Origin of the sequence: Azohydromonas sp., assembly GCF_035325925.1 — a bacterium.
Lineage (GTDB): Bacteria > Pseudomonadota > Gammaproteobacteria > Burkholderiales > Burkholderiaceae_C > Calidifontimicrobium.
On sequence record NZ_DAOKZA010000012.1, the window covers coordinates 1 to 56,999 of the forward strand.

A 56,999-nucleotide genomic window follows, 5' to 3' on the forward strand; every position below is an offset into this window, starting at 1 on the left:
ACTACGGGCTCGAGGCCGACCTGTTCACCGCGGTGCCCGAGCTGGTCGAAAAGCTTTGAGCATCGACAGTCTTCACCTCCGGGGCGCTGCGAGCGCCCCGCATTCCATCCGGAGTCCGACATGACCTACCGTGCCCCCGTCAAGGACATGCTGTTCGCGATGACCGAGCTCGCCGGCCTGGCCCAGGTCGCGCAGTTGCCCGGCTTCGAGGACGCGGGCGTCGAGACCGCACAGGCGGTGCTCGACGAGTGCGCGAAGTTCAACGAAAACGTCGTCGCGCCGCTGAACTGGGAGGGCGACAAGTACCCGTCGTCGTTCCACGACGGCAAGGTCACGACGACGCCGGGATTCAAGGAGGCGTTCCGCCAGTTCGCCGAAGGCGGCTGGCAGGGGTTGCAGCACCCGGCGCAGTTCGGCGGCCAGGGGCTGCCGAAGACGATCGGTGCGGCCTGCGGCGAGATGCTCAACAGCGCCAACCTCAGCTTCGCGCTGTGCCCGCTGCTGACCGACGGCGCGATCGAGGCATTGCTGACCGCCGGCAGCGACGCGCAGAAGGCGCTGTACATCCCGCCGATGATCGAAGGCCGCTGGACCGGCACGATGAACCTCACGGAGCCGCAGGCCGGCAGCGACCTGTCGCTGGTGCGCACACGCGCCGAGCCCCAGCCCGACGGCAGCTACAAGATCTTCGGCACGAAGATCTTCATCACCTACGGCGAGCACGACATGGCCGAGAACATCGTGCACCTGGTGCTGGCGCGCGTGTCCGGGGCGCCCGAGGGCGTCAAGGGCATCAGCCTGTTCATCGTGCCAAAGTTCCTCGTCGACGCCGAGGGCCGGCTGGGCGCGCGCAACGACGTGCACTGCGTCGGCATCGAACACAAGCTGGGCATCAAGGCCAGCCCGACCGCGGTGCTGCAGTACGGCGACGGCACGGCGGCGAACGACGTGAACGGCACCGGGCCCGGTGCCGTGGGCTACCTCGTCGGCCAGGAGAACCGCGGCCTCGAGTACATGTTCATCATGATGAACGCCGCGCGCTACGCGGTGGGCATGCAAGGCATCGCGCTGGCCGAGCGTGCGTACCAGAAGGCCGTGGCCTACGCGCGCGAGCGCGTGCAGTCGCGCCCGGTCGACGGCTCGATGAACAAGGCGGCGCCGATCATCCACCACCCCGACGTGCGACGCATGCTGATGACGATGCGCGCCTACACCGAGGGTTGCCGGGCGATGGCCGCGGTGGCCGCCGCCGCCTACGACGCCGCGCACGCGCACCCCGACGCGGGGGTTCGCGCGCAGAACCAAGCCTTCTACGAGTTCATGGTGCCCCTGGTCAAGGGCTACAGCACCGAGATGAGCCTCGAGGTGGCGAGCCTGGGCGTGCAGGTGCACGGCGGCATGGGCTTCATCGAGGAGACCGGCGCGGCGCAGTACCTGCGCGACGCGAAGATCCTGACCATCTACGAAGGCACGACCGCGATCCAGGCCAACGACCTGGTGGGGCGCAAGACGGCGCGCGACGGCGGCGCCACCGCCAGGGCGATCGCCGCGCGCGTCGAGGCCACCGAAGGGGATCTGGCCGCGGCCGGCAGCGTCGCGGCGCGCGCGATGCTCAAGCACCTGCGCGCGGGGCGCCAGGCCTACCTCGAGGTGGTCGACTTCATCGTCGCGAACACGCGAGCCAATCCGAACGCTGCGTTCGCCGGCTCGGTGCCGTACCTGATGCTCGCCGGCAATTTAATGGCCGGCTGGCAGATGGCGCGTGCGCTGCTGGCTGCCGAACGCGCGCTGGCCGCCGGCCGGGACATCGCCTTCATGCAGGCCAAGGTGGCGACCGCGCGCGTGTACGCCGAGCACATCCTCAGCAAGGCGCCCGGATGGCGCGACAGCATCGTCGACGGCGCCGAGGGCGTCGCGTCGATGGCGCTCGAGGCGTTCTGAACCGTTGCGCCACCGTGTCGCCCGCGTGACCGCGCGCGGGCGGCGTGATCGCGCACACTGCCGGCGCCCGTCACCAGGAGACCTTCGTGCCCTTGCCCCCCGTGTTCGCCCGTGTGCGCCTGCCCGTGATCGGCGCGCCGCTGTTCATCGTCAGCAATCCCGGGCTCGTCGTCGCCCAGTGCACCGCGGGCGTCGTCGGCTCGATGCCGGCGCTCAACGCCCGGCCCGCGTCGCAGCTCGACGAGTGGCTGGCCGAGATCACCGAGACGCTGGCGGCCTGGGACCGCGACCATCCCGACCGGCCTGCCGCGCCGTTCGCGATCAACCAGATCGTGCACAAGAGCAACGACCGGCTCGACCACGACATGCAGGTGTGCGCGAAGTACAGGGTGCCGATCGTGATCACGTCGCTGGGTGCACGCACCGACGTCAACGACGCGGTGCACGGCTGGGGCGGTGTCGTGCTGCACGACGTGATCAACAACGCCTTCGCGCACAAGGCCGTCGACAAGGGGGCCGACGGGCTGATCGCGGTGGCCGCCGGCGCCGGCGGCCACGCCGGCGTCAAGAGCCCGTTCGCGCTGGTGCAGGAGATCCGCGAATGGTTCGACGGCCCGCTCGCGTTGTCGGGCGCGATAGCCACCGGCGGCGGCGTGCTCGCCGCGCAGGCGATGGGTGCCGACTTCGCCTACATCGGCTCGGCGTTCATCGCCACCGACGAGGCGCGCGCCTCCGGCGCCTACAAGCAGTGCATCGTCGACAGCACCAGCGACGACATCGTCTACTCGAGCCTGTTCACCGGCGTGCACGGCAACTACCTGAAGCCGTCGATCCGCGCCGCCGGGCTGGACCCCGACCACCTGCCCGACGGCGACGTCAGCACGATGGACTTTGCCAGCGGTGGCGCCGCCAAGGCGTGGAAGGACATCTGGGGCTGCGGCCAGGGCATCGGCGCGGTGCACGCGGTGCTGCCGGCGGGCGAACTGGTGGCACGCCTGCAGCGCGAGTACCACGCGGCGCGCGACAGGTTGTCGCTTCGCTGAGCGGGACACCGGCCGGGCCGGGGCCCGGTGGCGGCGCGCCGCGTCGCGCGGCGCTCGCTGCGCGTGGATCGCACGCCACGTGCATCTCGGTTGTCAGCAAAGTCGAAGGGTTGACGGTGTCCAATCCCGGCGCGGTCGGGGAAAACCGGAGTAAAGTCGCGGCCGTGATCTGAGGTCCTTCCCGTCCCCTTGCTGGTCCAGGCCACCCGGTCTGGTGCGAAACGAACAGCAAGGCGGGTCGCAATCCGCCAACCGGTGAAGCCGGGTCGCGGAAGGTTTTGACAACCCATCGGAGCCCTGGAAACCGGGGCGAAAGGTGAGCGAGCGATGATGCAGCAGTACCGGGGCAACTCGTACCTGTTCGGCGGCAACGCCTCCTACGTCGAGGAACTGTACGAGGCCTACCTCGACAACCCCGGCAGCGTGCCCGACAACTGGCGCGCCTACTTCGACAACCTGCAGCACGTGCCCGCCGTCGACGGCAGCGAGGCGCGCGACGTCGCGCACGCCCCGGTGGTCGAGTCGTTCGCGCAGCGCGCCAAGGCCAACGCGTTCGCGGTCAAGACCACCAGCGCCGACCTGGCGATCGCGCGCAAGCAGGTTCACGTCCAGAGCCTGATCGCCGCCTACCGATTCCTCGGCAGCCGCTGGGCCGACCTCGACCCGCTCAAGCGCCAGGAGCGCCCGAAGATTCCCGAACTGGAGCCGGCGTTCTACGACCTGACCGAGTCCGACATGGACTTGACGTTCAGCGCGACGAACACCTACTTCACCAAGGCCGAGGACATGACCCTGCGCGAGATCGTGCAGGCCTTGCGCGAGACGTACTGCGGCACCATCGGCGCCGAGTTCATGCACATCACCGACCCGGCCGAGAAGCGCTGGTGGCAGGAGCGGCTCGAGTCGATCCGCAGCAAGCCCAGCTTCACGGCCGAGCAGAAGAAGCACATCCTCGACCGCCTGACCGCCGCCGAGGGGCTCGAGCGCTACCTGCACACCAAGTACGTCGGCCAGAAGCGCTTCTCGCTCGAAGGCGGCGAGAGCTTCATCGCCTCCATGGACGAGTTGGTGCAGCGCGCCGGCGCGCAGGGTGTGCAGGAGATCGTCATCGGCATGGCGCACCGCGGCCGACTGAACGTGCTCGTCAACACGCTGGGCAAGATGCCCAAGGACCTGTTCGCCGAGTTCGAGCACACCGCGCCCGAGCACCTGCCTGCGGGCGACGTCAAGTACCACCAGGGCTTCTCCAGCGACGTGTCGACCGCCGGCGGGCCGGTGCACCTGAGCCTGGCGTTCAACCCGTCGCACCTGGAGATCGTCAACCCGGTCGTCGAAGGCTCGGTGCGCGCGCGCCAGGACCGTCGCGGCGACAAGGAGGGCCTGCAGGTGCTGCCCGTGCTGGTGCACGGCGACGCGGCCTTCGCCGGCCAGGGTGTCGTGATGGAGACGCTGGCGCTGGCGCAGACGCGCGGCTACTACACCGGCGGCACGCTGCACCTGGTGATCAATAACCAGATCGGCTTCACCACCAGCGACCCGCGCGACACGCGCTCGACGCTGTACTGCACCGACGTCGTGAAGATGATCGAGGCGCCGGTGCTGCACGTCAACGGCGACGACCCCGAGGCGGTGGTGCTGTGCACGCAGCTGGCGATGGACTACCGCCAGCGGTTCAAGAAGGACGTGGTGGTCGACATCGTGTGCTTCCGCAAGCTCGGCCACAACGAACAGGACACGCCGAGCCTGACGCAGCCGCTGATGTACAAGAAGATCGCCAAGCACCCGGGCACGCGCAAGCTCTACGGCGACAAGCTCGTGCTGCAGGGCGTGATGGCCGAGGGCGGCCCCGACGAGATGGCCAAGTCGTTCCGCGCCGCGATGGACGCCGGCCGCCACACCGCCGACCCGGTGCTGACCAACTTCAAGAGCAAGTACGCGGTCGACTGGGCGCCGTTCCTCGGCAAGAAGTGGACCGACACCGCCGACACCGCGCTGCCGCTGGCCGAGGTCAAGCGCCTGGCCGAACGCATCACCACGGTGCCGGCCAACTTCAAGCTGCACCCGCTGGTGGAGAAGGTGCTCGCCGACCGCGCGGCGATGGGTCGCGGCGAGATCAACGTCGACTGGGGCATGGGCGAGCACCTGGCCTACGCGTCGCTGGTGGCCAGCGGATACGCGGTGCGCCTGTCGGGCGAGGACTGCGGGCGCGGCACCTTCGTGCACCGGCACGCGGTGCTGCACGACCAGAACCGCGAACGCTACGACGAAGGCACCTACGTGCCGCTGGCCAACGTCGCCGACAACCAGGCGCCGTTCACGGTGATCGACTCGATCCTGTCCGAGGAGGCGGTGCTCGGCTTCGAGTACGGCTACGCGTCGGCCGAGCCGAACACGCTGACGATCTGGGAGGCGCAGTTCGGCGACTTCGCCAACGGCGCGCAAGTCGTCATCGACCAGTTCATCGCCTCGGGCGAGGTCAAGTGGGGCCGCGTCAACGGGCTGGTGCTGATGCTGCCGCACGGCTACGAGGGGCAGGGGCCGGAGCACTCGTCGGCGCGGCTCGAGCGCTTCCTGCAGCTCTGCGCCGAGCACAACATGCAGGTGTGCCAGCCGAGCACGCCCGCGCAGATCTTCCACCTGCTGCGCCGGCAGATGGTGCGCATGTTCCGCAAGCCGCTGGTGATCATGACGCCCAAGTCGCTGCTGCGCAACAAGGACGCGACCTCGCCGCTGGCGGAGTTCACGAAGGGCGAATTCCGCACCGTGATCGGGCCGCAGCGCGCCGAGGTGGTCGGCGAGAAGGTCAAGCGCGTCATCGTCTGCTCGGGCAAGGTCGTGTACGACCTGCTCAAGCGCCGCGACGAGAAGAAGGCGTGGGACGTCGCGGTCGTGCGCGTCGAGCAGCTCTATCCGTTCCCGCACAAGGCCTTCGCTGCCGAGCTGAAGCGCTTCCCGAACGCCACCGAGGTCGTGTGGTGCCAGGACGAACCGCAGAACCAGGGGGCCTGGTTCTTCGTGCAGCACTACATCCACGAGAACATGGCCGACGGTCAGAAGCTCGGCTACGCCGGGCGGCCGGCGAGCGCGTCGCCCGCGGTCGGCTACAGCCACCTGCACCAGGAGCAGCAGAAGGCGCTGGTCGACCAGGCGTTCGGCAAGCTCAAGGGATTCGTGCTGACGAAATAGCACCACCTCGAAGCGCCTGCGGCGCCTGCCTCGCGGGGCACCGCCGGCGGACCGGCGAAGCCGGATCCGCGGCGGCCGCTTGACGGGCGCGTGTCACCCCCGGAAAGAACATCATGGCAATCGTTGAAGTGAAGGTCCCGCAGCTGTCCGAGTCGGTCGCCGAGGCGACCCTGTTGCAGTGGAAGAAGAAGCCCGGCGAGGCCGTGGCGATGGACGAGATCCTGATCGAGATCGAGACCGACAAGGTCGTGCTCGAGGTGCCGGCGCCGGCCGCAGGCGTGCTCGCCGCGCTCGTCGTCGGTGACGGCGGCACCGTCACCAGCGACCAGGTCATCGCGAGGATCGACACCGAGGCCAGCGTCGGCGTCGCACCGGTGGCAGCGCCCTCGCCGGCACCGTCGCCCGCCGCCGCACCGGTCCCCGCGGCGCCGGCCGGCGCCGCGAAGTCCGCCGTCGCGATGCCGGCGGCGGCCAAGCTGATGGCCGACCACGGGGTGCCCGCCGGTTCGGTGGCCGGCACCGGCAAGGACGGCCGCGTGACCAAGGGCGACGTGCTCGGTGCGATCGCGGCGCCGCCGCTCGCCGCGGCACCGGCGGGCGTGCCGGTCGCCGCGGCGATGGCCAAGCCGCTGCCGCCGGTGGCCGCGCCGCTGAAGCTCAACCTCGGCGACCGTCCCGAGCAGCGCGTGCCGATGACGCGGCTGCGCGCACGCGTGGCCGAGCGGCTGCTGCAGTCGCAGGCCACCAACGCCATCCTCACCACCTTCAACGAGGTCAACATGGCCCCGGTGATGGAGATGCGCAAGCGGTTCCAGGACCGTTTCGAGAAGGAGCACGGCGTCAAGCTCGGCTTCATGAGCTTCTTCGTCAAGGCGGCGGTGCACGCGCTGAAGAAGTACCCGATCCTCAACGCCTCGGTCGACGGTAACGACATCGTCTACCACGGCTACTTCGACATCGGCATCGCGGTGGGGTCGCCGCGCGGGCTGGTGGTACCGATCCTGCGCAACGCCGACCAGCTGACCTTCGCCGAGGTCGAGAAGAAGATCGCCGAGTTCGGCGTCAAGGCCAAGGACGGCAAGCTCGGCCTCGAGGAGCTGACCGGCGGCACGTTCTCGATCAGCAACGGCGGCGTGTTCGGCTCGATGCTGTCGACGCCGATCATCAACCCGCCGCAGAGCGCGATCCTCGGCGTGCACGCGACCAAGGACCGCGCCGTCGTCGAGAACGGCCAGATCGTGATCCGCCCGATCAACTACCTCGCGATGTCGTACGACCACCGCATCATCGACGGCCGCGAGGCCGTGCTCGGACTGGTGGCGATGAAGGAGGCGCTGGAGGATCCGGCGCGCCTGCTGTTCGACATCTGAACGTCGTTGTCGCGTCGAACCCGGGAGCACCGCGATGAACCTCGCCGACGAACTCGCCAAGCTCGAGGCCCTGCACGCGAAGGGGGCCCTCAACGACGACGAGTTCGCGCGCGCGAAGGCGCGGCTGCTCGCCGACCGGCCACCGCCGCCAGCCCCGCCGCCGGCGGTGGCGGCGATCAACACGCTGCGCCGCAACCGCACCGACAAGTGGCTCGGCGGTGTGTGCGGCGGGCTGGCGCTGACCACCGGTGTCGACTCGTGGATCTGGCGCCTGCTGTTCGCGCTGCTGGCGCTGTTCGGCGGCGCCGGCCTGCTCATCTACCTGCTGCTGTGGATCTTCGTGCCGCTCGAAGACTGAACCGCCAGCGCTGACCCCCACCACCATGTCCAGCAAGAACTTCGACGTCATCGTCATCGGCGGCGGCCCCGGCGGCTACATCGCCGCCATCCGCGCCGCTCAGCTCGGCTTCGCCACCGCCTGCATCGACGAGTGGACCAACGCCGCCGGCGGCCCGGCGCCGGGTGGCACCTGCACCAACGTCGGCTGCATCCCCAGCAAGGCGCTGCTGCAGTCGAGCGAGCACTTCGAGCACGCGGGCAAGCACTTCGCCGCGCACGGCATCGGCCTGAAGGACCTCAGCATCGACGTCGCGAAGATGCTCGCGCGCAAGGATACCGTCGTGAAGCAGAACAACGACGGCATCCTCTACCTGTTCAAGAAGAACAAGGTCGGCTTCTTCCATGGCCGCGGCTCGTTCGTCAAGGCCGTCGACGACGGGTACGAGATCGCGGTGGCCGGCGCGGCCAACGAGACGCTGGTCGGCAAGCAGGTCATCGTCGCCACCGGATCGACCGCGCGCGCGCTGCCCGGCGTCGCGTTCGACGAGCAGCGCATCCTCAGCAACGACGGGGCGCTGCGCATCCCCGCGGTGCCGAAGACGCTGGGGCTGATCGGCTCGGGCGTGATCGGGCTCGAGATGGGGTCGGTGTGGCGGCGCCTGGGCGCGCAGGTGACCGTGCTCGAAGCGCTGCCGACCTTCCTCGGCGCGGTCGACGAGCAGATCGCCAAGGAGGCGCACAAGGCGTTCACCAAGCAGGGGCTCAGGATCGAGCTCGGCGTCAAGGTCGGCGAGGTGAACGCCGGCGCGGACGGCGTCACGGTGGCCTACACCGACGCCAAGGGCGCCGCGCAGTCGCTGCAGGTCGAGCGCCTGATCGTCTCGATCGGCCGGGTGCCGAACACCACGGGGTTGAATGCCGAAGCCGTCGGCCTGCGGCTCGACGAACGCGGCGCCATCGTCGTCGATGACGATTGCCGCACGAACCTGCCCGGCGTGTGGGCGGTCGGCGACGTGGTGCGCGGGCCGATGCTCGCGCACAAGGCCGAGGAGGAGGGCGTCGCGGTAGCCGAACGCATCGCCGGCCAGCACCCGCACGTCGACTTCAACACCGTGCCGTGGGTCATCTACACCAGCCCCGAGATCGCGTGGGTCGGCCAGACCGAGCAGCAGCTCAAGGCCGCGGGCCGCGCCTACCGCGCCGGCACCTTCCCGTTCAGCGCCAACGGTCGCGCGCGCGCGCTCGGCGACACCACCGGCATGGTCAAGTTCCTCGCCGACGCCGGCACCGACGAGATCCTCGGCGTGCACATCGTCGGGCCGATGGCCAGCGAGCTGATCGCCGAGGCGGTCGTCGCGATGGAGTTCCGCGCCAGCAGCGAGGACATCGCGCGCATCTGCCACGCGCACCCGTCGCTGTCGGAGGCGACCAAGGAGGCCGCGCTGGCGGTCGACAAGCGCACGCTGAACTTCTGACGCCGGTGGGCGTGCGCCAGGCCTACCAGCGCGCCCTGCGCGAGCGCGGGTTCCTGCCCGACCCGGCGCAGCTGCGCGCGGTCGATGCGCTCGAGCGCTGCGAGAACGAGTGGATCGCCTACCTGGCGCGGCGTCGCACCGCGCTGCAGCGCATGTTCGTGAAGCCGCCGATCCCGCGCGGCGTGTACATGTTCGGCGGCGTCGGGCGCGGCAAGAGCTTCCTGATGGACTGCTTCTTCCAGTCGGTGCCGCTCAAGCGCAAGACGCGACTGCACTTCCACGAGTTCATGCGCGAGGTGCACCGCGAGTTGCAGGAGCTCAAGGGCACCGCGAACCCGCTCGACGAGCTCGGCGCGCGCATCGCGCGGCGCTTCCGGCTGATCTGCTTCGACGAGTTCCACGTCGCCGACGTCACCGACGCGATGATCCTGCACCGCCTGCTCAAGGCGCTGTTCGACCACCGCGTGAGCATCGTCACGACGTCGAACTTCCACCCCGACGGCCTGTACCCGAACGGGCTGCACCGCGACCGCATCCTGCCGGCGATCTCGCTGCTCAAGGACCGGCTCGAGGTGATCGACGTCGACGCCGGCACCGACTACCGCCAGCGTGCGCTCGAGAAGCTGCGCACCTACCACACGCCGCTCGGGCCGGCCGCCGACGCGGCGATGACGACGGCCTTCGAGCAGATCGCCGACGCGAGCGACGAGGACCCGGCGCTGCGCATCGAACACCGCACGCTGCACGCGCGTCGTCGCGCCGGCGGCGTCGTGTGGTTCGACTTCAGGACCCTGTGCGGCGGGCCGCGCTCGCAGAACGACTACCTGGAGCTGGCGTCGCGCTTCCACACCGTGCTGCTGTCGGGGGTGCCGCAGATGCCGCCGAAGCTGGCCAGCGAGGCACGCCGCTTCACCTGGCTGGTCGACGTGCTGTACGACCGGCGTGTGCGGCTGGTGCTGTCGGCGGCGGTCGAGCCCGAGCAGCTGTACACCGAAGGGCCGCTGGCGCACGAGTTTCCCCGCACCGTCTCGCGGCTGCACGAGATGCAGTCGGCCGAGTACGTCGCCCAGGGCAAGCGCCAGGTCGACACGCGGCTGACCTGAGCTTCGCCGGCCACGCTGCCTGCTACTTCGACTTCGGCAGCGTCTCGACCTTGATCATCGCCAGCGACAGGTTGTCGCCGCCGCCGCGCGCGCGGCGGCGGGCCTTCTCGACGAGCAGCTCGCTGGCCTCGCGCACCGGCAGCTCGTTGACCACCTCGCCGAACTCGGTCGGCGTGAAGTAGTGCCACAGGCCGTCGCTGCAGGCCAACAGCGTGTCGCCGATCTCGAGCCGCTCGATGTGCGCCAGCGTCACCGGCGGGTCCTGCTGCGTGCCCAGGCAGCCGGTGAGCAGGTTGGCCTGCGGGTGCGCGTTGGCCTCGTCCTCGCTGAGTTCACCGTCCTCGAGCAGCCGCTGCACGTACGAGTGGTCGGTCGTGCGGCCGATCATCTCGGCGCCGCGGAAGTGGTAGACGCGCGAGTCGCCGGCGTGGGCCACGTCGCAGCGCAGCCCGGGCGTGATGAGGAACGTCGCCAGCGTGCTGTGCGGTTCCTCCTCGGCGGTGATCGCGGTGAGCTTGATCATCAGGTGCGCCTCGAGCACCAACTGCCGCAGCAACTCGGCCGGGTCGTCGTGCGTCGGCGAAAAGCGCTCGAACAGCTGCCGCGCGGTCAGCAGCACCTGGTCGGCGGCCTTGCGACCGCCGCTCTTGCCCCCCATGCCGTCGGCGAGCACGGCCAGCGCGCAGCCGGCGGCACGCTCGTGCACCAGGATCTGCACCTGGTCCTGCTGGTACAGCCGGTCCCCGCGATGCAACGCGGTGGCTGCCGAAAGCCGATAAGCCAGGGTGGCTTTGGTCATGGCGAGCAATATACGGCAGCGCCTGCGTCGCCACCGCGTGCGAAAGCTACACTCGACGACGCTTCGCGATGGACGACAACCTGCACTCGCCGCAGCGCCAGCTCATCGAGCTGCGCATCGAACACGCCGACCTCGACGACCTGATCGACCGCGCAGCGCTCGACCGGCCCGTCGACGACCTGGTGCTGCGTCGGCTGAAGAAGCGCCGCCTGCTGCTGCGCGACCAGATCGCGCGTCTCGAGGCGCAGCTCGATCCGCCCGAGCCGGCGTGATCTTGCCCCGCCCCGAAGCGCCTTCGACGCCTCCCCCCCGGGGGGGCGCCGCCAGCGGAACGGCGAAGCCGGATCCGCCGCGGCCGCTCGAAGGGCCTGCGCCCGGTTCGTGGCGCGGGTTCGGGCAGGGCCGTGCTGACGTTTGCGGCGTGGCGTGATGGCCGCGCACGACGACGCGGGAACGCTCGAACTCGAGCAGGCGGTCGACGCGGCGTTCGCTGCGGGCGGGCCGCTGGCGCGTGCCGACGCGGGTTACGTCGAGCGCGACGTGCAGCAGGTGTTCGCACGTGCCGTCGCGCGTGCGATCGAGGCGCGCACGGCGCTCGTCGTCGAGGCGGGCACGGGGGTCGGCAAGACCTTCGCGTACCTGGTGCCGCTGCTGTTGTCGGGGCGGCGCGCGCTGGTCAGCACCGCGACCAAGAGCCTGCAGGACCAGCTGTTCGGCCGCGACCTGCCACGACTGGCGCAGGCGCTGCGCGTGCCGGCACGGCTCGCGCTGCTCAAAGGCCGCGCCAGTTACCTGTGCCTGCACCGCCTCGATCAGGCGCGCCGGGGCGCGCAACTGCCCGATCGCCTGTCGGTGCGCGCGCTCGCCCGCGTCGAGCAGTGGGCGCCGACGACACGCGGCGGCGACCTCGCCGAACTCACCGGGCTCGACGAACGCTCGCCGGTGATCCCGTTGGTCACGTCGACGCGAGACAACTGCCTGGGCAGCGACTGCCCGCGCTGGCGCGACTGCCACGTGATGGCCGCGCGGCGCGAGGCGATGGCCGCGGACATCGTCGTCGTCAACCACCATCTGTTCTTCGCCGACCTCGCGCTGCGCGACAGCGGCGTCGCCGAGCTGCTGCCTACGGTCGACGTGGCGATCTTCGACGAAGCGCACCAGCTCGTCGAGGCCGGCGTGCAGTTCCTCGGTCGCAGCCTGGGCAGCGCGGCGGTCATCGACTTCGCGCGCGACCTGCTCGCCGCCGGCCTGCAGCACGCGCGCGGGCTGCAGCCCTGGGCCGAGCTGGCCACCGCGTGCGACCGCGCCGCGCGCGAGCTGCGGCTGGCCGCCGGCGCCGGGATGCGCGACGTGCGCGGCACGCTCAAGCGCCGCTGGGCCGAAGTCGCCGGCGGTGACGGATTCGATCGCGCGCTCGCGGCGCTGGCCGCCGGGGCCGACGATGCCGCCGCGGCGCTGGACACGGTCAGCGAACTCGCGCCCGACTTCCCCAAGCTGCGCCAGCGCTCCGGCGACTTCGCGCAGCGGGCACGCCAGTTCGCCTCGCCCTGCGACGCCGACCGCGTGCGCTGGATCGACCTCACCGCGCTGCACGTGCGGCTGGTCGAGTCGGCGCTGGACATTCGCGAGGCGCTCGACGCGCAGCGCGCCGCGGCACCGAAGGCGTGGGTCTTCACGTCGGCGACGCTCGGCGACGACGAGCGCCTGACCTGGTTCACCGGGCCGAGCGGGCTCGCCGACGCGACCACGCTCAAGCTCGGTAGCCCGTTCGACTACGCGGCGCATGCGCGCCTGTGGGTGCCGGCGCGGCTGCCGCGCCCGGGCGACACGGCGCACGCGCAGGCGGTGGCGCGCGTGGCGGCGCGGTGCGCGGGGGCGCTCGGCGGGCGCACCTTCGTGCTGACCACGACGCTGCGCGCGCTGGCGCTTGTCGCCGACACGCTGGCCGGGCAGCTGGCGGCCGCCGGCGAACGCCTCGAGGTGCTGGTGCAGGGCAGCGAACCGAAGCGCGCACTGCTGCAGCGTTTCCTGGCCCGTCCCGCGTCGGTGCTGGTGGGGTCCCAGAGCTTCTGGGAAGGCATCGACGTACGCGGCGACGCGCTGCAGTGCGTGATCATCGACAAGCTGCCGTTCCCGCCGCCGAACGACCCGCTGGTCGAAGCGCGGGTGCGGCAGATCGAGCGTGCCGGCGGTTCGGCGTTCAACGGCTACTTCGTCGCCGAGGCGGCGGTGTCGCTGAAGCAGGGCGCCGGGCGGCTGATCCGCAGCGAGACCGACCGCGGCCTGCTCGTCGTGTGCGACCCGCGGCTGACGCAGATGGGCTACGGTGCGCGGCTGCGCGCGGCGCTGCCGCCGATGCCGCTGCTGCGCGACGAGGCCGAGGCCATGGACTGGCTGGCGCGCCTCGCCGCCGCACGGGCCTAGCGGCTCACCACAGGCGCCACCACGAGCGGTCGCGCTCGACCAGCCCGTCGCGCAGGAATCGGCTGTCGGGGAAGTTCAGCTTCAGCACGCGTTCGACGTCGTCGCGCAGCGGCGCCAGCCCGAGCTGGTCGTAGCTGCGCGCCAGCAGGTACAGCGCCTCCTCGGCGGCCGGTGCCTGGCGGTACTCCTGCAGCGCGTACTGCGCGCGGTTCGCCGCGGCGACGAACGCGCCGCGCCGGTAGTAGTAGCGCGCGACGTGCACCTCGTACTCGGCCAGCGCATTGACGATGTAGTCCATGCGCACGCGCGCGTCGTCGGCGTACTTCGACTGCGGGTACGCGTCGACGAGCTGCTTGAACGACTGGTAGGCCTCGCGCGAGGCCTGCTGGTCGCGCTCGGACAGTTCCTGGCCCGACAGCCTGCCGAACAGCCCGAGGTTGTCCACGAAATTGACCATGCCGCGCAGGTACATCGCGTAGTCGATCGCCGGGCTCGACGGGTGCAGGCGGATGAAACGGTCGAGCCCGGTGATCGCAGCCTCGCGCTCGCCCGACTTCCAGCGCGCGTACGCGAGGTCGAGCTGCGCCTGCTGCGCCAGCAGGGTGCCGGCGGCGCGCCCCTCGACGCGCTGCAGCGCGGCGATCGCGCGGTCGTAGCTGCCCGAGGTCATGTCGTCGCGGGCCTCTGCATACAATTGCTCGACCGCCTGCGTCGTGTTGTCGTCGCGCGGCTTGCCGGCGCAGGCCGCGAGCAGCGCGATCACCGTCAGCACGACGACCTTCGATGCGGCGCGCAGGCCGCGGCGAGTCCCAGGTTCCAAGCTCATCGTTCGCGTCGGCGGCGCCGACGTCCGCTCCACAGCAAGACAGCGCGCAGTGTAATGGCGACCCCGCCCGAGGCCGGCCCCCTGCCCGACGCCGACGCGCCCGACGACGAGGCGCCGGACGAGGCCGGCACGGTCGAGCAGCGCGAATGCGTCGCCGACGCCGCGCTGCACGGCGTGCGGCTCGACAAGGCGCTGGTGGCCATCGCCCCGGAGTTTTCGCGCAGCCACCTGCAGTCGCTGCTCGAGCGCGGCCACGTGCGTGTCGACGGTCGGCGCGCGACCAGCGCGTCGCGCGCGGTGCGCGCGGGCCAGCGGCTGGCGCTCGACCTGGTGCCCACGGCGCAGGCGCTGGCGTTTCGGCCGCAGGCGATGGCACTGGCGATCGTGCACGAGGACGCGCACCTGCTGGTGCTCGACAAGCCCGCCGGACTGGTCGTGCATCCGGCGCCGGGGCACTGGGCCGGCACGCTGGTCAACGCGCTGCTGGCCCACCACGCGCAGGCGGCGATGCTGCCGCGCGCCGGCGTCGTGCACCGGCTCGACAAGGACACCTCGGGCCTGATGGTCGTGGCCAAGACGCTGCCGGCGATGACCGCGCTGGTGCGCGCGATCGCCGCGCGCGAGGTGCAGCGCGAGTACCAGGCGCTGGCGCAGGGCGACGTCGGCGCGGCGCCGTTCAGCGTCGATGCACCGATCGGGCGCGACCCGCGGTCGCGCGTGCGCATGGCGGTGCTCGCCGGCGGCAAGCCGGCACGCACCGACGTGATGCCGCTGGCGCGCGCGCTGGGTGCGAGCGCGCTGTGGTGCCGGCTGCACAGCGGCCGCACGCACCAGATCCGCGTGCACCTGGCGCATCGCGGTCATCCGTTGGTCGCCGACGCGCTGTACGGCGGCGCGCCGGCGCTGGGCCTGCAGCGCCAGGCACTGCACGCGGCGCGGCTGGGCTTCGCGCACCCGCACGACGGCCGCTGGTGCGCCTTCGCCGTCCAGCCGCCGGGCGACCTCGCGTCGGCCTGGCAACGGGTGCTCGACGCGGCCGGCGTCACCGCGGCTACAATCCGGCCCAATCACTACGAGCGGTGATCGCCGTCACCACGGCGTCACCCGCGGGTCACCGGCCCAAGGCGCTTCCCGCCGGCGAGCGCGAGCGCGCGGGCCGTGACGGCCACGCACGACGACTGACCCCACCGGATCGTTGTCACGACCACTGCTTCGCCCAGGAACGCGTGTGCCGGTGGCGGCCCGAGCCGCCCGGCCGGCACGATCACCTCCCGACCGCGCTGAGCCCGGCCGTCGCTGGCGGGCCCGAGTCCACTGCCGATGAACACCCACCAAGCCAAGCGCGTGCTCGAGACCGCGCTGATCTGCGCGCAGCAGCCCCTGTCGCTGCGTGAGTTGCGCACGCTGTTCGACGACCAGGTCGGCGCCGACACGCTGCGCACGCTGCTCGACGAACTGGCCCAGGACTGGCAGGGGCGCGGGGTCGAGCTGGCGACGCTCGCGTCGGGCTGGCGCTTCCAGAGCCGGCCCGAGATGCGCGAGTACCTCGACCGCCTGAACCCGGAGAAACCGCCGCGCTACTCGCGCGCCGCGATGGAGACGCTGGCCATCATCGCCTACCGTCAGCCGGTCACGCGCGGCGACATCGAGGACATTCGCGGCGTCACGGTCAGCAGCCAGATCGTCAAGCAGCTCGAGGACCGCGGATGGATCGAGATCATCGGCCACCGTGACGCACCGGGACGTCCGGCGCTGTACGCCACGACACGGCAGTTCCTCGACGACCTCGGGCTGGCCAGCCTGGCGCAGCTGCCCGCGCTCGACGGCGCCGGATCGGCCGCGTCGGCGCTGGGCGAGGCGCTGCCGGGGCAGCCGTCGCTGCCGCTCGAAGGCGACCAGTGCGCCGGCGATCACGACGCCGCGGCCGGCGCCGATGCCGTCGCTGCGGTCGACGACGCGATCGACGCCGGCACTGCGCCGGCCGCCGTGCCCGGCGACGCCGACGACGCGCGCCCCGGCGCCGGCGACACGGCCCTTGCCGACATCCCCGACACCCCCGACCACCTGCAAACGGCTCCGCACGCATGAACAGCACCGAACCAGATGTCCCGCTGACGCCGCCTCCAGGCGACGACGAAGTCGTGCGGCAAGACGAGGCGCCGGCGGGCGAGGCGGCACCGCGTCCGCGCCGGCAACCGCGCAAGACGCTGGTGGCCGAGCGCGCCGACGCGGGCGCTTCCGAGGCGGCGACGTCGGACGGCCCGCCCGCGACGGCACCCGACACGGTGGCACCTGCGCCTGCAGGCGCGGTGGACGACGGCCGGCAAGAGACGGCCGACGCCGCGCCGAGCGGTGCGTCCGAAGCGCCGGCCGCGGGGGAAGAACGCGACCGGGCGGCGCGACGCGGCCGGCGTCGCGGCCGACGCGGGCGCGGCACGCGCGAGGCCGCCGGCGAGCGCGTGGAGCGTGGCGAAGGGGCCGACGTCGCCAACGACACCGAAGTCGCGGGCGACGGCGACGCGATCGCGACGGCGCCGGTGGCGCTCGCCGACGACCCGCGCGAGGTGTTCGGCGCGGTGCTGTCGGGCGCGTTCGACGCTGAGCCCGACGCCGCCGACGTGCCGGCGGCACCGCACAAGCGCGTGCTTGCCGCCGAACCCGATGCGCCGAAGCTGCACAAGGTGCTGGCGCAGGCCGGCATCGGCTCGCGTCGCGACATGGAACAGATGATCGTCGAGGGGCGCATCACGGTGAACGGCGAACCGGCGCACATCGGGCAGCGCATCAGCTGGGGCGACCAGATCAAGGTCGGTGGCAAGCCGATCAAGGTGCGCATCGCGCCGCCACCGCCGCGCGTGCTGGCCTACCACAAGCCGGTGGGCGAGGTCGTCACGCACGACGACCCGCAGCAGCGTCCCACCGTGTTCCGCCGCCTGCCGCGATTGCACCAGGGCAAGTGGCAGTCGGTCGGGCGACTCGACATCAACACCGAGGGCCTGCTGCTGTTCACGAACTCGGGTGAGCTGGCCAACCAGCTGATGCACCCGCGCTTCGGCGTCGAGCGCGAGTACGCGGTGCGCGTGCTCGGAATGCTCGACGACGAATCCCGCCAGCGGCTGCTCGACGGCGTCGAGGTCGACGCTCAGGCGGCGCAGTTCAGGTCAATCGAGGACGGCGGCGGCGAAGGGGCGAACCACTGGTATCGCGTCGTGATCACCGAGGGCCGCCACCGCGAGGTGCGCCGGCTGTTCGAGGCCGTCGGCCTGACGGTGAGCCGGCTGATCCGCATCCGCTACGGCAGCGTGGTCCTGCCGCGCGGGCTCAAGCGTGGCGTGTGGGTCGAACTCGGTGACGCCGACGTGAAGGCCATCCGGCGGCTGGCGCAGGGCGCACAGCCGGCGCGCGCCGAGGGTGAGGGCGGCGCGCGCGGCAACCGTAGGCGCCGGCGCGGGCGCGGCGCGGCGCGTGGCGAGGGGGGCGGCGAGCGCATCGAAGGCGGCGCGATCCCGAACCCGCTGCAGCAGACCTACGACAAGCGCGCGATCCAGCGCGAACGCGCGCCGCGCCGCGAACTCGACGAGGACGGCCCGATCCCGAACCCGCTGCAGCAGACCTACGACAAGCGTGCGCTGCAGCGCGAACGCGCGCCGCGCCGCGAACCCGACGAGGACGGCCCGATCCCCAACCCGCTGCAGCAGACCTACGACAAGCGCTTCGTCCAGAAGGAGCGCGCGCCCGGCGCCCCGCGCCGCGGCCGCGGCGCGGGCGGCGCGCCGAAGAAGGGCGGCAGCGGCACGCAGCGCCAGCCCGACCCGATGCAGACCTCGGTGGGCTACATCGGCGCCGACGCGTTCCACCGCAAGGGCGCTCGCGGCCCGGGCGGCGGGCGCGGCGGCGGGCGCCGCGGCGGGCGCTGAGGCGGCCCGCGCCCGCGGGCGCCGAGGGCCCCGCGGATACAATCACAGGCTTTGCCAAGTTCTTGATCCAGGAGAAAAACATGGCCATCGAGCGGACCCTCTCGATCATCAAACCCGACGCCGTCGCGAAGAACGTGATCGGCCAGATCTACGCACGCTTCGAAGCCGCCGGACTGAAGATCGTCGCGGCGAAGATGGCGCACCTGTCGCGCGGCGAGGCCGAGGCCTTCTACGCGGTGCACAGGGCGCGGCCATTCTTCGACGACCTGGTCAACTTCATGATCTCGGGCCCGGTGATGATCCAGGTGCTCGAGGGCGAGAACGCGATCGCGAAGAACCGCGAGCTGATGGGTGCGACCGACCCGAAGAAGGCCGAGAAGGGCACGATCCGCGCCGACTTCGCCGACAGCATCGACGCCAACGCGGTGCACGGCTCCGACGCACCCGAGACCGCGGCAGTCGAAGTCGCGTTCTTCTTCCCCGGCATGAACGTCTACAGCCGCTGACGCCGCCGCGATGGCCGCCAACCTGCTCGACTTCGACCTCGAAGGGCTGACGGCCTTCTGCGAACGCCTGGGCGAGAAGCGCTTCCGCGCGGTGCAGCTGTTCCGCTGGATCCACCAGAAGGGCGCGCACGACTTCGCGCAGATGACCGACCTGGCGAAGTCGCTGCGCGACAAGCTCGCTGCGGCCGCCGAGGTCCGCGCGCTGCCGGTGTCCAGCGAGCAGGCCTCGGCCGACGGCACCGTCAAGTGGCTGTTCGACGTCGGGGGCGGCAACGCCGTCGAGACGGTGTTCATCCCCGAGGACGACCGCGGCACGCTGTGCGTGTCGTCGCAGGCCGGCTGCGCGGTCGGCTGCAGGTTCTGCTCGACGGGCCACCAGGGTTTCAGCCGCAACCTGACCACCGGGGAGATCGTCGCCCAGCTGTGGTTTGCCGAGCACGCGCTGCGCCGTCGCCTGGGGCTGGCCGCGGGCGAACGCGCGGTGACGAACGTCGTGATGATGGGCATGGGCGAGCCGCTGCAGAACTACGCGGCGCTGTTGCCGGCGCTGCGCACGATGCTCGACGACCACGGCTACGGCCTGTCGCGCCGGCGCGTGACCGTCAGCACGTCGGGGGTGGTGCCGATGATCGACCGCCTGCGCGACGACTGCCCGGTCGCGCTCGCGGTGTCGCTGCACGCGCCCGACGACGCGCTGCGCGACGAGTTGGTGCCGCTGAACCGCAAGTACCCGCTGGCCGAGTTGCTTGCCGCGTGCCGGCGTTACCTCGAGCGTGCGCCGCGCGACTTCGTCACCTTCGAGTACTGCATGCTCGACGGCGTCAACGACGGCGATGCACAGGCGCAGGCACTGGTCGCGCTGGTCGAGGGGCGCGCCCCGGCCAGCCGCGGCGTCGGACGCGTGCCGTGCAAGTTCAACCTGATCCCGTTCAACCCGTTCCCGGCGTCGGGGCTGCAGCGCTCGCCGCCGGCTCGCGTGCAGGCCTTCGCGCGCGTGCTGCAGGATGCCGGCATCGTGACCACGGTGCGCAAGACCCGCGGCGACGACATCGACGCGGCGTGCGGCCAGCTCGCCGGCGAGGTGCGCGACCGCACCCGGGTGCACCTGCGGCTGACGCGCGCCGCGGCGCGCCCGCCCGCCGGCGCCCGCGCCTGAGGCCGCTGCCGTGACGACGATGCTTGCAGCCCTGCGCTTCACCCCGTACGAGCGCCTGGCGATGGCGCTGCTGGCGCTGCTCGGCGCACTGGCGCTCGGTGGTTGTGCCGCGACCGCCGGCGGCGAGGTCACCGAGCCGGTGACCGCGTCGGACCTGACCGACGCCGACCGGCGTGCTCGGGTGCGCCTCGAACTGGCGGCCGCGTATTTCTCGCGCGGGCAGACCGAGACCGCGCTCGACGAGATCAAGCAGGCGCTGGCGGCCAAGCCCGACTTCGCCGACGCGTTCAACCTGCGCGGGCTCGTCTACGCCGGCATGGGCGAGCCGCGGCTGGCCGAAGACAGCTTCCGCCGCGCGCTGCAGCTCAACCCGCGCGACGGCGACACGATGCACAACTGGGCCTGGGTGATGTGCCAGCAGGGACGCTTCGCCGACGCCGACGCGATGTTCGCGCGCGCGCTCGAGCAGCCGCAGTACCGCGAGGTGCCGCGCAGCCTGCTCGCCCGCGGCGTGTGCCAGGCGCGCGACGGCAAGCTGCGCGAGGCCGAACGCACGCTGCTGCGCGCCTACGAGATCGACTCGGGCAACCCGGCGACCGCCGTCAACCTGTCCGAGGTGCTGCTGCGACTGGGCGAACACGAGCGCGCGCGCTTCTACGTCGCCCGCGTCAATGCGCAGCCGTCGCAGTCGAACGCGCAGACGCTGTGGCTGGCCGCGCGCATCGAGCGCAAGCTCGGCAACGCCGTCGCCGTGTCGGACCTCGGCCGGCAGCTGCGCGCACGCTACCCGCAGGCGCCGGAGACGCTGGCGTTCGAGCAGGGGCGGTTCGATGACTGAGGCCGCGACCGCGCCGGCGAGCACCGGCCACAGTCCAGGCGCGATGCTGCGCGTCGCGCGCGAGCGCCAGGGGCTGCACATCGCTGCGCTCGCGGCGTCGATCAAGGTCTCGCCGCGCAAACTCGAGGCGCTCGAGGCCGACCGCTTCGACGAACTGCCCGACCTCGCCTTTGCCCGGGCGCTCGCGCAGACCGTGTGCCGCGCGGTGAAGATCGACCCCGAACCGGTGCTGGCGCTGCTGCCGCGTCCGCAGGGCGGCGACCGGTTGGAACAGGTCGCCAGCGGGCTGAAGACGCCGTTTCGCGAGCGTGAGAGCCACGAGGAGGGCAGCGAGCTGAGCTTCATCGGTCGCCCGATCTTTTGGGCACCGGCGATCGTCCTGCTTTCCGCCGCGGTGCTGTACCTGCTGCCGCAGAATCCGTTCGGACCGGCCGAGCCGGCGCCGGCGGATGCGCCGGTGATCTCGTTGCCGCTGACCCCACCGGCCGCTTCGGGGGCCGCGCCGCACGCCGACGCGGCGCCTGAGGCCGAGCCGTCCGCGCCCGGGCCGGTCGTCGACACCGTGCACTCGGCGCCGGAGGCGGTGGCGTCGGACGTCGCGGGCACGGCCGTGCTCGTGGTGCGCGCCACCGAGGAGGCGTGGGTCGAGGTGCGCGACGCCGGCGGCAACGTGCTGCTGTCGCGAACGCTGCAGGCCGGCGAGGCGGTCGGGCTCGACGGCACGCTGCCGCTGCGCGCGACGCTCGGCAACGCCGCGGCGACGCAGCTGAGCTTTCGCGGGCAGCCGTTGGACGTCGCGCGCGAGGCGCGCGACAACGTCGCCCGGATCGAGTTGAAGTGAGGCGCACCGCGATGACCGCTGTGCCTTCCGACGCCGACGACGAGGGCGCGATCGGCGTCGCCGCGCCGGCGCCGCGGCGCTCGCGCCAGGCGCGCGTCGCCTGGGGCGGCCGGGTCGTGACGATCGGTGGTGACGCCCCGGTGCGCGTGCAGTCGATGACCAACACCGACACCGTCGACGTCATCGGCACCGCGATCCAGGTCAAGGAACTCGCGCAGGCCGGCTCGGAGCTGGTGCGCATCACCGTCAACACCCCAGAGGCGGCGGCCGCGGTGCCTCACATCCGCGACCAGCTCGACCGCATGGGCATCGACGTGCCGCTGGTCGGCGACTTTCACTACAACGGCCACCGGCTGCTCGCCGAGCACCCGGCGATGGCGCAGGCACTGTCGAAGTACCGCATCAACCCCGGCAACGTCGGCAAGGGCGACAAGCGCGACCGCCAGTTCGCCGCGATGGTCGAGGTCGCGACGCGCCACGACAAGTGCGTGCGCATCGGCGTCAACTGGGGCAGCCTCGACCAGGAACTGCTCGCCCAGCTGATGGACGACAACGCGAAGCGCCGCGAGCCCTGGGACGCCAAGCAGGTGATGTACGAGGCCCTGGTGCGCTCGGCGATCGAGTCGGCGCGCTTCGCCGGCGAGGTCGGTTTGAGTCCGGACCAGATCGTCATCAGCTGCAAGGTCAGCGGCGTGCAGGACCTGATCAGCGTGTACCGCGCGCTGGCGCGCCGCTGCGACCACGCGCTGCACCTGGGGTTGACCGAGGCCGGCATGGGCACCAAGGGCACGGTGGCGTCGACCGCGGCACTGGCCGTGCTGCTGCAGGAGGGCATCGGCGACACGATCCGCGTCAGCCTGACGCCGCAGCCGGGCGAGGCGCGCACGCAGGAGGTCGTCGTCGCGCTCGAGATTCTGCAGGCGCTGGGCCTGCGCACCTTCAACCCGAGCGTCACCGCGTGCCCCGGCTGCGGCCGCACGACCAGCACGACGTTCCAGGAGCTGGCCAAGCAGATCGACGACTTCCTGCGCGCGATGATGCCGCAGTGGAAGTCGCGTTACCCCGGCGTCGAGGCGATGAAGGTCGCGGTGATGGGCTGCATCGTCAACGGGCCGGGCGAGAGCAAGCACGCCGACATCGGGATCAGCCTGCCGGGCACCGGCGAGGCGCCGGCCGCGCCGGTGTTCATCGACGGCGAGAAGGCGGTGACGCTGCGCGGCGAGGGCATCGCGGCCGAGTTCAAGCGCATCGTCGAGGACTACATCGAGCGGCGCTTCGGCACCGGCGCGCCGCGCGGGCACTGACCCGCTCCGCGCGCGCCGCGTGTACGCCGCGGCGCGCCGCGACGCGTGACCGAACCACGACCTTCCCGACCTCCTCATGGAAAAGCTGCAAGCCGTCAAGGGCATGAACGACATCCTGCCGCCCGACTCGGCGCGCTGGGAGTGGCTCGAGGCCCGCGTCGGCGCGTTGATGGCGCGCTACGGCTATCAGAACCTGCGCACGCCGCTGGTCGAGCCCACCGCGCTGTTCGTGCGCGGGCTCGGCGAGGTCACCGACATCGTCGAGAAGGAGATGTACTCGTTCGTCGACCGGATGAACGGCGACGACCTGTCGCTGCGCCCGGAGAACACCGCCGGCGTGGTGCGCGCCGTCATCGAGCATTCGCTGCTGCACGACGGCGGCAAGCGGCTGTACTACATGGGCCCGATGTTCCGCCACGAGCGCCCGCAGAAGGGTCGCTACCGGCAGTTCCACCAGATCGGCGCCGAGGCACTGGGCTACCCCGGCCCCGATGTCGACGCCGAGTTGATCCTGATGTGCCGCGCGCTGTGGCGGGAGCTCGGACTGGTCGAAGGCCGCGACCTGCGCCTGGAGGTCAACAGCCTCGGCCAGCTCGACGAGCGGCGCGCCCACCGCGCGGCGCTGGTGGCGCACTTCGAGGCGCATCACGACCTGCTCGACGACGATTCGCGCCGCCGCCTGCACACCAACCCGCTGCGCATCCTCGACAGCAAGAACCCGGCGCTGCAGCCGCTGATCGAGGCCGCGCCGAGGCTGCTCGACCACCTCGGTGCCGAGTCGCGCGCGCACTTCGACGGCGTGCGCGCCGCGCTCGACGCGGTCGGTCTCGAGTACCGCATCAACCCGCGCCTGGTGCGTGGCATGGACTACTACAACCTGACGGTGTTCGAGTGGGTCACCGAGCGTCTCGGCGCGCAGGGCACGGTGTGCGGCGGGGGGCGGTACGACCCGCTGATCGAGCAGCTCGGCGGCAAACCGGCGCCGGCGGTGGGCTGGGCGCTGGGCGTCGAGCGGCTGCTGCTGCTGTTGTGCGAGGCCGGCGTCGCGCCGCCGGCGACGGCGCCGCGGGCTTACGCGGTGCTGGCGTCGCCTGCGGCACTGGTGCGGGCGCTGCCGGTGGTCGAGGTCCTGCGCGCCGCCGGCGTGTCGGTGCTGATGCATGCCGCGGGCAAGGACGGCTTCGGCAGCCTGAAGTCGCAATTCCGCCGTGCCGACGCGAGCGGCGCGGCGTGGGCGCTGATCTTCGGCGACGACGAACTGGCGCGCGGCGAGGTGGCGCTCAAGCCGCTGCGCGCGCGCGACGGCCGGGCCGCCGGGGCACAGTTCACGCGTGTGCTGGCCGACAGCGCCGAGTGGGCGCGCGAACTGCTCGACGATAATCCGCCGCTTTGACCACAACGACGCAACCCGGCCCCCGTTGACATGGCGACCCACCTCGACCTGCAAGAGCAGGAGCAGATCGACGCGCTCAAGGCGTTCTGGAAGCAGTACGGCAACCTGATCACCTGGGCGCTGATCCTCGTGCTCGGCGCCTACGCGGCGTGGAACGGCTGGAACTGGTACCAGCGTGACCAGTCTGCGAAGGCGGCGGCGATGTACGACGAGCTCGACAAGGCGGCGCAGGCCGGCGACGCGGCGCTGGTGACACGACGCTTCGACGACCTGAAGCAGCGCTACCCGCGCACCGCGTATGCCGAGAAGGGCGGGTTGCTCGCCGCGCGAGTGCAGGCCGAGCGCGAGCAAGCCGAGGCCGCGCGCGCGTCGCTGCAGTGGGTGGCCGACCACGCCACCGAGGACGAGTACCGCGCGATCGCTCACCTGCGCCTGGCCGGGCTGCTGCTCGACGCCGGCCAGCACGACGATGCACTGCGGCAGGTCGACGCGGTGAAGGACGCGGCGTTCGCCGCCCTTGCCGCCGACCGTCGCGGCGACGTCCTGCTGTCGATGGGCCGGCGCGACGAGGCGAAGGCGGCGTACCAGGCGGCGTGGCAGGCGATGGCCGAAGACGTCGAGTACCGCCGCCTGATCGACGCCAAGCTGACCGCGCTCGGCGCCGCGCCCGCCGCGGCGGCGCAGGGGGCGCGATGACGCGCGGCCGCGGCTGGTTGGCTCGCGTCGCGGTCAGCACGGCCGCGCTGCTGCTGGCGGCATGTTCGTCGTCGGGCCCGAAGCCCACGCCGCTCGAGCCGCTGACGCCGACGATCTCGGGGCGTCAGGCCTGGTCGCAGCGCATCGCGCCGGTGTCGTTCCCGCTGGTGCCTGCGGTGCACGACGGGCGTTTCGTCGTCGCCGCCGACGACGGCACCGTGATCGCGCTGTCGGCCGACGACGGCCGCGTGCTGTGGCGCGCCAATGCGGGCGCGCCGATCACCGCAGGTGTCGGCAGCGACGGGCGCTTCGCCGCGGTGGTGACGCGCGACAACGAGGTGGTCGTGCTCGAAGCCGGGGAGGTGCGTTGGCGCCACCGTCTGCCGGCACGCGTGGCCTCGGCGCCGCTGGTGGCCGGCGAGCGCGTCTTCGTGCTCGCGGTCGACCGCACGGTGCACGCCTTCGACGCGATCGACGGACGCTGGCTGTGGCGGCTGCAGCGCAGCGGCGAGGCGCTGACGCTGGCGCAGGCCGGTGTGGTCGCGCCGCACGGCGACACGCTGCTGGTCGGTCAGGGACCGCGGCTGGCGGCAGTCGACCCACTGCGCGGCACGCTGCGCTGGGAGGTGCCGATCGCGACCCCGCGCGGCACCAACGAGGTCGAGCGCCTCGCCGACCTGGTCGGCCCACCGGTGCGCGTGGGCAGCGTCGTCTGCGCGCGCGCCTTCCAGCAGGCGGTGGGCTGCGCCGACGTCGACCGTCCGACGCAACTGTGGAGCCGACCGTCCGGCGGCACGCAGGCGGTGGGCGGCGACGCCGATCGGCTGTTCGGCGCCGACGGCAGCGACCGCGTCACCGCATGGCGCACCTCGAGCGGCGAGGTGCTGTGGACGTCGGAGCGCTTCCTGCACCGCGGCCTGAGCGGTGCGCTGGCGCTGGGCCCGACGGTGGTGTTCGGCGATCGCGAGGGTCAGGTGCACTGGCTCGCAGCCGCCGACGGCAAGCCGGTGCTGCGCCTGCCCACCGACGGTTCGGCGGTCGTCGGCGCGCCGGCGGCCACCGGTGCCACGGTGCTGGTGGTCACGCGCCGCGGCGGGCTGTTCGCGTTCCGGCCGGTGTGACGCGCGCGCGGCGATGAAACCCGTCGTCGCGCTCGTCGGCCGCGCCAACGTCGGCAAGTCGACGCTGTTCAACCGGCTGACCGGCAGCCGCGACGCGATCGTCGCCGACTTCCCCGGTCTCACGCGCGACCGCCACTACAGCGACGCGCGCGTCGGCGGCCGCGAGCTGATCGTCGTCGACACCGGAGGCTTCGAGCCGGACAAGCCCACCGGCATCGTCGCCGCGATGGCGCGCCAGACGATGCAGGCGGTGGCCGAGGCCGACGCGGTGATCTTCGTCGTCGACCTGCGCGCCGGGCTGTCGGCGCAGGACCACGACATCGCGCGCTACCTGCGCCAGGCCGGCAAGCGCGTGTGCCTCGCGGTGAACAAGGCCGAAGGGATGGTCGACTCGCCGCGCCTGGCCGAATTCCACGAACTGGGCATCGGCGAGCCGCACCCGGTGTCGGCGGCGCACGGGCAGGGCATCCGCAGCCTGATGGACGCCGTGGTCGACGCGCTGCCACCGCCCGACGAGGCCTCCGACGACGGCGAAGATGCAACGCGACCCGTGCGCCTGGCCGTGGCGGGGCGGCCGAACGTCGGCAAGAGCACCCTGATCAACGCCTGGCTCGGCGAGGAGCGGCTCGTCGCGTTCGACCAACCGGGCACGACGCGCGACGCGATCCGCGTGCCGCTGGAGCGCGGCGGCAAGCGCTACGAACTGATCGACACCGCCGGCCTGCGTCGCAAGGGCCGGGTGTTCGAAGCGGTCGAGAAATTCTCGGTGGTCAAGACGCTGCAGGCGATCGCCGACGCGCACGTCGTCGTGCTGCTGCTGGACGCCACGCAGGGCGTCGGCGAGCAGGACGCGCACATCGCCGGCTATGTGCTCGACGCCGGGCGAGCGGTGGTGATCGCGGTGAACAAGTGGGACGCCGTCGACCGCTACCAGCGCGAACAGTTCGAGCGTTCGATCGAGCAGCGACTGGCGTTCTTGAAGTTCGCCCCGCGCGTCCACATCTCGGCTCTGAAGCGTCAGGGGCTGGGGCCGCTGTGGAAGGCAATCGGCGAGGCGCACGCGTCGGCCACGCGCAAGCTGCCCACGCCGGTGCTGACGCGGCTGGTGCTCGACGCGGTGGCGCACCAGGCGCCCAAGCGCGCCGGCACGTTCCGCCCGAAGCTGCGCTATGCGCACCAGGGGGGCATGAATCCGCCGATCGTCGTCATCCACGGCACCTCGCTCGAGCACGTGACCGACAGCTACAAACGCTACCTGGAGGGGCGCATCCGCGAACACTTCAAGCTCGTCGGCACGCCGCTGCGCATCGAATTGCGCTCGACGCGGAACCCTTTCGCCGAGCGCGGCACTTAAGGCATGCGGGCATCGCGCGGCGCGGGCTCGCACCGGACGGCCCTGTGTTAACGTGCCACATTCCAGGATTCCATCACGGAGCATATCGTGAGCAACAAAGGGCAACTCCTACAAGACCCGTTCCTGAACCTGCTGCGCAAGGAGCATGTGCCGGTGTCGATCTACCTCGTCAACGGCATCAAGCTGCAGGGCCACATCGAATCCTTCGACCAGTACGTGGTCCTGCTGCGCAACACCGTCACGCAGATGGTCTACAAGCACGCGATCTCCACCGTGGTGCCCGGGCGCGCGGTCAACTTCCACGCCCAGGACGCGGGCGACGCGTCCTGATCCCGTCTCCATCGACGTCCATCCTTCTCAGACCCCGACCTTGACCCCCGAAGTGCTGTCCCCCGCGCGCGCGGCCGCACCCGCCCGTGCGGTGCTGGTCGGCGTCGATCTCGGCCCCGGTTCCTCGTTCGACCCGACGCTCGACGAACTCGCGCTGCTCGCCGAATCGGCCGGCGACGAAGTCGTCGCGCGTCTCGTCGCGCGGCGCAAGGCGCCCGACGCGGCGCTGTTCGTCGGCGCCGGCAAGGCCGACGAGATCAAGGCACTGGTGCAGCAGCACGATGCCCACGGCGTGATCTTCGACCAGGCGCTGTCGCCGGCGCAGCAGCGCAACCTGGAGCGTCATCTCGGCGTCGCGGTGGCCGACCGCACCGCGCTGATCCTGGAGATATTCGCCGACCGCGCGAAGAGCCACGAGGGCAAGCTCCAGGTCGAACTGGCGCGCCTGCAGTACCTGGCCACGCGGCTGGTGCGCCGCTGGAGCCACCTCGAGCGGCAGCGCGGCGGCATCGGCACGCGCGGAGGTCCGGGCGAGGCACAGATCGAACTCGACCGGCGCATGATCGGCGAGCGCATCCGCGGCGTGAAGACCCGGCTCGACCGCGTCAAGCGCCAGCGCCAGACGCAGCGCCGCGCGCGCGAGCGCAGCGGCACGTTCCGCGTCGCGCTGGTGGGCTACACCAACGCGGGCAAGTCGACGCTGTTCAACGCGCTGGTGAAGGCGCGCACCTACGCCGCCGACCAGTTGTTCGCCACGCTCGACCCCACCGTGCGCGCGCTGTACCTGCCGACAGCCGACGGCACACAGGGGCGCTCGGTGTCGCTGTCGGACACCGTGGGTTTCATCCGCGACCTGCCGCACAAGCTGGTGGAGGCGTTCCAGGCGACGCTGCAGGAGGCGGTCGACGCCGACCTGCTGCTGCACGTCGTCGACGCCGCCAGCCCGACGCGCGACGAGCAGATCGCCGAGGTCGAGCGGGTGCTCGCCGAGATCGGCGCACAGGACATCCCGCAAGTGCTGGTGTTCAACAAGCTCGACCGGCTCGAGCCGTCGCGACGCCCGCGCGAGGGCGTCGACGAGGTCGAGCGCGAAGACGGCGTGCGCACGCCTCGCGTGTTCGTCAGCGCGCTCGACGGCACCGGGCTCGACGCGCTGCGCCAGACGATGGCCCTGATCGCCGCCGAGCCGCCCACCGCGGGCGGGTTGGCCGGCCACGGTGCCGCAACCCCTTCCCGTTCGATGCAAGCATGAGCACGCACCCCTTCGCCTCCGAATCCGAACCGCTGGCACGGCGCCTGGGCGCCGTGGCGGCCGCGGCGCGGGCGCTGGCCAGTGCGGCGCTGCGTCGCCGCCGGGCGGCTGACACGCTGGTGCTCAGCGGCGGGCGCAACGACGGCCCGCCCGACCTCGACGAGTTGTGGAAGGACTTCAACGGCAAGCTGTCGAACCTGTTCGGCGGCAAGAAGGCCCCGCGACGCAACGGTGGCGGTGAAGGAGGGGGCGGGGGCGGTGGGCCCTCGTTCCAGCCGCCCGACATGAAGAGCGCCGGCATCGGCGTCGGCCTGATCGCCGGCGTGGTCGCGCTGATCTGGCTGGGCAGTGGCGTGTACATCGTGCAGGAAGGCCAGCAGGCCGTCGTCACCACCTTCGGCCGCTACAGCGCCACCGTCGACGCCGGCATCCAGTGGCGTCTGCCGTACCCGTTCCAGGCGCACGAGACGGTGCCGTTCACGCAACTGCGCTCGGTCGACATCGGCCGCAACACGGTCACGCAGGCCACCGGCCTGCGCGACTCGTCGATGCTCACGCAGGACGAGAACATCGTCGACATCCGCTTCACGGTGCAGTACCGCCTGAACGACTCGCGCGCCTACCTGTTCGAGAACCGCAATCCCGACGAGGCGGTGGTGCTGGCCAGCGAGTCGGCGGTGCGCGAGATCGTCGGCCGCAGCCAGGTCGACTCGGTGCTCTACGCGGCGCGCGACGCGATCGCCGCCGATCTGGTGCGTTCGGTGCAGAACCAGCTCGACCGGCTGAAGGCCGGCATCCTCGTGACCAACGTGAACATCCAGAACGTCCAGGTGCCCGAGCAGGTGCAGGCCGCGTTCAACGACGCGGTGCGCGCCGGCGCCGACCGCGACCGCTTCCGCAACGAGGGCGAGGCCTACGCCAGCGACGTGATCCCGAAGGCCCAGGGTACCGCGGCGCGTCTGCGCGAGGAGGCCGAGGGCTACAGGGCGCGCATCGTCGCCACCGCCGAAGGCGACGCACAGCGGTTCCGCTCGGTGCTGGCTGAGTACCAACGTGCGCCGGGCGTCACGCGCGACCGTCTGTATCTCGAGACGATGCAGGAGGTCTACGCCAACGTCAGCAAGGTGCTGGTCGACAGCCGCAGCGGCTCGAACCTGCTGTATCTGCCGCTCGAGCAGTTGATCCGCCAGGGGGCGTCGGCGCCGGCCGCGCCGGCGGCGCGAACCGACGTGCCGAGTCCCGCCACCAGCGGTGCCGCGGCGCTGACGCTCGACGCGCGTTCGCGCGACGGCCAGCGCAGCCGCGAGCGCGACGTGCGCTGAGACCCGCCAAGGACTGTCGCCATGAACCGAATCGGACTCTTCGCCGGCGGCCTGCTGGTGCTGCTGATGCTGCTGTCGTCGACGCTGTTCGTCGTCGATCAGCGGCAGATCGCCGCGGTGTACGCCCTCGGCGAGATCAAGGCCGTGATCACCGAACCCGGCCTGAACTGGAAGCTGCCGCCGCCGTTCCAGAACGTCGTGTTCCTCGACAAGCGCATCCAGACGCTGGACAACTCGGACCCGCGGCCGATCTTCACCGCCGAGAAGAAGAGCGTGCTCGTCGACTGGCTGGTCAAGTGGCGCATCAGCGATCCGCGCCAGTTCATCCGCAACAGCGGCGCCGACATGCGCAACCTCGACGTGCGGCTGACGCCGGTGGTGCAGGCCGCGTTCAACGAGGAGGTGACGCGCCAGACCGTCACCGGCGTGCTCGCCACCGACCGCGAACGCGTGATGCAGGGCGTGCGGGGCCGCCTCGAGGAGGTCACGAACAACTTCGGCATCGAGATCGTCGACGTGCGCGTGAAGCGCGTCGACTTCGTGTCGGACATCACCGACGCCGTGTACCGCCGCATGGAGTCGGAGCGCAAGCGCGTGGCCAACGAGTTGCGCTCCACGGGTGCCGCCGAGGGCGAGAAGATCCGCGCCGACGCCGACCGGCAGCGCGAGGTGATCCTCGCCGAGGCGTTCCGCGACGCGCAGAAGGTCAGGGGCGAGGGCGACGCGCGCGCGTCGGCGCTGTACGCCGACGCCTTTGGCCGCGACCCGCAGTTTGCGCAGTTCTACCGCAGCCTCGAGGCCTACCGCGCGAGCTTCCAGAACAAGAATGACGTGATGGTGCTGGACCCGGGCAGCGATTTCTTCCGCGCCATGCGCGGCGGCGCCGCCACGCCGCGCTGACGCCGCACGCGCCGCGCCGATGGGCGATCTGCTGCTCGGCGCGTTCGCGCTGATGCTGGTGTTCGAGGGGCTGCTGCCCTTTCTCAACCCGCGGGCGTGGCGCCAGGTGTTCGAGCGCGCGCTGCAGATGAGCGACGGGCAGATCCGCTTCATCGGGTTGGCGAGCATGCTGCTCGGGGCGCTGCTGGCGCTGGTGTTCGTGAGCTGAAGGTGCCGCCGGTGCGCGCGATGCGGCCGGTACAATGCCTCTTTTAACCGCACCGGTCTTGCATGTCGTCTGCCTGGTTGCTGCCCGAGCACATCGCCGACGTGCTGCCCGCCCAGGCGCGGCGCATCGAGGACATGCGCCGGCACCTGCTCGATCTCGCGCGCGGCTACGGCTTCGAGCTGGTGATGCCGCCGCTGCTCGAGCACCTCGAATCGCTGCTGTCGGGCACCGGTCACGCGCTGGACTTGCGCACCTTCAAGCTGATCGACCAGCTCAGCGGGCGCACGCTGGGCGTGCGTGCCGACACGACGCCGCAGGTCGCGCGCATCGATGCGCACCTGCTCAACCGCCAGGGCGTGGCGCGCCTGTGCTACTGCGGTCCGGTTCTGCACACCCGGCCTTCGGGCATGCACGCGACGCGAGAGCCGCTGCAGTTCGGCGCCGAGGTCTACGGCCACCGCGGGCTCGAGGCCGACCTCGAGGTGATCGAACTCGCGCTCGACGGGCTGAAGGCGACTGGCATCGAGGCCCCGGTGATCGACCTCGGTGACGCGCGCATCGTGCGTGGTGTGCTCGCCGGCGTGGTGGTCGACGCCTCGCAGCTCGAGGCTATCGTCGACGCGCTGGCGGCCAAGGACGCGGCGCAGCTGCGCGCGCTGTCGCAGCGGCTGCCGCCCGAGTCGCGCGACGCGCTGGACACGCTGCTCGGGCTGTACGGTGACGCGACGGTGCTCGAGCGCGCGCGCCAGGTGCTGCCGCGGCGCGCGCTGATTGCCGCGGCGCTCGACGACCTCGCCTGGCTCGCCGAACACCTGCAGCGCACGCACGCCGACGTGCGCTTGGGCTTCGACCTGGGCGACATGAGCGGCTACGCTTACTACAGCGGCGCGCGCTTCGCGGTCTACGCCACCGGCTCGAGCGACGCGCTGGTGCGCGGCGGCCGCTACGACGAGGTCGGCGCGGTGTTCGGCCGCAACCGGCCGGCCGTCGGCTTCAGCCTCGACCTGAAGGCGCTGGCCGCGCTGCTGCCACCCGGCGCCAGCCGCGGCGCGGTGCGTGCGCCGTGGGGCGAGGACGAGAACCTGCGCCAGGCGATCCGCCGGCTGCGCGGGCTTGGCGAGACGGTGCTGTGCATCCTGCCCGGGCACGAGCACGAGGTCGAGGAGTTCGACTGCGACCGCGAGCTGGTTGCGGTCGACGGGCAATGGGTGCTGCGCGCGCTGTGACGGCGCGCGCCTGAGCGGTGGAAGGACCATGACAGCAATGCAATCGACCCCGGCCGCGCGCGGCCGCAACGTGGTCGTCGTCGGCACGCAGTGGGGCGACGAAGGCAAGGGCAAGGTCGTCGACTGGCTCACCGACCACGCGCACGGCGTGGTGCGCTTCCAGGGAGGCCACAACGCCGGCCACACGCTGGTCATCAAGGGCGTGAAGACGGCGCTGCAGCTGATCCCCAGCGGCATCATGCGCGACGGCGTCGCCTGCTACATCGGCAACGGCGTGGTCGTCGACCCGACGCACCTGCTCGGCGAGATCGAACGCCTGGAGGGCATCGGGCTGGAGGTCCGTTCGCGCCTGTACCTCAGCGAGTCGTGCCCGTTGATCCTGCCGTTCCACGTCGAGCTCGACAAGGCGCGCGAGGCGCAGCGCGAGTCCAGCGGCAGCGGCAAGATCGGGACCACCGGCAAGGGGATCGGCCCGGCCTACGAGGACAAGGTGGCCCGGCGCGCGCTGCGCGTGCAGGACCTGAAGCACCCGCGACGTTTCGCCGACAAGCTGCACGAACTGCTCGAACTTCACAACTTCGCGCTCGGCGGCCATCTGAAGGGCCAGACGCTGGCGTTCGATCCGATCTACGAGCACGCGATGCGCGTGGCCGACCAACTCGCGCCGATGATGGCCGACGTCGGCTACCTGGTCCACCGCGCGCACACCGAGGGGAAGAACCTGTTGTTCGAGGGCGCGCAGGGCACGCTGCTCGACATCGACCACGGCACCTACCCCTACGTGACCTCGAGCAACTGCGTGGCCGGCAACGCCGCGGCCGGCTCGGGCGTCGGTCCGGACCAGCTGCACTACATCCTGGGCATCACCAAGGCCTACACGACCCGGGTGGGCTCGGGGCCGTTCCCGACCGAGCTGCCCATCGACGTGCCGGGCAGCGTCGGCCACCACCTGAGCTCCGTCGGCCAGGAACGTGGCACGGTGACCGGGCGCGCGCGCCGCTGCGGCTGGCTCGACGCCGCCGCGCTCAAACGCGCCATCATCATCAACGGCATCTCGGGCCTGTGCATCACCAAGCTCGACGTGCTCGACGGTCTGCCCGAGATCCAGGTCGGCGTCGGCTACGAACTCGACGGCCGGCGCATCGACATCCTGCCGCTCGACGCCGACGACATCGCCGCATGCCGGCCGGTGTACGAGACGCTGCCGGGCTGGAGCGAGTCGACGGCGGGCATCACCGAGTGGTCGCGCCTGCCGGCCAACGCGCGCCGCTATCTCGAGCGCGTGCAGGCGTTCATCGGCGCGCCGGTGGACATGGTCTCGACCGGGCCCGACCGGGAGCACACGATCGTGCTGCGCCACCCCTACACGAACTGACCCGCCAAGGAGCCCTGCCCATGCTGACCGACGACGGCAAGCACCTCTACGTGTCGTGGGACGAGTACCACATGCTGATCGAGCGCCTGGCGCTCAAGGTGCACGCCTCGGGCTGGGCATTCGACCAGATCCTGTGTCTGGCGCGAGGCGGCATGCGCCCGGGCGACGTGCTGTCGCGTGTGTTCGACAAGCCGCTGGCGATCATGTCGACCAGTTCGTACCGCTCCGAGGCCGGCACGATCCAGGGGCGCCTGGACATGGCCAAGTACATCACGCTGCCCAAGGGCGAGTTGGCGGGGCGCGTGCTGCTCGTCGACGACCTCGCCGATTCGGGCATCACGCTGCGCGCGGTCGTCGACCGCCTGCGCGGCATGCCGGCGATTGCCGAACTGCGCTCGGCGGTGATCTGGGTCAAGGGCGTGTCAAGCTACATGCCCGACTACCACGTCGAGCTGCTGCCCACGAGCCCGTGGATCCACCAGCCGTTCGAGGAGTACGACAACCTGCGCCCCGAGGGGCTGGCGAAGAAGTTCGCCATCTGAAAACGCACAAGGCCGGCGGTGGCCGGCCTTGTCTTCGCTGATCTGTCGTCGTGTCTCGTTGCCTTGACTGGTGCCCAGGAGAGGACTCGAACCTCCACGGAGTTACCCGCTAGTACCTGAAACTAGTGCGTCTACCAATTCCGCCACCTGGGCCTCGGGGCCGCTGTTCCCGGCAAAGGGCACGGCGACCGCGACAAACAGAAAGTCTACCATCAAAAAACCGACCCCCTCAACCGCCGCCGCCCCCGGCGCTGCACTCATGAGCGAAGTCGAGGGCACGGTGCAAGGGCACCGCGACGGGCACGGTTTCGTCGTTCGCGACGACGGCGCCGACGTGGTGCTGTCCGCGCAGGAGATGCGCGCCGTGCTGCACCGTGACCGCGTTCGCGTGCGCATCGTGCGCTACGACCGCCGCGGCCGTCCCGAGGGCCGCGTGCTCGAGATCCTCGAACGGCGCAAGGCGCCGATCATCGGCCGCTTGCTGCACGAAGGTGGCGTGTGGCTCGTCGCGCCCGAGGACCGCCGCTACGGTCAGGACATCCTGATCCCGAAGAACGCCACGGCGAACGCGCAGGCCGGGCACGTCGTGGCGGTCGAGTTGACCGAGCCGCCGTCGATGTACTCGCAGCCGGTGGGCCGCGTGACCGAAGTGCTCGGCGAGATCGACGACCCCGGCATGGAGATCGAGATCGCGGTGCGCAAGTACGAGGTGCCGCACCGCTTCTCCCCCGCGGCACTGGCGCAGGCTGCGGCACTGCCCGAGCGCGTGCGGCAGGTCGACCGGCGCCACCGCGTCGACCTCACCGATGTGCCGCTGGTGACGATCGACGGCGAGGACGCGCGCGACTTCGACGACGCCGTGTACTGCGAACCGCACTGCGCAGGCCGCGGCCGCAACGCGTTCACCGGGTGGCGGCTGGTCGTCGCGATCGCCGACGTCAGCCACTACGTGAAGCCCGGCGAGCCGTTGGACGTCGACGCGTACGAGCGTGCGACCTCGGTGTACTTCCCGCGCCGCGTAATCCCGATGCTGCCGGAGAAGCTCAGCAACGGGCTGTGCTCGCTGATCCCCGACCAGGACCGCCTGGCCATGGTCTGCGACATGCTCGTCGACCAAGCCGGTCAGATCACCGCGTACCAGTTCTATCCGGCGGTGATGCGCTCGCATGCGCGCCTGACCTACACCGAGGTGGCGGCGATCCTGGTCAACACGCGCGGCGCCGAGGCGGCGCGGCGGCAGGCACTGGTGCCGCACCTGCTGCACCTGCACGAGGCCTACCGCGCCCTGCTGCGGCAGCGTGCGCTGCGCGGTGCGGTGGACTTCGAGACCACCGAGACGCAGATCGTGTGCGACGACCACGGCCGCATCGAGAGGATCGTGCCGCGCGTGCGCACCGAGGCGCACCGGCTGATCGAGGAGGCGATGCTCGCCGCCAACGTCTGCGCCGCGGACTTCATCGCGCACGCCGAGCACCCATCGCTGTACCGGGTGCACGAAGGCCCGACGCCGGAGAAGCGCGCCACGCTGCAGAACTACCTGCGCGCGCTGGGCATCGGCCTGGGTCTGAGCGACGAGCCGAAACCTGGCGAGTTCCAGGCCATCGCCGTGGCCACGCGCGAACGCGCCGACGCCACGCAGATCCACACGATGCTGCTGCGCTCGATGCAGCAGGCGATCTACAGCGCGGCCAACGCCGGCCACTTCGGCCTGGCGTACGACGCCTACACGCACTTCACCAGCCCGATCCGTCGCTACCCCGACCTGCTGGTGCACCGCGTGCTCATGGCGCTGCTGCACGGCAAGCGCTACCACCTCGCCACCGGCGTCGTCGAGGCCGGGGGCAAGGCGCGCCGCGGCGGCAAGGTGGTCAAGGCGTCGACGCAGGAGGCCGAGCGCTGGGAAGCCGCCGGCGCCCACTGCAGCGCCAACGAACGCCGCGCCGACGAGGCGTCGCGCGACGTCGAGGCCTGGCTGAAGTGCCGCTACATGCGCGACCACCTCGGCGAGGAGTTCGCCGGCACCGTCAGCGCGGTCGCGAGCTTCGGCCTGTTCGTCACGCTCGACGCCCTGTACGTCGAAGGGCTGGTGCACATCACCGAACTCGGCGGCGAGTACTACCGTTTCGACGAGTTGCGCCAGGAACTGCGCGGCGAGCGCACCGGGATGCGCTACGTCGTCGGCACGCGCGTGCGTGTGCAGGTCAGCCGCGTCGACCTCGACGGGCGCAAGATCGACTTCCGCCTCGTGCGCGATGGCGAAGACGAGCGACCGCTGGCGCGCGGGCGCGGCGGCGAACGCGGCCACGCTGCGGCCGGCGACGCACTCGAAGAGGTGCGCCGAAGCGACCGCGCCGCCCGCAGCGCGACGCGTACCGCGCGCGGCGCGGCGGCCGGTACCCGCAAATCGAAGTCCGGCGCATCGGGAACGGCCGCCAAACCGCGCGCAACGACCGGCCCCGCGCGCAAGCGGCGCTGAGTCGCCGTGGCCGACGCGGCCGCTCAGGCCACGCCCTGCATCGCCTCGAGCAGCGCCCCGGCGCGCAACGGGCCGGCGGTGCCGCCGCGCGCATGCAGGTCGGCCGCGTGGCCATGCCTGGACACGGCCTGCACGCACACGCGCTGCACATGGTCGATGCGTTCGGCGGCCACCACCGCGAGGCTGCCGGCCAGCCAGCCGGCCAGCACGTCGCCCGTGCCGGCGCTGGCCAGCGCCGCGTTGCCGCTGCGGTTGACCCAGGGCAGACAGCCCGGCGCTGCGGTGACGCTGCCCGAGCCCTTGAGCACGACGGCAGCGCCGAACTCGTCGGCCAGCACCTGCGCGTGCCCCAGCCGGTCGGCCTGCACGTCGCGCGTGCCGCAGCCCAGCAGGCGTGCCGCCTCGAGCGGGTGCGGCGTCAGCACCGTCGGGGCAACCCGCGCGCCGCGGTGGCGCAGCAGCGTGCGCAGGGTCGTGTCGCGCGCGACCGCGTTCAGTGCGTCGGCGTCGAGCACGAGTCGTCGCGCGCTCGACAGCACCGCCGGCAGTGCCTCGGCAACGGCGTCGCCACCGCCGCAGCCGCACACCACGGTGGCCTCGCGCAGCAGCGACAGGCCGTCGCGCCACAGGGCCGGCCGCGCCATCAGCTCCGGATGCGACGCGTGCCACGACGGGGCGCCGGCATCGAGCAGGCTCACGTGGACGCGGCCGGCGCCTGCGACCGACGCGGCGCACGCCGCCAGCCACGCCGCGCCGACCATGCCCGGTGCGCCGCCGATCACCGCGACGTCGCCGAAGCTGCCCTTGTGCTGCGCGTGGCGACGCAAGGTCGCGGGGTGCCGCGCGGCGGCCAGCCAGGCGCGGGGCGCATCGTCGTCGCGTTCACCGAGGTCGGCCCACCAGACCGCTCCGGCGTGGTCGCGTCCGTCGGCGGTGAACAGCCCGGGCTTGAGCGTGAGCATCGCGAGCGTGTGCGTGGCCACGACCGCGGGACCGGCGGCGACTCCGCGGTCGGCGTCGAGGCCGGAGGGCAGGTCGACGGCGAGCCGCGGCGCCGGCGTCGCGTTGAAGCTGCCGATCGCCGCGGCCATCTCGCCTTCGGGCGCGCGCGACAGGCCGATGCCGAGCAGCGCGTCGATCGCCAAGTCGCAGCGCGGAGCGACGGCGGCAACGCCTTCGGCGATCTCGACCCCGGCCTGCCGGGCCCGCTGGAGCGCGGCGAGGGCGTCGGGCCCCTGGCGCGTCGCATCGGCCAGCACCGACGCGCTCACGCGCAGACCGGCCGAGCGCAGGCGCGCGGCGGCGTCGAGACCGTCGGCGCCGTTGTTGCCGGGTCCGGCGAGCACCCATACATGACGCGCGTTGGGGCGCAACGCCAGCGCGAGCTTGGCCAGCGCCAGCCCGGCACGCTGCACCAAGGTGCCGGGCGGCACGCGAGCCAGTGCACGCTGCTCGATGTGGCGCGTCGCCGCGGCATCGAACAGCGGCAGGGCCGGTGCGTGGTCGTCGACCGCGATCATGACGATCGCAGGCTAGCCGATGGGCTCATGCCGGGCAAGGCGCACGCGGGCGAACTCAGCCCCGCCGCGCCGGATGCCGCCCATAGCGACCGGGATCGAACCCGTCGGCTTCGACCTCGCCGGCGCGGCCCGCGAGCAGGTCCGCGAGGACGCGCGCGCTGCCGCAGGCCAGCGCCCAGCCGCTTGAGCCGTGACCGAGGTTGACCCACAGCCCGTCGAGGCCGGTGGCACCGATCGCCGGCGGCCCGTCGGGCAGCATCGGCCGCGCCGCCTTCCAAGGGCGCACCGCGGCGGACTGTGTCGCGCCGGGGAACCAGTCGTGCAGCACGCGGTGCAGCGTCGCGACTGCGGCATCGTTGCAGCGCTCGGGCGAGCCGCCGATCTCGGCGCTGCCGGCAACGCGCACGCGGTCGCCGAGCCGGCTGATCGCCACCTTGTAGCGCTCGTCCATCAGCGCCGAGCGCGGGCCCGGTTCGGGGAGGCCCTCGACGCGGCGCAGCGCCGCGGTGATCGAGTAGCCGTGCACCGCGGCCAGCGGCAGCTGCAGCCCGTGCCGCGACAGCATTGGGGAGGCGCCGAGCGCGGCGCACAGCACGATGGCGTCGAAGTGCAGCGTTTGCTCGGGTCCGGGGCCCCCGGGGCCGATGCGGCGCAGCTGCAGTTGCGCTCTCGGCTTGCCGGGGTCGACGCGCAACACCTCGCAGCCGAAGTGCCAGCTGACGCCGTCGCGCTGCGCCTGCTGCCGAAGCAGATGCGCGAACTGGCGGCAGTTTCCGACGCCGTCGTCGGGCAGGTGGATGCCGGCGGCCAACGCCGTGGCGGGGTTCAGGCCGGGCTCGACGCCCAGGCAGCCCGCGCGGTCGAGCACCGCGTGGCGCACGCCGAGCTCGCCGAGCAGCGACAGTGCCGGCCGCGCCGCGTCGACCTCGCGCGCACTGCGCAGCAGCACGAGGTAGCCGCGCGAATGCTCGTAGTCGAGGCCGAGCTCGTGCGTCAGCGCCTGCAGCCGCTGCTGGCTGTACAGCGCGAGGCGGTGCAGGCGCGAGCGGTTGTGCACGTAGCGCGCCGGCGCGCACTCGCGCCACCAGCGCCACAGCCAGCGCCGCGTCGCGGCGTCGGGCCAGCCGCCGAAGCGCACCGGGGCGTGGCGCTGCAGCAGGTGGCGCAGCACCTTGCCCGGCATGCCCGGCGCCGCCCACGGGGTGACGTAACCGGGCGCGACGACGCCGGCGTTGGCGAAGCTGGTCTCCTCGGCAACGCTGCCTCGGCGCTCGAACACCGTGACTTCGTGTCCGTCGCGCACCAGCTCGAACGCGGTCGTGACGCCGACGATGCCGGCGCCGATCACGGCCACGCGCATCAGCGCCGTCCTGCCACGACGACCGCAGGCGTCGAGAGGGCGCGCCGCGGCGGCGCGCCCGCAACGGGACGATCGGGAGCGTGTGACATGGGGTGCTACAATGCGCAGGTTTGCCTGGGGGCGGGTTGCAGGTCAGCCCGCGTCACGTCAGTGCCAGGCAAACCACTCGCGAGTCCGGCGGCCGAAAGGTGTCGCGAACCGTGTCGCAGGCATGTCGAAGACATGTTGCAGATGGTTGCGATCAGCGCCGGATTCTAGACACAACCTTCGGAGCTCCCCATGACCGTCAGCATGCGCGAAATGCTGGAAGCGGGTGTCCATTTCGGACACCAGACTCGCTTCTGGAACCCCAAGATGGCCCCGTTCATCTACGGCCATCGCAACAAGATCCACATCATCAACCTCGAGAAGACGCAGCCTCTGTTCGAGGACGCGTTGAAGTTCGTGCGCCAGCTCGCGAGCCGCCGCGGCACGATCCTGATGGTGGGCACCAAGCGCCAGGCGCGCGACGTCGTCGCGCAGGAGGCACAGCGCTGCGGCATGCCCTTCGTCGACCAGCGCTGGCTCGGCGGCATGCTGACCAACTTCAAGACCGTCAAGGGCTCGCTGAAGAAGCTCAAGGACATGCAGGCACAGGTCGAGGCCGGCACCGACCACATGACGAAGAAGGAAGGCCTGCTGTTCCAGCGCGAGCTGTCCAAGCTCGAGAAGGACATCGGCGGCATCCAGGACATGAACGCGCTGCCCGACGCGCTGTTCGTGATCGACGTCGGCTACCACAAGATCGCGGTGGCCGAAGCGAAGAAGCTGGGCATCCCGGTGGTCGCGGTGGTCGACACCAACCACTCGCCGGACGGCATCGACTACGTGATCCCGGGCAACGACGACTCGGCCAAGGCGGTGGCGCTGTACGCGCGCGCCGTGGCCGACGCCGTGCTCGAAGGCAAGGCCAACGCGACCAGCGAGGTCGTGCAGGCGGTGGCCGGCGGCGACGAGTTCGTCGAGGTCAGCGAGGACGCCTGAGCCTGCCGCAGCCCGCGGGGCGCCGTCGTGCGCACCCGACCCGATCCAAGAGGGGGCGGCGAGCCCCCTTCGCATACATGGGAGCCCACTGAGATGCCCGCAATCACCGCCAGCATGGTCGCCGAACTGCGCGCCAAGACTGACGCCCCGATGATGGAGTGCAAGAAGGCCCTGACCGAGGCCGACGGCGACATGGCCCGCGCCGAGGAGATCCTGCGTGTCAAGCTCGGCAGCAAGGCCGGCAAGGCCGCGGCGCGCATCACCGCCGAGGGCGTGGTCGCCGCGTCGGTCGACGGCGCGACCGGCGCCCTCGTCGAGGTCAACTGCGAGACCGACTTCGTGTCGAAGAACGAGTCGTTCCTGGCCTTCGCGAAGGCCTGCGCCGAATTGGTGGCCCGCCACGCCCCGGCCGACGTCGCCGCGCTGTCGACGCTGCCGCTGGCGCAGGACAGCTTTGGCCCGACCGTCGAGGACGTGCGCAAGGGCCTGATCGGCAAGATCGGCGAGAACATGACGATCCGCCGCTTCCGGCGCTACGCCGGCGGCGCGCTGGCGCACTACCTGCACGGCACGCGCATCGGCGTGATCGTCGAGTTCGACGGCGACGCAGTCGCGGCCAAGGACGTCGCGATGCACGTCGCGGCGATGAAGCCGGCGGCGTTGTCGGCCGCCGAGGTGCCCGCCGAGCTGGTCGACAAGGAGCGCAAGATCGCCGCCGAGAAGGCGGCCGAAAGCGGCAAGCCGGCCGAGATCGTCGCCAAGATGGTCGAGGGATCGGTGCAGAAGTTCCTCAAGGAGGTCTCGCTGCTCGACCAGGTGTTCGTCAAGGCCACCGACGGCAAGCAGACGGTGGGCCAGATGCTCAAGGACAAGAAGACCACGGTGAACGGATTCACGCTGTACGTGGTCGGCGAGGGCATCGAGAGGAAGGCCGACGACTTCGCCGCCGAGGTCGCGGCGCAGGTCGCTGCGGCCAAGAGCCAGTGACGGGCCGCGCCGTACACTAGCCGCCGTCTCACGAGCGAGGGCGCCGCATGCCGGCCTACAAGCGCATCCTGCTGAAGCTGTCGGGCGAGGCCCTGATGGGCGACGACGCCTACGGCATCAACCGCGCCACGATCGTGCGCATCGTGCGCGAGGTGCAGGACGTGACCCGGCTCGGCTGTGAGGTCGCGGTGGTCATCGGCGGCGGCAACATCTTCCGCGGCGTGGCCGGCGGGTCGGTGGGCATGGACCGCGCCACCGCCGACTACATGGGCATGCTGGCCACGGTGATGAACTCGCTGGCGTTGGCCGACACGATGCGCCAGGAGGGCATGACCGCGCGCGTGATGAGCGCGATCGCCATCGAGCAGGTCGTCGAGCCGTACGTGCGGCCGAAGGCGCTGCAGTACCTGGAGGAGGGCAAGGTCGTGGTGTTCGCCGCCGGCACCGGCAACCCCTTCTTCACCACCGACACCGCCGCGGCGCTGCGCGGCGCCGAGATCGGCGCCGAGATCGTGCTCAAGGCGACCAAGGTCGACGGGGTGTACACCGACGACCCGAACAAGGACGCCTCGGCGACGCGGTACGCGCGCATCACCTTCGACGAGGCGATCGTCAGGAACCTGCAGGTGATGGACGCCACCGCGTTCGCGCTGTGCCGCGACCAGAAGCTGCCGATCAAGGTGTTCTCGATCTTCAAGCCCGGCGCGCTCAAGCGCGTCGTGCTCGGCGACGACGAGGGCACCCTGGTGCACGTCTGAACGGAGAGTGACCCGATGAGCTCCCCCGCCGAGATCCGCAAGACGGCCGAGCAGAAGATGGCCAAGTCGGTCGACGCGCTGCGCGCCGAATTGCAGAAGATCCGCACCGGACGCGCCCACCCCGGGCTGCTCGACCAGGTGCACGTCGAGTACTACGGATCGATGGTGCCGATCAGCCAGGTGGCCAATGTCAGCCTGCTCGACGCGCGCACGATCAGCGTGCAGCCGTGGGAGAAAGGCATGGGCGCGAAGGTCGAGAAGGCGATCCGCGAGAGCGACCTGGGCCTGAACCCCTCGGCACAGGGCGACCTGCTGCGTGTGCCGATGCCGCCGCTGACCGAGGAGCGACGCCGGGAGCTGACCAAGGTCGCTCGCCACGCCGGCGAGGAAGCCAAGGTGGCGGTGCGCAACCTGCGCCGCGATGCCAACGAGCACGCCAAGCGCCTGCTCAAGGACAAGGCCATCGGCGAGGACGACGAGCGACGCCTGCTCGACGAGATGCAGCGCCTGACCGACCGCATGGTCGTCGAGATCGACAGGCTCGTCGCCGCCAAGGAAGGCGAGATCATGGCGGTGTGATCCACGCCGCACCGCCCGCCTTCCGACCCGGCATCGCGTGAACCCGCAGCACCGAAGACTCCCGCGCCACGTCGCCATCGTGATGGACGGCAACGGGCGCTATGCCAAGGCGCGCGGCATGCCGCGCGCCTTCGGCCACAAGGCCGGCGTCGACGCACTGATGCGCGTGGTGCGCGTGGCCGCCGACCGCGGCATCGAGTACCTGACCGTGTTCGCGTTCTCGTCGGAGAACTGGAACCGTCCCGGCGACGAGGTGTCGAGCCTGATGCGGTTGGTGCTGGTCGCGGTGCAGCGCCACGTGCCGCGGCTCGAGCGCGAGGGCGTGCGCGTGCGCGTCGTCGGCGACCGCGCCGGCATCGCCGACGACGTGCGCCGCGCGTGCGAGAGCGCCGAGGCACAGACCGCGCACAACCAGCGCATCACGCTGTCGGTCGCGTTCAACTACGGCGGGCGCTGGGATGTCGCGCAGGCGTGCCGGCGCATCGTCGCGTCCGGGGTGAGCGCGGCGCAGGTCGACGAGGCGCTGATCTCCCGCCACCTGGCGATGGGCTTCGCGCCCGATCCCGACCTGTTCATCCGCACCGGCGGCGAGGTGCGCATCAGCAACTTCCTGCTGTGGCAGGCGGCGTACTCGGAGTTGTACTTCAGCGACCGCCTGTGGCCCGAGTTCGGCGAGGCCGACTTCGACGCGGCGCTGCTCGAATACGCGCGCCGCGAGCGCCGCTTCGGCGCGCTGACCACGGAGGCGGTCGCCGCGGCCGGCGCCTGATGCTCAGGCAGCGCGTCGTCACCGCCGTGCTGCTGCTCGCGTTGCTGATCCCGGCCCTGGTGGCCGAGCAGGCGCTGCCGTTCGCGCTGCTCACGTTGGCACTGATCGCCGCGGCGGCCTGGGAGTGGGCGCGACTCAACGGCGTCGCCTCGTGGGGCGCGTGGCTCAGCGGCGCCGCCGTGGCGTCGGCGTGCGTCGTTGCGCTGATCACCGGCTGGACTGCCCGCACCCCGGCGCTGCTGTGGTGGATCGCGTCGCTGGTGTGGTGCGTCGGCGGCGCCGTGGCGCTGCGCGCCGGCCCGTCGGGTTGGCCCCACCTGCCGCGCTCGTTGCGCTGGGGCATCGGCGTGGCCGGCCTGTGGGTGGCGTGGCTGGCCATCGGGCAGGCGCGCGGGATCGGCCTGAACTTCGTGCTGTCGGTGTTCTGCCTCGTGTGGGTCGCCGACATCGCCGCCTACTTCGGCGGGCGGCGCTTCGGCCGGCGCAAGCTGGCGCCGTCGATCAGCCCCGGCAAGAGCTGGGAGGGTGTCTACAGTGGTGTGGCCGGCGTGCTGGTGCTGGCGCTGGCGTGGCTGTGGGCCGATCGGCGCTGGGCGCTGACGCCCAGCCTGTACAGCGAACTGTTCGCCGCCGGCGGTGCGCTTGCGCTGCTGCTGGGTTGCGGCGTGCTGGCGGCGATGAGCGTGGTCGGCGACCTCGTCGAGTCGCTGGTCAAGCGTGCCGCCGGCGCGAAGGACAGCAGCGCGCTGCTGCCTGGTCATGGCGGCGTGCTCGACCGCGTCGACGCGCTTCTGCCGGTGTTCCCCATCGCGCTGGCGCTGCTCGCTCTGACCCGTCTGTGAACCGGGTCGGTCGCCGCCCGACCGCACCGCGGGGCCGCGGTGCCCGATACTGCAAACGATGTCGAGTCAACGTCTGTGCATCCTGGGGTCGACCGGCTCGATCGGCGTGAACACGCTCGACGTGGCCGCGCGCCACCCCGGGCGCTTCGAGGTCTTCGCGCTGAGCGCGCACGCGCGCGTCGACGCGCTCGCCGATCAGTGCCTGCGCCACCGCCCGCGCCACGCGGTGGTCGCCGACGACGCCGGCGCGAGGCGGCTGCGCGCGATGCTGCGTGAGCGGCGTGTCGACACTGAGGTGCACTGCGGCGCGCGCGCTCTCGTCGAGCTGGCGGCGCACGCCGAGGTCGACGTCGTGATGGCGGCCATCGTCGGCGCGGCCGGCCTAGCGCCGTGCCTGTCCGCCGCACGCGCCGGCAAGCGGCTGCTGCTGGCCAACAAGGAGGCGCTGGTGGTCGGCGGCGCGCTGTTCGTCGACGCGGTGCACGCCGGCGGCGCGACGCTGCTGCCGATCGACAGCGAGCACTCGGCGATCTTTCAGTGCCTGCCCGAGGACCGCGCACGCTGGCCGCAGTTCATCGACCACATCGTGCTCACCGCGTCGGGCGGGCCGTTCCGCGGTCGCGACCCGGCCAGCCTGCACGGCGTGACCCCCGAGGAGGCCTGCGCGCACCCGAACTGGGTCATGGGGCGCAAGATCTCGGTCGACTCGGCGACGATGATGAACAAGGCACTCGAGGTCATCGAGGCGCGCTGGCTGTTCGACTTGGCGCCCGAGCAGGTACAGGTGCTGATCCACCCGCAGAGCATCGTGCACTCGATGGTCGTCACCCGCGACCGCTCGGTGCTCGCGCAGATGGGCACGCCCGACATGCGCGTGCCGATCGCCGTCGGTCTGGCGCACCCGCAGCGCATCGAGTGCGGCGCCGAGCCGCTCGACCTGACGCGGCTGGCGGCGCTGACGTTCGAGGCGCCGGACCCGCACCGCTTTCCGTCGCTGTTTCTCGCCTGGGACGCGCTGCGCGGCCCGGAAGGCAGCGCCGCGGTGCTCAACGCGGCCAACGAAGAGGCGGTGGCGGCGTTCCTCGCGGGCATGATCGACTTCACCGCGATCCACGGCATCAACGCCGAGGTGTTCGAGCGCGTGAGCCCCGACCTGCCGCGCGAGCCCGGCCTCGACGACGTGCTGGCGCTCGACGAACGCGCGCGCCGCGTGGCACGCGAATGCGTCAGGGAGCGCGCCCGGTGACCACGGTCCTCGCCTTCCTCGTGACGCTGGGCATCCTGATCGTCGTGCACGAGTGGGGGCACTATCGCGTGGCACGCGCCTGCGGGGTAAAAGTGCTGCGCTTCTCGGTGGGCTTCGGCCGCGCGATCTGGCGTCGCCAGCGCAGCCCCGACGACACCGAATTCGTGATTGGCGCGCTACCGCTGGGCGGCTACGTGCGCATGCTCGACGAGCGCGAGGGGCCGGTGGCGCCGCACGAGCGCGACCAGGCGTTCAATCGAAAGTCGCTCGGCCAGCGCGCCGCGATCGTCGCCGCCGGGCCGGCGGCCAACCTGCTCCTGGCCGTGCTGCTGTACGCCGGCGCGCACTGGATCGGCGTCGAGGAACCGCGCGCCGTGCTGGCCACGCCGGCGGCGCACAGCGTCGCCGAGCGCGCGGGGCTGCGCGCCGGCGACTGGATCCGCGAGTGGTCGGTCGACGGCGAGGAGTGGCAGCCGGTGCGTTCGCTCACCGACCTCCGCTGGCAGGTGACGCAGGCGGCGCTGCGCGGCGACGACGTGCAACTGCGCGTCGGCGACCGCGACGGGCGCGGCGCTCGCGTCGCGCGCCTCGAACTGGCGGCGCTGGGCGTGCGCGACGTCGACCCGACGCTGATGCGGCGCATCGGGCTCGCGTCGGCGTTCAGCGAGGCGGTGATGGGCGAGGTGCGCGCCGGCGGGCCGGCCGACCGCGCCGGGCTGCGCGCGGGCGACCGCGTGCTGCGCGTCGACGGCGCAGCGATCGCCGACGCGGCGGCGCTGCGCGAACGCGTGCTCGGCGCGCTGCGCGACGGCGAGGCCCGCGCGATGCAGTGGGAGGTCGAGCGCGACGCGAGCGTGCTGACGCTGGAAGTCAAGCCGCGCGTGGCCACCGAGGTGGACCCGCCGTCGGCACGCATCGACGCGTTCATCGGTCCGCCGCCCGAGATGGTGCAGGTCCGCTACGGTCCGCTCGAGGGGCTGGCGCATGGCGCGACGCGCACCTGGGAGGTGTCGACGCTGACCCTGAAGATGCTGGGGCGCATGCTGATCGGCGAGGCGTCGCTGAAAAACCTGTCGGGGCCGCTGACGATCGCCGACTACGCGGGCCAGTCGGTGCACCAGGGGCTGGCGTACTACCTGGGCTTCCTGGCGCTGGTCAGCGTCAGCCTGGGCGTGCTCAACCTGCTGCCGCTGCCGATGCTCGACGGCGGGCACCTCATGTATTATTTGTGGGAGGGCGTGACCGGACGTCCGGTCTCTGAGGCCTGGCTCCAGTGGCTGCAGCGCGCCGGCGCGCTGGTCCTGCTGCTGTTGATGTCGCTCGCGTTATCCAACGACGTGGCCCGCCTGCTCGGCCTGCACTGACTCCTTCCTGCCCGATGCCATTTCCCTGCTCAATGGGCCTCGCGCGCCCTGTGGCCGCCTGTGTCGCGTCGGTGGCCGTGGTGGCCGCGGCGCCGGCCTGGGCCGTCGAGCCCTTCGTGCTCAAGGACATCCGCATCGAGGGCCTGCAGCGCACCGACCCGGGCACGGTGTTCGCATCGCTGCCGTTTCGCGTCGGCGACACCTACGACGACGCGAAGGGCGCGACGGCGCTGCGCGCGCTGTTCGCCACCGGGCTGTTCAACGACGTACGCCTCGAGATCGACGGCGACGTCGTCATCGTCGTCGTCGAGGAACGCCCGGTCATCGCCGCGGTCAGCTTCGTCGGCATGAAGGAGTTCGAGAGCGACACCATCTCGAAGGCGCTGCGCGACGCCGGCATCGGCGAGGGCCTGCCGTTCGACAAGGCGCTGGTCGACCGCGCCGAGCAGGAGATCAAGCGCCAGTACCTGTCGCGCAGCCTGTACGGCGCCGAGGTGGTGACCACGGTGACGCCGCTCGAGCGCAACCGCGTCAACGTCACCTTCACGGTGGTCGAGGGCGACGCGGCGCGCATCGGCGAGATCCGCATCGTCGGCAACGCCGTGTTCTCCGAGCGCACGCTGCTCGGCCTGTTCGAGCAGACGACCAGCGGCTGGCTCACCTGGTACACGAAGAGCGATCGCTACTCGCGCGCCAAGCTCAACGCCGACCTCGAGACGCTGCGCGCGTACTACACGAACCGGGGCTACCTCGACTTCGCCGTCGAGTCGGCGCAGGTCACGATCTCGCCGGACAAGCAGCACATCGCGATCACGATCTCGGTGCGCGAGGGCCAGCGGTTCGTCGTCACCGGCGTTCGCCTCGAAGGCGAGTACCTCGGCCGGCTCGACGAGTTCAAGTCGCTCGTGCGCGTCGAGCCGGGTGCGCCGTACCGCGCGCAGGACGTGGCCGACACCGTGCGGCTGTTCGGGGAGCGCTTCGGGCTGTACGGCTACGCGTTCGCCCGCGTCGAGCCGAACCCGGTGATCGACCGCGAACGCGGACAGGTCGAGGTGGTGTTCGTCGCGCTGCCGCAGCGGCGCGTGTACGTGCGCCGCATCAACGTCGCCGGCAACCTGCGCACGCGCGACGAGGTGATCCGCCGCGAGTTCCGCCAGTTCGAGTCGGCCTGGTACGACGGTGCGCGCATCAAGCTGTCGCGCGACCGCGTCGACCGGCTGGGCTTCTTCACCGAGGTCAGCGTCGACACGGAAGAGGTGCCCGGTGCCCCCGACCAGGTCGACCTGACGCTCAAGGTCACCGAGAAGCCCACCGGCAACCTGCTGCTCGGCGCCGGCTACTCGAGCGCCGAGAAGCTGTCGCTGACTGCGTCGGTGCGGCAGGAGAACATTTTCGGCACCGGCAACTACCTCGGCGTCGAGCTGAACACGAGCAAGTACAACCGCAGCTTCGTGCTCTCCAGCGTCGACCCGTACTTCACGGTCGACGGCGTCTCGCGCTACCTGGACCTGTACTACCGCACGACGCGCCCGATCAACAGCCAGGGCGACACCTACAGCCTGGTCACGCCGGGCGTCGTGGTGCGCTTCGGCGTGCCGTTCTCCGACTTCGACACGGTGTTCTTCGGCCTCGGCGTCGAGAGCACGCGCATCAAGGGCAGCACCGGCCTGCCGAACAACTGGTACCTGTACCGCGAGGAGTACGGCGACACCGCCACGGCGTTCCCGCTGACGCTGGGCTGGGCGCGCGACGGGCGCGACAGCGCGCTGGTGCCCACGCGGGGACGCTACTCGCGCGTCAACCTCGAGTGGGGCGTCGGCGGCAATGCGCAGTACGCGCGCGCCAACCTGCAACTGCAGCAGTACATCCCGCTCGGCGGCGCCTACACGCTGGGCCTGAACGGCGAGATCGGCTACGGCCGCTCGCTCAACGACCGCACCTACCCGTTCTTCAAGAACTACTTCGGCGGTGGCCTCGGGTCGGTGCGCGCGTTCGACCAGGCCTCGCTCGGCCCGGTCGACGTCACGGGTACCTACATCGGCGGCCCGAAGCGCGTCAACCTCAACGCCGAGCTGTACGTGCCGGTGCCCGGATCAGGCACCGACAAGACGCTGCGGCTGTTCGCCTTCACCGATGTCGGCAACGTGTGGGGCGAGGACGAGAAGGTCAGCGCCGGCTCGCTGCGCGCCTCGGCGGGCATCGGCCTGAGCTGGCTGTCGCCGATCGGGCCGCTCAAGCTGAGCTACGGCACGCCGATCCGCAAGGAGCCGAACGATAGAATCCAGAAGTTTCAATTCCAGGTCGGGACCGCGTTTTGATGAACTCGAGGAAGTGGAAACCGGCTGTCGTCGCCGTCGCGCTGGCGCTGCTCGGCGGCCTCGCGCAGGCGCAGGAGCTGAAGATCGGCTACGTCGACCTGCAGCGCGTGCTGCGTGACGCGCAACCGGCGAAGGCGGCCCAGGCCAAGCTCGAGTCCGAGTTCGGCAAGCGCGAGAAGGAACTGGCCGACCTGGCCGCCCGCCTGAAGGCCGCCTCGGAGCGGCTCGACCGCGACGCGCCGACGCTGGCCGAGAGCGAGCGCAGCCGACGCCAGCGCGAACTCGTCGAGCAAGACCGCGAGTTCCAGCGCAAGCGCCGCGAGTTCCAGGAGGATCTGACCCAGCGCAAGAACGAGGAACTGGCGCAGGTGCTCGACCGCGCCAACCGCGCCGTCAAGCAGATCTTCGACCAGGAGAAGTACGACCTGATCCTCCAGGAGGTCGTGTTCGCCAGCCCGCGCGTGGACATCACCAAGCGCGTGATCGACGCGCTGAACAACGGCAAGTGAACCCGGCCTCGCTCGGCGAGATCGTCGCCGCGCTCGGCGGCGAGCTGGCCGGCGACGCGAACCGGCGCGTCGAGCGCATCGCCCCGCTGGCCAGCGCCGACGGTGCGTCGATCGGCTTCCTCGCGAATCCGCGCTACCGCGCGCAACTGGCCGAGACACGCGCGGCTTGCGTGATCGTCACGCCGGCGCTGCGCGACCTGGCCTCACCCGGCGTGGCCACCATCGCCACGGCCGACCCCTATCTGTACTTCGCGCGCCTCACGCAGTGGTGGGCCGCGCGCACGCGTCCGGTGCCGGCGCCCGGGGTACACCCCAGCGCGGTGCTCGCCCCCGGCTGCCGCGTGCACCCGGGCGCGTCGGTCGGTGCGCTGGTCTGCGTCGGCGAGGACGCCGAAGTCGGCGACGGCGCGGTGATCGGCGCGCAGTGCCACGTCGGCCGTGGCGCTGTGATCGGCGCGCACACGCGGCTCGCGCCGCGCGTGGTGATCGGCGACTTTTGCCGGCTCGGCGCGCGATGCGTCGTGCAAAGCGGCGCGGTGATCGGCGGCGACGGCTTCGGCTTCGCGCCCGACGGCGGGCGCTGGGTGAAGATCGAGCAACTCGGCGCGGTGCGCATCGGCGACGACGTCGAGATCGGCGCCAACACCTGCATCGACCGCGGAGCGCTCGACGACACGGTGATCGAAGACGGCGTCAAGCTCGACAACCTGATCCAGATCGCGCACAACGTGCACGTCGGCGCGCACACCGCGATGGCCGGCTGCGTCGGCGTCGCCGGCAGCGCCAGGATCGGCGCGCACTGCACCATCGGCGGCGCGGCGATGATCGCCGGCCATCTCGAGATCGCCGACCACGTGCACGTCTCGGCGGGCAGTTTCGTCAGCCGTTCGATCCTGCGGCCGGGCCAGTACACCGGCGTGTTCCCGCTCGACGACAATGCCTCGTGGGAGAAGAACGCGGCGACGCTGCGCCAGTTGTACCGCCTGCGCGAGCGCGTGCGCGCACTCGAGAAGAACCCACCCAACCCCGGCTAGGAGCGTGCGGCGCGCGCCGCCCCGACGATGGACATCCACCAGATCCTGAAGAAGCTGCCGCACCGCTACCCGTTCATCATGGTCGACCGCGTGCTCGAGGTCGACCCCGGAAGGCGGCTGCTGGCGCTGAAGAACGTGACCATCAACGAGCCGTACTTCGTCGGCCACTTCCCGTCGCGGCCGGTGATGCCCGGCGTGCTGATGCTCGAGGCGCTCGCCCAGGCGAGCGCGCTGCTTTCGTTCGACACGCTCGGCGTCGACCTCGACGAGAAGACGCTGTTCTACTTCGCCGGTATCGACGCGGCGCGCTTCAAGCGTGTCGTCGGGCCGGGCGACCAGCTGCTGCTCGACGTCTCGCTGCAGCGCCAACGCCAGGGCATCTTCAAGTACGGCGCGCAGGCGCGTGTGGGCGACGAGGTCGCCGTCGAGGCCGAGCTGATGTGCACGATGCGCCGCACGGCGTGAGACGGCGATGGCGCGCATCCACCCGACCGCCCTCGTCGACCCCGGCGCCGAGCTCGACGACTCGGTCGAGGTCGGCGCCTACACGCTGGTCGGCGCTCAGGTGCGCATCGGCGCCGGCACCACGGTCGGCGCGCACTGCGTGATCGAGGGTCGCACGACGATCGGGCGCGACAACCGTGTCTTCCAGTTCTGCTCGCTCGGCGCAGCGCCGCAGGACAAGAAGTACGCCGGTGAGCCGACCGCGCTCGAGATCGGCGACGGCAACACGATCCGCGAGTTCTGCACCTTCAACCGCGGCACCGCGCAGGACGCCGGCGTCACGCGGCTGGGCGACGGCAACTGGATCATGGCCTACGTGCACCTCGCGCACGACTGCCAGGTCGGCAGCCACACGATCCTGGCGAACAACGCGACGCTCGCCGGCCACGTGCACCTGGGCGACTGGGCCATCGTCGGCGGGCTGACCGGCGTGCACCAGTTCTGCAAGATCGGCGCGCACGTGATGGTCGGCTTCGCCAGCGCCGTGACGCAGGACGTGCCGCCGTTCATGCTGGTCGACGGCAACCCGCTGGCGGTGCGCGGATTCAACGCCGAGGGGTTGCGCCGGCGCGGCTTCGGGCCGGCGCGCATCGGCGCCGTCAAGCAGATGCACCGGCTGCTGTACCGGCAGGGCAAGACGCTCGAGCAGGCCCGCACCGAGATCGGCGCACTGGCGTCGTCGACGCCCGAGGCCGCCGCCGACGTCGCGCTGATGCTGGACTTCCTCGCCGGCGCCAGCCGCGGCATCGCCCGCTGAATGGCCCACGCCCGCAGCGCTCACGGCGCACGCCCTCGAGGGGGCGGCGCCGGCGGGCCGACCAGGCCGGACCCGCGGCGGTGGCCCGACGGTGCGTGGTCCGACGGTTCCGCCTCGCACGCCGATGCCTTGACCCTCTGACGGCTGCGACGGCGCATGGACGACGACGCACCCCGGTTGGCCATGGTGGCCGGCGAGGCTTCGGGCGACCTGCTCGCGTCGCACCTGCTGGCGGCCCTGAAGGCGCGCTGGCCCGGCGTCCGGGCGGCCGGGGTCGGCGGGCCGCTGATGGTCGCGCAGGGCTTCGACGTCTGGTGGCCCAGCGACCGCCTGGCGGTGCACGGCTACGCCGAGGCGCTGCGCCACTATCGCGCGCTGTCGGCGCTGCGGCGCGAGCTCGGCAGCCGGCTGCTCGCCGAACGTCCGGACCTGTTCGTCGGCGTCGACGCGCCCGACTTCAACCTCGGCCTCGAGGCGCGGCTGAAGTCGGGCGGCGTGCGCACGGTGCACTTCGTCTGCCCATCGGTCTGGGCCTGGCGCGGCGGCCGCGCTGCGCGGCTGGCGGCCAGCGCCGACCATGTGCTGTGCCTGTTCCCTTTCGAACCGGCGCTGCTCGAACGCCACGGCGTCGGCGCGACCTACGTCGGGCATCCGCTGGCCGACGTGATCCCGCTCGACCCGCCGACCGACGCGGCGCGCGCCGCGCTGGGCCTGCCCGACGGCGACCCGGTGGTCGCGCTGCTGCCCGGCAGCCGCAGCGGCGAGGTCGCGCACCTCGCGCCGCGTTTCATCGCCGCGGCGCGGCTGCTGCTGCGCGAACGTCCGCGCCTGCGTTTCGTGCTGCCGGCCGCGCCGGGCCAGCGCGCGCGCCTCGAGGCGATGCTGGCGGGGCAGGGCCTGCCGCTGCTGCTGGTCGACGGCCGCTCGCACGAGGCGCTGGCCGCGTGTGACGTGACGCTGATCGCCAGCGGCACCGCCACGCTCGAGGCGATGCTGTTCAAGCGCCCGATGGTGATCGCCTACCACATGAACGAGCTGAGCTGGCAGATCATGAACCGCATGCGCTACCAGCCCTGGGTGGGGCTGCCGAACATCCTGTGCCGTGACTTCGTCGTGCCCGAGCTGCTGCAGCGCGCCGCGAGCCCCGAAGCGCTTGCGCGCGAGGTCGGGCGCTGGCTCGACGACCCGCCGCGCATGCTCGCGCTGCACGCGCGCTTCGCCGACCTGCACCTGCAACTGCGCCGCGACACCGCGCGCGCCGCCACCGATGCCATCGCCACGCTGCTCGGCCGCTGATCGGCGCGCCGCGACGCTGCCGCGACGCTGGCGCGCGCTGCTCGCGCGGCAGGAATGCCTCGGCCTGGTCGCCGGTGTCGACGAGGCCGGCCGCGGGCCTCTCGCCGGACCGGTGGTCGCCGCCGCGGTGATCCTCGACGAGTTGCAGCCGATCGCCGGGCTGGCCGACTCGAAGCGCCTGGGGCCGGTCACGCGCGATCGCCTGTTCGACGAGATCCGTGCGAAGGCGCTGGCGTGCTGCATCGCAGAGGCCAGCGTCGACGAGATCGACCGGCTGAACATCCTGCACGCCGCGATGCTCGCGATGCAGCGCGCGGTGCAGGGACTGAGGCTGACGCCGCGGCGCGTGCTCGTCGACGGCAACCGCGTGCCCGCGCTGACGGTGCCGGCGCGGGCCATCGTGAAGGGCGACGCGACGGTCGCGGCGATCTCGGCGGCGTCGATACTGGCCAAGGTGCACCGCGACCGGCTGTGCCTGGCGCTCGACGCCGCGCACCCGCAGTACGGCTTCGCCGAGCACAAGGGTTACCCGACGCCGGCGCATCTGGCGGCGCTGCGTGCACACGGGGCATGTCCGCTGCATCGGCGCAGTTTCGCGCCCGTGCGCGACGCCGTCGACCCACCGACGACACCGTGAGCGAGGCGGCCGTCATCACCTCGCGCGACAACCCGCTGCTGGTGCGGGTGCGCCGGCTCGCCCGCGAGCCGGCCGCCACGCGCAAGCTGGGCTGGGTCTGGCTCGAGGGCGAGCACCTGTGCCGCGCCGCGCTGGGGCGCGGCGTGCGGCCGCGCGCCGCGCTGCTGGCCGAGCACGCGTCGGCCGATCCGGCGTGGGTCGAGCTCGCTGCGGCGGCGGCGCGCGTGCACGTCGTCGCCGATGCACTGTGGAAGTCGTTGAGCACGCTCGAATCGCCGGCGCCGCTGGGATTCCTGCTCGACCTGCCGGGCGCGGCCGTGTTGCAGCCCGACGCACCCACCGTCGTGCTCGACCGCGTGCAGGACGCCGGCAACGTCGGCTCGATCCTGCGCAGCGCGGCCGCGCTCGGTGTGGCGCAGGTGGTCGCACTCGCCGGCAGCGCCGGGCTGTGGACGCCGAAGGTGTTGCGCGCGGCGATGGGCGCGCACTTCGCGCTGCGCCTGATCGACGCCGCGCAGCCGCAGACGCTGGCGGCGCTGCGCGTGCCACTGCTGGTGACCGGCTCGCACGACGGCGTCGCGCTGCCGCGGGCGTCGCTGCCCTGGCCCTGCGCGTGGGTCTTCGGCCACGAAGGGCAGGGCGTGCAGCCGTCGCTGCGCGCACACGCGGCGCTGGCGGTGCGCATCCCGCAGCCCGGCGGCGAGGAGTCGCTCAACGTCGCGGCCGCGGCGGCGATCTGCCTGTACGAGTCGCTGCGCGCGCGATCGCGCTGACACAATCGTCGCATGACCTTCTTCGCAACATGGCCCGGCTGGGCCTGGGCGCTGTTCGCGCTGCTCGCGGTCGTGTTGCTGGTGCAGCTGTGGCTGGCGCTGCGCCGCAGCGACGACGCGCCGCTGCGCGCACTGGGCGAGTCGCTGCGGCGCGCGGCGGCCGACGACGCGCAGCAGCTCGGCCGCGAGCTTCGCACCGAGGTGGCCGACAGCGCGCGCGGCACGCGGCAGGAGCTGGCCGGCACGCTGGCGCTGTTCCAGCAGACGCTGCTCGCGCAGTCGGGCGACGGCGTGCGCACGCAGAACGAGCAGATCGACACGCTGCGCACCCAGCTCGCGACGATGCAGCAGCAAGTCGGCGACGCGCTCGCCGAGGCGACGCGTGCGCTGGCCCAGCAGGGGCAGGCCGCGCGCGATGCGCAGGACGCGGCGCTGCTGCGCCAGGCCGAGCAGCAGGCGCAGTCGCTGCAGCGCGTGTCCGAGCAGCAGGCGCAGTCGCTGCAGCGCCTGGGCGACACGCTGTCCGAGCAGCTGCGCGCGCTCGCCGAGTCGAACGAGCGGCGGCTCGCCGACATGCGCCAGACCGTCGAGGGCCGGCTGCAGGCGCTGCAGCAGGGCAACGAGGCCAAGCTCGAGCAGATGCGCGCCACCGTCGACGAGAAGCTGCACGCCACGCTCGAGCAGCGTCTGGGCGAGAGCTTCCGCCAGGTCGCCGAGCGGCTCGAGCAGGTGCACAAGGGGCTCGGCGAGATGCAGGTGCTGGCCCGCGACGTCGGCTCGCTGAACCGCGTGCTGACCAACGTGAAGACGCGCGGCGTGTTCGGCGAGGTGCAGCTCGCCGGGCTGCTCGAGCAGGTGCTGACGCCCGACCAGTACGCTGCCAACGTCGAGACCGTGCCCGGCAGCGGCGCGCGCGTCGAATTCGCGATCCGCCTGCCCGGGCGCCGCGACGACGGCCGGCCGCTGTGGCTGCCGATCGACGCCAAGTTCCCGCGCGAGGACTACGAGCGCCTGCTCGAGGCCCACGAGCGCGCCGACCCGGCGGGCGTCGACGCCGCGGCCAAGGCGATCGAGGCGCGGCTGCGGCTGGAGGCGAAGACGATTCGCGAGAAGTACGTCGCCGCACCGCACACCACCGACTTCGCGATCCTGTTCGTGCCCACCGAAGGGCTGTACGCCGAGGCGCTGCGCCGCCCGGGGTTGGTCGAGTCGCTGCAGCGCGAGCACCGCATCACGCTGGCCGGGCCGACCACGCTGCTGGCCACGCTGTCGAGCCTGCAGATGGGGTTCCGCACGCTGGCGCTCGAACAGCGCAGCGCCGAGGTCTGGCAGGTGCTCGGCGCCGTGAAGACCGAGTTCGCGAAGTTCGGCGACGTGCTGGCGAAGACGAAGAAGAAGCTCGACGAGGCCAGCTCGACGATCGAGGCGGCCGAGACGCGCACGCGTGCGATGGCCCGCCA

General features: G+C 71.8%; 51 protein-coding genes and 1 tRNA gene (1 of these 52 running past the window's edge). 47 read left to right on the forward strand and 5 right to left on the reverse strand.

The features are described from left to right. The first annotated feature begins 120 nt into the window (after positions 1 to 120). The 7 genes from PKC53_RS06375 (at position 121) to zapE (ending at position 10,457) form a co-directional block, all read left to right on the forward strand. A complete protein-coding gene (locus PKC53_RS06375; protein WP_324427409.1) occupies positions 121 to 1,941 on the forward strand; it encodes an acyl-CoA dehydrogenase in 1,821 nt (606 codons plus the stop codon). An 86-nt stretch (positions 1,942 to 2,027) separates the two neighbouring features. Beyond that, complete coding sequence (locus PKC53_RS06380) at positions 2,028 to 2,984, forward strand: nitronate monooxygenase family protein (RefSeq protein ID WP_324427410.1); 957 nt, start codon at positions 2,028 to 2,030, stop codon at positions 2,982 to 2,984. 327 nt (positions 2,985 to 3,311) lie between these two features. Further along, the gene (locus tag PKC53_RS06385; protein ID WP_324427411.1) at positions 3,312 to 6,170 is read left to right on the forward strand and encodes a 2-oxoglutarate dehydrogenase E1 component; all 2,859 of its coding nucleotides are present in this window, start codon (positions 3,312 to 3,314) and stop codon (positions 6,168 to 6,170) included. A 113-nt stretch (positions 6,171 to 6,283) separates the two neighbouring features. Then, on the forward strand, positions 6,284 to 7,540 hold the full coding sequence (gene odhB, locus PKC53_RS06390; protein ID WP_324427412.1) for a 2-oxoglutarate dehydrogenase complex dihydrolipoyllysine-residue succinyltransferase: 1,257 nt from the start codon (positions 6,284 to 6,286) through the stop codon (positions 7,538 to 7,540). A 34-nt stretch (positions 7,541 to 7,574) separates the two neighbouring features. Continuing rightward, a complete protein-coding gene (locus tag PKC53_RS06395; protein WP_324427413.1) occupies positions 7,575 to 7,898 on the forward strand; it encodes a PspC domain-containing protein in 324 nt (107 codons plus the stop codon). A gap of 25 nt (positions 7,899 to 7,923) precedes the next feature. Beyond that, complete coding sequence (gene lpdA, locus PKC53_RS06400) at positions 7,924 to 9,354, forward strand: dihydrolipoyl dehydrogenase (protein WP_324427414.1); 1,431 nt, start codon at positions 7,924 to 7,926, stop codon at positions 9,352 to 9,354. Between the two features lie 5 nt (positions 9,355 to 9,359). Next, the gene (gene zapE / locus PKC53_RS06405) at positions 9,360 to 10,457 is read left to right on the forward strand and encodes a cell division protein ZapE (RefSeq protein ID WP_324427415.1); all 1,098 of its coding nucleotides are present in this window, start codon (positions 9,360 to 9,362) and stop codon (positions 10,455 to 10,457) included. 22 nt (positions 10,458 to 10,479) lie between these two features. Here the strand turns inward: zapE and PKC53_RS06410 are convergent, their stop codons facing one another. After that, positions 10,480 to 11,256: a protein phosphatase 2C domain-containing protein gene (locus PKC53_RS06410; protein WP_324427417.1), complete on the reverse strand. Its 777-nt coding sequence runs from the start codon at positions 11,254 to 11,256 to the stop codon at positions 10,480 to 10,482. A gap of 68 nt (positions 11,257 to 11,324) precedes the next feature. Between PKC53_RS06410 and PKC53_RS06415 the strand changes: the two genes are divergently transcribed. Both PKC53_RS06415 and PKC53_RS06420 read left to right on the forward strand, forming a co-directional pair. Continuing rightward, complete coding sequence (locus tag PKC53_RS06415) at positions 11,325 to 11,528, forward strand: DUF465 domain-containing protein (protein ID WP_324427419.1); 204 nt, start codon at positions 11,325 to 11,327, stop codon at positions 11,526 to 11,528. A gap of 157 nt (positions 11,529 to 11,685) precedes the next feature. Continuing rightward, positions 11,686 to 13,680, forward strand: coding sequence for an ATP-dependent DNA helicase (locus PKC53_RS06420; protein ID WP_324427421.1), 1,995 nt, complete (start codon positions 11,686 to 11,688; stop codon positions 13,678 to 13,680). A gap of 4 nt (positions 13,681 to 13,684) precedes the next feature. Here the strand turns inward: PKC53_RS06420 and PKC53_RS06425 are convergent, their stop codons facing one another. Continuing rightward, positions 13,685 to 14,506: an outer membrane protein assembly factor BamD gene (locus PKC53_RS06425; protein WP_324427423.1), complete on the reverse strand. Its 822-nt coding sequence runs from the start codon at positions 14,504 to 14,506 to the stop codon at positions 13,685 to 13,687. A gap of 54 nt (positions 14,507 to 14,560) precedes the next feature. Here PKC53_RS06425 and PKC53_RS06430 point away from each other — a divergent pair, with 54 nt between their 5' ends. From PKC53_RS06430 to PKC53_RS06525, 20 genes are all read left to right on the forward strand, one after another. After that, positions 14,561 to 15,589, forward strand: coding sequence for an RluA family pseudouridine synthase (locus tag PKC53_RS06430; protein WP_324427425.1), 1,029 nt, complete (start codon positions 14,561 to 14,563; stop codon positions 15,587 to 15,589). A 237-nt stretch (positions 15,590 to 15,826) separates the two neighbouring features. After that, entirely contained in the window at positions 15,827 to 16,594 is a 768-nt protein-coding gene (gene scpB, locus PKC53_RS06435; protein WP_324427427.1) for an SMC-Scp complex subunit ScpB, read from the forward strand. After that, complete coding sequence (locus PKC53_RS06440) at positions 16,591 to 18,423, forward strand: pseudouridine synthase (protein ID WP_324427429.1); 1,833 nt, start codon at positions 16,591 to 16,593, stop codon at positions 18,421 to 18,423. Before scpB ends, PKC53_RS06440 begins: the two co-directional genes overlap by 4 nt. A gap of 80 nt (positions 18,424 to 18,503) precedes the next feature. Then, positions 18,504 to 18,929, forward strand: a complete 426-nt coding sequence (gene ndk / locus PKC53_RS06445) for a nucleoside-diphosphate kinase (RefSeq protein WP_324427431.1) — start codon at positions 18,504 to 18,506, stop codon at positions 18,927 to 18,929. Positions 18,930 to 18,939: 10 nt separating this feature from the next. Next, positions 18,940 to 20,085 (forward strand): 23S rRNA (adenine(2503)-C(2))-methyltransferase RlmN, encoded by a 1,146-nt coding sequence (gene rlmN / locus PKC53_RS06450; protein ID WP_324427433.1) that lies wholly within the window; start codon positions 18,940 to 18,942, stop codon positions 20,083 to 20,085. A gap of 19 nt (positions 20,086 to 20,104) precedes the next feature. Further along, entirely contained in the window at positions 20,105 to 20,923 is an 819-nt protein-coding gene (gene pilW / locus PKC53_RS06455; RefSeq protein ID WP_324427435.1) for a type IV pilus biogenesis/stability protein PilW, read from the forward strand. Next, on the forward strand, positions 20,916 to 21,764 hold the full coding sequence (locus PKC53_RS06460; RefSeq protein WP_324427437.1) for a helix-turn-helix domain-containing protein: 849 nt from the start codon (positions 20,916 to 20,918) through the stop codon (positions 21,762 to 21,764). Before pilW ends, PKC53_RS06460 begins: the two co-directional genes overlap by 8 nt. 11 nt (positions 21,765 to 21,775) lie before the next feature. Further along, positions 21,776 to 23,068 (forward strand): flavodoxin-dependent (E)-4-hydroxy-3-methylbut-2-enyl-diphosphate synthase, encoded by a 1,293-nt coding sequence (gene ispG, locus PKC53_RS06465; RefSeq protein WP_324427439.1) that lies wholly within the window; start codon positions 21,776 to 21,778, stop codon positions 23,066 to 23,068. Positions 23,069 to 23,144: 76 nt separating this feature from the next. Further along, complete coding sequence (gene hisS, locus PKC53_RS06470) at positions 23,145 to 24,461, forward strand: histidine--tRNA ligase (RefSeq protein ID WP_324427441.1); 1,317 nt, start codon at positions 23,145 to 23,147, stop codon at positions 24,459 to 24,461. A 30-nt stretch (positions 24,462 to 24,491) separates the two neighbouring features. Beyond that, positions 24,492 to 25,157, forward strand: coding sequence for a tetratricopeptide repeat protein (locus PKC53_RS06475; RefSeq protein ID WP_324427443.1), 666 nt, complete (start codon positions 24,492 to 24,494; stop codon positions 25,155 to 25,157). After that, entirely contained in the window at positions 25,154 to 26,278 is a 1,125-nt protein-coding gene (gene bamB / locus PKC53_RS06480; protein WP_324427445.1) for an outer membrane protein assembly factor BamB, read from the forward strand. Before PKC53_RS06475 ends, bamB begins: the two co-directional genes overlap by 4 nt. Before the next feature lie 13 nt (positions 26,279 to 26,291). After that, positions 26,292 to 27,632, forward strand: coding sequence for a ribosome biogenesis GTPase Der (gene der / locus PKC53_RS06485; RefSeq protein WP_324427447.1), 1,341 nt, complete (start codon positions 26,292 to 26,294; stop codon positions 27,630 to 27,632). An 87-nt stretch (positions 27,633 to 27,719) separates the two neighbouring features. Next, positions 27,720 to 27,962, forward strand: coding sequence for an RNA chaperone Hfq (gene hfq / locus PKC53_RS06490; RefSeq protein ID WP_324427449.1), 243 nt, complete (start codon positions 27,720 to 27,722; stop codon positions 27,960 to 27,962). Between the two features lie 40 nt (positions 27,963 to 28,002). Further along, positions 28,003 to 29,214: a GTPase HflX gene (hflX, locus tag PKC53_RS06495; RefSeq protein ID WP_324427452.1), complete on the forward strand. Its 1,212-nt coding sequence runs from the start codon at positions 28,003 to 28,005 to the stop codon at positions 29,212 to 29,214. After that, positions 29,211 to 30,536, forward strand: coding sequence for an FtsH protease activity modulator HflK (gene hflK, locus PKC53_RS06500; RefSeq protein ID WP_324427454.1), 1,326 nt, complete (start codon positions 29,211 to 29,213; stop codon positions 30,534 to 30,536). The genes hflX and hflK overlap by 4 nt, the downstream gene beginning before the upstream one ends. Before the next feature lie 21 nt (positions 30,537 to 30,557). Beyond that, the gene (gene hflC / locus PKC53_RS06505) at positions 30,558 to 31,436 is read left to right on the forward strand and encodes a protease modulator HflC (RefSeq protein ID WP_324427456.1); all 879 of its coding nucleotides are present in this window, start codon (positions 30,558 to 30,560) and stop codon (positions 31,434 to 31,436) included. Between the two features lie 19 nt (positions 31,437 to 31,455). Next, on the forward strand, positions 31,456 to 31,644 hold the full coding sequence (locus tag PKC53_RS06510; protein ID WP_324427458.1) for a DUF2065 domain-containing protein: 189 nt from the start codon (positions 31,456 to 31,458) through the stop codon (positions 31,642 to 31,644). Positions 31,645 to 31,706: 62 nt separating this feature from the next. Further along, positions 31,707 to 32,870, forward strand: coding sequence for an ATP phosphoribosyltransferase regulatory subunit (locus tag PKC53_RS06515; protein ID WP_324427460.1), 1,164 nt, complete (start codon positions 31,707 to 31,709; stop codon positions 32,868 to 32,870). 37 nt (positions 32,871 to 32,907) lie between these two features. Next, complete coding sequence (locus tag PKC53_RS06520) at positions 32,908 to 34,245, forward strand: adenylosuccinate synthase (protein ID WP_324427462.1); 1,338 nt, start codon at positions 32,908 to 32,910, stop codon at positions 34,243 to 34,245. Between the two features lie 20 nt (positions 34,246 to 34,265). After that, positions 34,266 to 34,787, forward strand: coding sequence for a phosphoribosyltransferase family protein (locus PKC53_RS06525; RefSeq protein ID WP_324427464.1), 522 nt, complete (start codon positions 34,266 to 34,268; stop codon positions 34,785 to 34,787). 68 nt (positions 34,788 to 34,855) lie between these two features. On the opposite strand, the gene PKC53_RS06530 is transcribed toward PKC53_RS06525, so the two are convergent. After that, a tRNA-Leu gene (locus tag PKC53_RS06530) sits at positions 34,856 to 34,940 on the reverse strand. A 106-nt stretch (positions 34,941 to 35,046) separates the two neighbouring features. On the opposite strand from PKC53_RS06530, the gene rnr reads away from it, so the two are divergent. After that, positions 35,047 to 37,263, forward strand: coding sequence for a ribonuclease R (rnr, locus tag PKC53_RS06535; RefSeq protein WP_324427466.1), 2,217 nt, complete (start codon positions 35,047 to 35,049; stop codon positions 37,261 to 37,263). 23 nt (positions 37,264 to 37,286) lie between these two features. On the opposite strand, the gene PKC53_RS06540 is transcribed toward rnr, so the two are convergent. Continuing rightward, positions 37,287 to 38,783, reverse strand: coding sequence for an NAD(P)H-hydrate dehydratase (locus PKC53_RS06540; protein WP_324427468.1), 1,497 nt, complete (start codon positions 38,781 to 38,783; stop codon positions 37,287 to 37,289). A 55-nt stretch (positions 38,784 to 38,838) separates the two neighbouring features. Further along, the gene (locus PKC53_RS06545; protein ID WP_324427470.1) at positions 38,839 to 40,143 is read right to left on the reverse strand and encodes a D-amino acid dehydrogenase; all 1,305 of its coding nucleotides are present in this window, start codon (positions 40,141 to 40,143) and stop codon (positions 38,839 to 38,841) included. A 279-nt stretch (positions 40,144 to 40,422) separates the two neighbouring features. Between PKC53_RS06545 and rpsB the strand changes: the two genes are divergently transcribed. The 17 genes from rpsB to rmuC all read left to right on the forward strand — a co-directional run. Next, positions 40,423 to 41,166 (forward strand): 30S ribosomal protein S2, encoded by a 744-nt coding sequence (rpsB, locus tag PKC53_RS06550; RefSeq protein WP_324427472.1) that lies wholly within the window; start codon positions 40,423 to 40,425, stop codon positions 41,164 to 41,166. Between the two features lie 93 nt (positions 41,167 to 41,259). Then, positions 41,260 to 42,153, forward strand: a complete 894-nt coding sequence (gene tsf / locus PKC53_RS06555; RefSeq protein WP_324427474.1) for a translation elongation factor Ts — start codon at positions 41,260 to 41,262, stop codon at positions 42,151 to 42,153. 47 nt (positions 42,154 to 42,200) lie between these two features. Further along, positions 42,201 to 42,911, forward strand: a complete 711-nt coding sequence (pyrH, locus tag PKC53_RS06560; protein ID WP_324427476.1) for a UMP kinase — start codon at positions 42,201 to 42,203, stop codon at positions 42,909 to 42,911. Between the two features lie 15 nt (positions 42,912 to 42,926). After that, positions 42,927 to 43,490, forward strand: coding sequence for a ribosome recycling factor (frr, locus tag PKC53_RS06565; RefSeq protein WP_324427478.1), 564 nt, complete (start codon positions 42,927 to 42,929; stop codon positions 43,488 to 43,490). Positions 43,491 to 43,527: 37 nt separating this feature from the next. Further along, entirely contained in the window at positions 43,528 to 44,259 is a 732-nt protein-coding gene (uppS, locus tag PKC53_RS06570) for a polyprenyl diphosphate synthase (protein ID WP_324427479.1), read from the forward strand. Next, positions 44,259 to 45,101, forward strand: a complete 843-nt coding sequence (locus PKC53_RS06575) for a phosphatidate cytidylyltransferase (RefSeq protein ID WP_324427480.1) — start codon at positions 44,259 to 44,261, stop codon at positions 45,099 to 45,101. The genes uppS and PKC53_RS06575 overlap by 1 nt, the downstream gene beginning before the upstream one ends. A 58-nt stretch (positions 45,102 to 45,159) precedes the next feature. After that, positions 45,160 to 46,347 carry a 1-deoxy-D-xylulose-5-phosphate reductoisomerase gene (locus PKC53_RS06580; protein WP_324427482.1) on the forward strand — a complete coding sequence of 396 codons (1,188 nt, stop codon included), beginning with the start codon at positions 45,160 to 45,162 and terminating at the stop codon, positions 46,345 to 46,347. Further along, positions 46,323 to 47,711, forward strand: coding sequence for an RIP metalloprotease RseP (gene rseP / locus PKC53_RS06585; protein WP_324427484.1), 1,389 nt, complete (start codon positions 46,323 to 46,325; stop codon positions 47,709 to 47,711). The genes PKC53_RS06580 and rseP overlap by 25 nt, the downstream gene beginning before the upstream one ends. A gap of 32 nt (positions 47,712 to 47,743) precedes the next feature. Then, complete coding sequence (bamA, locus tag PKC53_RS06590; protein ID WP_324427558.1) at positions 47,744 to 50,029, forward strand: outer membrane protein assembly factor BamA; 2,286 nt, start codon at positions 47,744 to 47,746, stop codon at positions 50,027 to 50,029. Beyond that, entirely contained in the window at positions 50,029 to 50,538 is a 510-nt protein-coding gene (locus PKC53_RS06595) for an OmpH family outer membrane protein (protein ID WP_324427486.1), read from the forward strand. The genes bamA and PKC53_RS06595 overlap by 1 nt, the downstream gene beginning before the upstream one ends. Continuing rightward, positions 50,535 to 51,572 carry a UDP-3-O-(3-hydroxymyristoyl)glucosamine N-acyltransferase gene (lpxD, locus tag PKC53_RS06600; protein ID WP_324427488.1) on the forward strand — a complete coding sequence of 346 codons (1,038 nt, stop codon included), beginning with the start codon at positions 50,535 to 50,537 and terminating at the stop codon, positions 51,570 to 51,572. Before PKC53_RS06595 ends, lpxD begins: the two co-directional genes overlap by 4 nt. A 27-nt stretch (positions 51,573 to 51,599) precedes the next feature. Next, the gene (gene fabZ / locus PKC53_RS06605) at positions 51,600 to 52,037 is read left to right on the forward strand and encodes a 3-hydroxyacyl-ACP dehydratase FabZ (protein WP_324427489.1); all 438 of its coding nucleotides are present in this window, start codon (positions 51,600 to 51,602) and stop codon (positions 52,035 to 52,037) included. A gap of 7 nt (positions 52,038 to 52,044) precedes the next feature. Then, entirely contained in the window at positions 52,045 to 52,833 is a 789-nt protein-coding gene (gene lpxA / locus PKC53_RS06610; RefSeq protein ID WP_324427491.1) for an acyl-ACP--UDP-N-acetylglucosamine O-acyltransferase, read from the forward strand. A 156-nt stretch (positions 52,834 to 52,989) separates the two neighbouring features. Then, positions 52,990 to 54,129, forward strand: coding sequence for a lipid-A-disaccharide synthase (gene lpxB, locus PKC53_RS06615; RefSeq protein ID WP_324427493.1), 1,140 nt, complete (start codon positions 52,990 to 52,992; stop codon positions 54,127 to 54,129). Beyond that, positions 54,101 to 54,766: a ribonuclease HII gene (gene rnhB / locus PKC53_RS06620; RefSeq protein ID WP_324427495.1), complete on the forward strand. Its 666-nt coding sequence runs from the start codon at positions 54,101 to 54,103 to the stop codon at positions 54,764 to 54,766. The genes lpxB and rnhB overlap by 29 nt, the downstream gene beginning before the upstream one ends. Further along, the gene (locus PKC53_RS06625) at positions 54,763 to 55,539 is read left to right on the forward strand and encodes an RNA methyltransferase (RefSeq protein WP_324427497.1); all 777 of its coding nucleotides are present in this window, start codon (positions 54,763 to 54,765) and stop codon (positions 55,537 to 55,539) included. The genes rnhB and PKC53_RS06625 overlap by 4 nt, the downstream gene beginning before the upstream one ends. Positions 55,540 to 55,551: 12 nt before the next feature. Continuing rightward, positions 55,552 to 56,999 carry the 5' portion of a DNA recombination protein RmuC gene (gene rmuC / locus PKC53_RS06630; RefSeq protein ID WP_324427499.1) on the forward strand. The gene runs 91 nt beyond the window's last position, so the window shows 1,448 of its 1,539 coding nt (coding positions 1-1,448); it begins with the start codon at positions 55,552 to 55,554; its stop codon lies beyond the right edge, outside the window.

Coding starts and splice junctions, on each gene's coding strand:
- PKC53_RS06475 (WP_324427443.1), top strand. CDS start 24,492: ATGGCGACCCACCTCGACCTGCAAGAGCAGGAGCAGATCGACGCGCTC.
- rlmN (WP_324427433.1), top strand. CDS start 18,940: ATGGCCGCCAACCTGCTCGACTTCGACCTCGAAGGGCTGACGGCCTTC.
- PKC53_RS06520 (WP_324427462.1), top strand. CDS start 32,908: ATGCAATCGACCCCGGCCGCGCGCGGCCGCAACGTGGTCGTCGTCGGC.
- rnr (WP_324427466.1), top strand. CDS start 35,047: ATGAGCGAAGTCGAGGGCACGGTGCAAGGGCACCGCGACGGGCACGGT.
- PKC53_RS06420 (WP_324427421.1), top strand. CDS start 11,686: ATGGCCGCGCACGACGACGCGGGAACGCTCGAACTCGAGCAGGCGGTC.
- PKC53_RS06510 (WP_324427458.1), top strand. CDS start 31,456: ATGGGCGATCTGCTGCTCGGCGCGTTCGCGCTGATGCTGGTGTTCGAG.
- rnhB (WP_324427495.1), top strand. CDS start 54,101: ATGCCATCGCCACGCTGCTCGGCCGCTGATCGGCGCGCCGCGACGCTG.
- lpxB (WP_324427493.1), top strand. CDS start 52,990: ATGGACGACGACGCACCCCGGTTGGCCATGGTGGCCGGCGAGGCTTCG.
- pyrH (WP_324427476.1), top strand. CDS start 42,201: ATGCCGGCCTACAAGCGCATCCTGCTGAAGCTGTCGGGCGAGGCCCTG.
- rpsB (WP_324427472.1), top strand. CDS start 40,423: ATGACCGTCAGCATGCGCGAAATGCTGGAAGCGGGTGTCCATTTCGGA.
- bamB (WP_324427445.1), top strand. CDS start 25,154: ATGACGCGCGGCCGCGGCTGGTTGGCTCGCGTCGCGGTCAGCACGGCC.
- PKC53_RS06375 (WP_324427409.1), top strand. CDS start 121: ATGACCTACCGTGCCCCCGTCAAGGACATGCTGTTCGCGATGACCGAG.
- ispG (WP_324427439.1), top strand. CDS start 21,776: ATGACCGCTGTGCCTTCCGACGCCGACGACGAGGGCGCGATCGGCGTC.
- PKC53_RS06425 (WP_324427423.1), bottom strand. CDS start 14,506: ATGAGCTTGGAACCTGGGACTCGCCGCGGCCTGCGCGCCGCATCGAAG.
- PKC53_RS06525 (WP_324427464.1), top strand. CDS start 34,266: ATGCTGACCGACGACGGCAAGCACCTCTACGTGTCGTGGGACGAGTAC.
- PKC53_RS06410 (WP_324427417.1), bottom strand. CDS start 11,256: ATGACCAAAGCCACCCTGGCTTATCGGCTTTCGGCAGCCACCGCGTTG.
- hflK (WP_324427454.1), top strand. CDS start 29,211: ATGAGCACGCACCCCTTCGCCTCCGAATCCGAACCGCTGGCACGGCGC.
- PKC53_RS06385 (WP_324427411.1), top strand. CDS start 3,312: ATGATGCAGCAGTACCGGGGCAACTCGTACCTGTTCGGCGGCAACGCC.
- odhB (WP_324427412.1), top strand. CDS start 6,284: ATGGCAATCGTTGAAGTGAAGGTCCCGCAGCTGTCCGAGTCGGTCGCC.
- PKC53_RS06395 (WP_324427413.1), top strand. CDS start 7,575: ATGAACCTCGCCGACGAACTCGCCAAGCTCGAGGCCCTGCACGCGAAG.
- PKC53_RS06460 (WP_324427437.1), top strand. CDS start 20,916: ATGACTGAGGCCGCGACCGCGCCGGCGAGCACCGGCCACAGTCCAGGC.
- PKC53_RS06540 (WP_324427468.1), bottom strand. CDS start 38,783: ATGATCGCGGTCGACGACCACGCACCGGCCCTGCCGCTGTTCGATGCC.
- frr (WP_324427478.1), top strand. CDS start 42,927: ATGAGCTCCCCCGCCGAGATCCGCAAGACGGCCGAGCAGAAGATGGCC.
- bamA (WP_324427558.1), top strand. CDS start 47,744: ATGGGCCTCGCGCGCCCTGTGGCCGCCTGTGTCGCGTCGGTGGCCGTG.
- hflC (WP_324427456.1), top strand. CDS start 30,558: ATGAACCGAATCGGACTCTTCGCCGGCGGCCTGCTGGTGCTGCTGATG.
- lpxA (WP_324427491.1), top strand. CDS start 52,045: ATGGCGCGCATCCACCCGACCGCCCTCGTCGACCCCGGCGCCGAGCTC.
- ndk (WP_324427431.1), top strand. CDS start 18,504: ATGGCCATCGAGCGGACCCTCTCGATCATCAAACCCGACGCCGTCGCG.
- PKC53_RS06575 (WP_324427480.1), top strand. CDS start 44,259: ATGCTCAGGCAGCGCGTCGTCACCGCCGTGCTGCTGCTCGCGTTGCTG.
- scpB (WP_324427427.1), top strand. CDS start 15,827: ATGAACACCCACCAAGCCAAGCGCGTGCTCGAGACCGCGCTGATCTGC.
- pilW (WP_324427435.1), top strand. CDS start 20,105: ATGCTTGCAGCCCTGCGCTTCACCCCGTACGAGCGCCTGGCGATGGCG.
- lpdA (WP_324427414.1), top strand. CDS start 7,924: ATGTCCAGCAAGAACTTCGACGTCATCGTCATCGGCGGCGGCCCCGGC.
- rseP (WP_324427484.1), top strand. CDS start 46,323: ATGCGTCAGGGAGCGCGCCCGGTGACCACGGTCCTCGCCTTCCTCGTG.
- der (WP_324427447.1), top strand. CDS start 26,292: ATGAAACCCGTCGTCGCGCTCGTCGGCCGCGCCAACGTCGGCAAGTCG.
- tsf (WP_324427474.1), top strand. CDS start 41,260: ATGCCCGCAATCACCGCCAGCATGGTCGCCGAACTGCGCGCCAAGACT.
- PKC53_RS06515 (WP_324427460.1), top strand. CDS start 31,707: ATGTCGTCTGCCTGGTTGCTGCCCGAGCACATCGCCGACGTGCTGCCC.
- PKC53_RS06595 (WP_324427486.1), top strand. CDS start 50,029: ATGAACTCGAGGAAGTGGAAACCGGCTGTCGTCGCCGTCGCGCTGGCG.
- hisS (WP_324427441.1), top strand. CDS start 23,145: ATGGAAAAGCTGCAAGCCGTCAAGGGCATGAACGACATCCTGCCGCCC.
- PKC53_RS06440 (WP_324427429.1), top strand. CDS start 16,591: ATGAACAGCACCGAACCAGATGTCCCGCTGACGCCGCCTCCAGGCGAC.
- PKC53_RS06415 (WP_324427419.1), top strand. CDS start 11,325: ATGGACGACAACCTGCACTCGCCGCAGCGCCAGCTCATCGAGCTGCGC.
- PKC53_RS06580 (WP_324427482.1), top strand. CDS start 45,160: ATGTCGAGTCAACGTCTGTGCATCCTGGGGTCGACCGGCTCGATCGGC.
- PKC53_RS06430 (WP_324427425.1), top strand. CDS start 14,561: ATGGCGACCCCGCCCGAGGCCGGCCCCCTGCCCGACGCCGACGCGCCC.
- PKC53_RS06545 (WP_324427470.1), bottom strand. CDS start 40,143: ATGCGCGTGGCCGTGATCGGCGCCGGCATCGTCGGCGTCACGACCGCG.
- fabZ (WP_324427489.1), top strand. CDS start 51,600: ATGGACATCCACCAGATCCTGAAGAAGCTGCCGCACCGCTACCCGTTC.